This is a genomic window from Mucilaginibacter sp. NFR10, from assembly GCF_900100445.1.
In the GTDB taxonomy this organism is placed as follows: domain Bacteria; phylum Bacteroidota; class Bacteroidia; order Sphingobacteriales; family Sphingobacteriaceae; genus Mucilaginibacter; species Mucilaginibacter rubeus.
Genome location: NZ_FMTV01000009.1, coordinates 115,344 through 173,014, shown reverse-complemented (window position 1 = coordinate 173,014; position 57,671 = coordinate 115,344). Strand labels below are relative to the sequence as shown.

The window sequence follows — 57,671 nt, the reverse complement described above, 5'->3', positions numbered from 1 at the left end:
AAACCCTGATTGAACGCGTAACCGCCGGACTTTACAAGCATTAAAAAAATATTTTTATAAATATTTGGTATGATTAACAATTTGTTTACATTTGCATTAGTCTACTAAAAAGATAGATTTAATATATATTGAACAATAAGCACAACATATTATTTGCATGCCCTATGCGAATGCCCTTGATAACAAGGGTCATGTGCAGCTGTTGTTGTTAATTTCCCTTAAAAAGGACCACCTCCTTTCCTAAAAACTGCCCCGGCGGCACCCAGCGTTTACAATCTCATTTTCCAGGTACTTTAATATCTTTTCCACCACATGGCAACGTCATATCAAAAATTCACATTAGGCTCAACAATTACGCCCGAACAGCAGGCTTTTTTTAATCAGCACGGTTTTATTCATTTTAAAAACTTCATTAAGCCCGAAACTGTTACCGACATTATCAACGCATCAAAGCAGGTTGAAAACACCTGGATAAATAATAACACCGAAAAGGTAAACGGCGTACCCATCAAATACGGTAAAGACCTTGACGGCTCGCCTATTGTACAACGCTTTGCCTTTATTAATCAACACCATAAACTGTTAGATGAATTTACCAAAGATCCCCGTTTCCAGGTATTACTTAACCTGATAGGTGAAGGATCCCGGCTGGGAACTGATGAAAAAGACGGCATGGTTTTTAACCACTACGTTAACGGCCCCGAAAGTAGTTTTACCAAAATGGGATGGCATACCGATGGCCTGCGTGATATTTTTCACGGCCAAAAGTTAAACCCGATGCTTAATGTCGGCATCCATCTGAGCACTTTAAACCCGGAGAACGGCGGTTTACGCATCCTTCCCGGCACACATAAGCAAAACCTTTACCAGATGCTTTTCCGTAAAAAGTATTTCCTTGATCATGATACCGACGAAAATGAGGTAGCTATTATCCCCACTGCCGGCGACCTGACCATACATGATGGCCGTTTATGGCATCGCGTGGCCCAGTCAACCGTAGTTGGTGAGGAAAGCCGCCGCAGGGTAATATATATCCCCATTATTGCCGGTAAATACGAGCCGAAGCATGCCGACAGCCCTACCGCTTTTTATCAACGTTTTGCAACTATTGTTAAGTAAAAATTTATGTTAATTGCCTTATTCATCAGCTATCTTATCCGCACCAGGAAGGTGGCAGCCCTGAAAAGCTTTTTCACAGAGCGGGCACTGGTTAAAATCCCTGTAAAATACACACCGAAATATTTAAGGAGAACGGTTCAGGTCTGAATATTACCTGAACCGTAATTTTATAAGTGTTCACGCTATTTAAACTATGCCGTTGTTGGTGTTGTCACCAACAACTTTTCATGCGTTATTGCTCTTATAATCACGAAATGCTTATTTGCTAATGTAACGCAATAATTGCATAGCGCAGAGTTGTTGGTGACAACACCAACAACGGCGGCGGAGGCCGGCCAGAGGCCGTTTTTATAGTTGCCACTCGACTGGAGCCGAGCGGCGGCGTAGGTTTGTTTTTACTTCAACCAAACCGTTTGTGTATAAGCGCCATCAACCGCAGCATCCCATACTTCAAGCCGTACCCATTTGCGGCCTTTCATGTTTAACACTTTACTAAATGTTTTTGTGCTGAAGGCCTGGGTTGATGTAAGATCGATCCGCTCACGATAAACCCGCTTCCCATCTCCCGAAATGATTTCGGCAAAATTGAGCGGGAATGTCCAATTGGTTTTAAAATTGACGGTACATTTACCATTGACAGGGAGGGCGATGGTTTCGCCTGAAGAATGGCCGTTTACGGTAAAATCTTCTATCAAAACTTCGCCGGTAGTGGAAAAGAATTTTCCCTGCTCCAGTACATCGAGTACAGGTTGCCAGCCATTTTTATATTGCGGCTGTTTGGCGAGCTTTAGGTAGTTTACGTTGAGATGGGCGTACATTTCATTTTCAGGCTCGATGCTGAACAAGTCTGCTTCGGAAAGTACTTTCTTTTTCAGGCCCCAGTTATTCATATCATCCATCAGATCAAATACCCGTTTGCCTAAACGAGGCTCTGAAAGATCAGCAGGTAAAGCTTTCCAGGCAGCTCCTAAAAATCTGTCGGACAGGTAAAAATCTTCTTTTTTATAAGCATCCGGGAAACCGGTTGATCCCTTTGTACGGGCATGCGCTGTCCAGGCCAAACCATTTTCGGCTTTAAGCAGGTTCAGCATATCGGCTTTGTCACCAATGTGGTAAACTTTGCCATGTTCGGCATCGGTACTTTCAAAAGGCGTACCCGCCTTGCGCGACATGATCCAGTAAACCGGCTTAGGGAAAAATGCCAGCCAGTGCCCGCCAAAAAATTCATTAGGCTCTTCGCCGGGCAGCAGTAAAAAATTAGAATCAGACAAGCGGTTACACTGATCAAACAGCGCTTTTAATTCTTTAAGGCGCTGCTCGTCCGGTCCTTTAGGGTGCGCTGTGTAATGAAACTCAGCCAAATGAACTATGTTGATGCCTTGACGCTTTAATACTTTTACAAATGATGGGCTATCAGGTACATGCTTACCTGCCAACACCAAACTCATGATAAACTCGTTATGGAAGTGGCTGGCCATGGTTTTGTAACCGAGAAGCGGCTTGTAACTGTCATCATGGGTGAATTGCTTTACGTTATTCAGCAAAGCGTCTGCACCATCATTGCCCAGCAGGCAAAAAAAGTTAAGCCGTTGTTTGGTTCCCGGAGGGGCGTTAAACCAGGGCACGAAACGTTTATCGCCCTGTAATTCCTGCCTGATACCAAGCCCAAAACCCGGAAGCAAACTGCGGTAATTGTTACCGTACCATACAAACTTGAGATTGAAAGCTTCATCCAAAGGATAAAAATACTGGTGCGGTGCAGGGAATATGGCTATCGCGGCATTATCATTTGCGCCTATGATGGTGCGGTATTTTACAGCGAGGTTTTTAGCTGTATCAGGCCGTTCAATCTGATCTGTTTGCAGGTGTTCATACACATCGCTGTAACTTACAGTCTTAAGCGGTTTTGTTGTAGCTATCAAACCTGCATCATACAAAATGGCAGTTGAGTCAATTGGTGTTGATACAACCGCAGCTACATTAAACAGGGGCTGTCCGTTGTACAGGGTGATTTCCAGGTCGCCTTTAAAATTGGGAGCTTCTAATCCGGGTATGGTAATTACAGTTCGGGTGCCTTTACCGCTTACATTGACTGACTTTTTATGAAAATCCACCTTATAGGAATGGTGCGGCTTCAACGGTACTTTATCAAAAAAGATGTTCCAGCCGTTTTGAGAGATAAGGTCGCGCTTGCCTTCTGTGAGGATAAACTGCGGATCAACATTTTCAATTACCGGTTTGTAAATACCTCCTTTACTTAACTGCACGCTGGTAAATAGCGGTTGGCCATTTTTTAAATTTAAAACAAGTTTAGCCTTGCTGTTAATCCCTGCCGGCCAGGTTACCGTTACGTTTGCGGTATTTGCCATTACACTTACGCCGGCCGCCGGTTTAAAGTTTTTATAGCCTGATACCTGCGCCCCGGCATTTAAAAAAGTCAGCAATAGCAATCCGTAAAGTGCCAGATGTTTTAATTGATAAACCATATTATTACTATTTAGTTACTACCGGCCAGCCATTTTGATATTTGATAGGGCTGATACACATTACCCTCCCTTTTTCCTTGCGGACTATTTCGATAGCGTGATAAGCTATAAACTTGTTTCCCTTTTCGTCGGTAAAAATAGAATTATGACCAGGAGCCGTGTAAACAGCATCTTTAACCAATATAGCGCTATTGAGGGTTTTATCACTTTCGCCCAACCTTAAAAACGGGCCAAGCGGATTATCGGCCTTCGCTATCATTACCGCATAATTGGCACCGGCACCGCAGCAGTTATCGCCCGAATAGTACAGATAATAGGTTCCGTTATCGTAATCAAGCCATGATCCTTCAACCAAATTACTGTAACTTTTATCCTTGCCCGGTTCAACTACAACTGTTGGCTGTGAACCTTCTTTAAAGTCCGACCAGTCATCTTTCATTTCCTGTACCCGCAATGGCTGAAAGTCCGATCCCCAGTAAAGAAAATGCTTCCCGGTTTTAGGGTCAACAAAAGCTTTTGGATCAATACAGTGAAAACTCGGGCCTTTCATAAATGGTGTACCTCTGTCTGTAAAAGGGCCAAGCGGGTTGTCAGCATAAGCTATTCCCATCCATTTGCCGGTTAACTCATTTGGATCGGCGGAAAAGAACATGACAAATTTATTGAGTTTGGCATCGAAGAAAACATCCGGCGCCCAAAAGTTTTGCGTATTGGAAGCCCATGAAGGTTTTTGTGGCAAAGCATCACCCGCGTAAGTCCAATGTTCATGATCAGTTGACCAGGCCACCTGGATATTGATCATCTTTCCACCACCTCCCGGCGATTGGGTTGCATAAGCGTAATACTTGCCATTATAACTGATCACCGTAGGATCGGGGAAATCCCTGTCAAGCACAACATGAATAAGACCATTATAAGGCGCTGGCTGTTTAGTTGGCTCAACTTGCTGTGCATGGCTGCGACAGGCGGTTATAGTGCCGAACAGGCCCAGCATCAGGTAACTAAAAAACTTCTTCATTGGTGTAATTGGTTTAAAGGAGGTATTAGCGAGAAACAAGACTTACGAAGTTTTTGAAACTTCGTAAGTCTGTAATAAAATGCTTCTCACGTATGACAAGCAGATTTGCTTGATAGGTTAACGCGGGAGACGAACAGGAATGGATGCGTCTCTATTTAAAACGGTGGTTTCAGTATTCGGAAATCATCTGCACATTCGCACATGTGAAATCCACACATCTAAAACTATCGTCCGGTTAGTTTCTTGATCAGGTTTGTTTCTTCCGGGATGTAGGCAGTACCATCCTTACGGAAAATATCATGGAACCACAGCTTAGGTTCTTTGCCATCAAGCATTGGGGTATCCCAGGCGTAAATGGTATTGGTTTTACCGCTTACAAAGCCCCAGTTTATAGCGCCTACGTTTTCTTTTTTAAGCATTGGCAATACCGTACCGAACAGACTGTTACGTGGACGGGCCATGTACTCGGTACAAATCAACGGGCGACCGTTCATTTTCAAAAACTGTACAGTTTTCAGGTGTTCAGCTTCAGGCGTGTAATCATGATAAGTAATAATATCCGAGTTAGCTATCTGGAATTTGTTCAGATCTTCCAGATCCCAGCGCCATACGCCTGCACTAATTGGCTGGCTTGGATTTACCTGCCTTGCCCATTTGAATACACTTTTAAGCAATGGTAATGAACGGTTGCCTTTATCAGAGTTGCCCGGCTCATTATACAAATCCCAAAGCAAAATGCGTTTGTCATTGGCAAAACGTTTCAAGACATCCTTCACGTATTTTTCAAGAACCGGCGAATTTGCCGCGTTGTCAGATGCCGGTTGGCCCGGATCCTGCATCCAGCCTGAATTGTGAATACCTGGTTTTGGCTCTGGTTGTTTACCTATTTTAGGCACTTTGTTCCAGCAGTCATCAAAAAACACAAACATGGTTTTTACGCCGTGTTTACTTGAAATAGCAAGGTATTCGTCCATGCGTTTTTTGAAACCTTCATGATCCTGCTCCCAGGCTAAATGGTGCAGGAATACGCGCATCACATTCATGCCGATGCCCTGTGCATAGCCTAATTCCCTATCTATCGTTTTTGGATCGAAGGTATCGGCCTGCCACATTTCCAACTGATTGATGGCTGTGCTTGGAATAAAATCGGCACCAACCAACCATTGCTGCTGTGCATACCAGGTTTTCGCCTTCGCCTCAGACCATACCTGTGCCGGCGCCTTTTGCTGCGCCATTACCCTCATCCCCAATGGCATTGCCAAAGCAAGCGCCAATACTTTTAGTTTTGTTTGCATCTATAAGTGTTTAATAGTTTAATTCTGTTTTGTTTTTTTAATTCCCCTCTTGAGAGGGAGCGCGTACGATAGTGTGATGGCAGGGGTGTGTTTCTTCGGTGTTCATTGCGTATTGGATAAACACACCCCTCCACCCCTCTCAAGAGGGGAATCGCACCGCCCCGGCTTTTTGCTCCTTACTTCTTTTTCACCACTCTCCCCTTTATCATCCATATCTCCGTCCCCTTCCCAAAGGCATTTGTTGATGTTAACGCGATAATGGTATCATCATTAAGCACACACAACGCATTCCACAATCCGTGTTTGTTAAGCGGAATATCAAATGGTGTTGGTACACTCACAAAATCTTTAGCATTACTATCACTTAAAGCTACCTGCATACAGGCTTGCTCCCAGTTATGGTTACGGTTTTGCGTGCTTTGATAGGATAGCACAGTTTCGCCACTGTGCAGTTGCCTTAAGTAAGGCGCTCCTGCGTAAACCGTATCCGGCAATTTGGGTGTTAACGCGTATGTACGTTCGGCATCATCAGGCCCGACTGTTTTTTGCCAGTTTTGGCCGATGCTGTTGCGGATGATAGACGGTTTAAAACTTGTACCCGCGTTATCTTCTATGGAAAACACTATTTCATTTTTCCCTTTCAGGATGATGGGTACCGGCATACCATCCCGATGATTTGGCCTGAAGGAGACTATCTCAGGCTGCTTAGTCCAGCTTAAACCATTATCCTTTGATCTGAATAAGGAAATATTCTGCTCGTTTGATTTGGTATAGACACCCTCGTTCGAAAAAAACAACTGGATCTCGCCCGATGGTAACTGAATTTGCGATGGCTCCCAGCAGCCATCATCAAAGTTGTAACGAGCCTCATAAATCAGGCGTTCATCTGCCCAGGTTTTACCTTTATCGTAGCTTTTTTTTGTGCAGATGGCGAAGTGCTTGGTGGTATCCCAACTACCGTTCACTTTATGAGGGCGCGGGTTGTATGATGCCAGTAAGGAATGATCTTTCAGTTCCAATATCTCTGGCACTGCCATATTTACGCCCGCCGTCGGTTTTGCAATTACAACAGGTTGATCCCAGCTTTTACCAAGATCGCTGCTTGTAATACATTCAACGCCCCCGGCGCTTTCATAAACGCAAAACAGGTTGCCATTACTCAACTGGATCATGCGGGCGTAATTGTCGTTTCTGCTCCCGACCTGTTTTAAGGTGGTTTGATCCCAGGCAATAGTTTTGCTGTTAACGGCATAGTGTTGCCCCAGAACCATCACCGGGGCAAACACACCCATTAACCAAATGAATATCTGCCGCATAACCAATTATATTCTTTTTATTTCTGTCGATATTTTATTTGACGTCGGCCAGCCAGAAACTAAATGGCTTATCCCTGTCGCAAACCAGTGTTTCACCGTTAAACTCCAATTCAGCGGCATGGATGGATGTGCGTTTGGTTGTGTAACTGTAAGCCCCCATCTGCATTTTTCATTATTCAGCAACCGGGAAAGCCGAGATCCTTAACCTTGCCCCGCCCATAGGTACCAATGTTAGTTCTTTAGCAGGTTCCTCAGTTTTAACCGGACTTTGTGGCAATACACCACATAAACCTGTTTCATCTATCTTCCAACCGGGCAGCTGTTTACCTTTTGCTTTCAACTCTATCGGCGCAGTGGTATTGGTGAACGGATTATTGTCCTTTGGCCACGCGCGGTGAACAACCTCTATCGATTTTTCAGGATGTTGCTCATCTATCAGTAAACCATAATTCCATGGGGATGCTGCATAGATGTTATACGAAGGCCATTTTTGAGGGTCAGCACCGGGTTGCCAGTGCGAATCGCCCTGAGCATCTTTCAGGTTATCTCCTTTGGTATATTGCTCTTCTATTTTCAAAGAATAGGTAAGCGGGCCATAGCTAACACTTACGCTATTTTTGTTTTTAGCCCATTCTTTCACCTTAAGCTGCATTGGCAACTGAAGCGTTACTTTATCGCCATTTTTCCAGTTTTTAGCTAAGCGGATATAATCGCCTGTTGAGGTATTTACATCTACAGCGACGCCATTAACTTTTACCGATGCGCCTTTGCACCATTCCGGGATCCGCAGGTAAAGCGGGAAATCGACTGCTTTTGGCGTATTAACCATAAAGTTGATCTGATCCTGGAATGGATAGTGACTTGTTTCGGCGATGCTTACCGTAGTTCCGTTACCGACCTTCGCGTTCACCTTACCTTCGGTGTAAAGCAGGGCAGCTATGCCGTTATCAGGGGTAGCCATCCAGCTGTTTTCGGCATAATATACCCAACCAGCAGCGTGGTTATGCTGGCAGCAACGGCTGCCGAAAGGGTTCATCATCAAAAACGGCCCTTCATTGGCAATACCCGGATGGTGGTTTTTCCCATCGCTCACCACCATGTTAGGTGCAGTTAGATAACGTAAGGCACGATAATCGGGCATAAAAGCTGCAGGGAAGGTATTGAAAGCTACGTCTTCACAATTTTCGGCCCAGAAACGATCTCCGGTATTACCTAACAACATCTGGTCGGATGTCATTTGCTCCACCAAACCACAGGTTTCTACCGCCTGGCGCGGATCATCATAACCTTTACGTGCGTTTTCATCGGCACCAAACATACCGCCCGGAACCTGTCCGTAGATATCACGGATCAGTTTAAAATCGTTATAGGTAGCATCCAAATCTTTTTTATCATGGCTTTGCAGATAGTAAGTTGCCGGCTCGCGGAAACATTGGGCTACGTTAACATTATGCCAGTTGGGCAGGTTATTAGCCTGGCGCCAGTCGGCAGTATTTTTGTCAAGCTTGGTAGCTAAGTCAAGCAAAAATTTATCGCCGGTGCGGTTATACAGCCAATAAACACTCAGCATATTGTCGCCGCCGCGGCTGTTTTCCCAGTAATCCTCTAAAAACTTGTTATCAGGCGTAGCTAATTCATACTTAAAGTATTTGGTCATGAAAGGGATAACGCGGGGATCTTTAGTGTATTCGTAATATGATTGCAGGCACCAGAGCATCGGCATGTTAGTCCAAAGGTCGCGATTACCGTTATGCTCAACCGCCGGACCAAAATCACCGTTGTCACGCTGATTATTCAATACTGCATCAATCCAAAATTTGGTTTCGGCAATCATCTTTTTATCCTTCAACGTGTAGGCTATATCGGCATAACCTTTTAGCCAGTAGGGAAGTTCTTCCCAACCATATTCGCCTTTGCCCTCTTTGTTAAGCCAGGCATTGTTGGTTTTTGAAAGCCAAACACTGATCTCGCCAAGGTTACCGGTTAAGCCGTCGCGCTGTAGTTCCATCATTTTTTTTAACCAGCCGCCTGCTTCAATACTACCTGTAGGCAATTTGGTAAAATATTGCCTTTGCAAGGGGGCGCGGTTGTTTACATAAAAAGCATTCGCGCCTTTGTTATCAACCGTTGTTACCGTGGTTGCTTTCACGCCCTGGGCATTCACAGTTGCAAAGCCCGCACAGATCATGGCCACAGAAAGACAAACTTCCCTGCGCATCAGTTTTATACTATTTTTTATAGTCATATGTAAAGATACTATTTCACCAGGGCAGGATCATACAATTTGCTGTTGGCTTTTTGTAACAATTCAACAGGCATTTTAATAACCTTACGGTCATAAGTCATGAAGCCGTTTACTTCGCCCTCCACATCTGTTGTTTGTGTATATACTGCTGCCGAAAGACCAACTTTAATCAATTCTTCCAGCCTATCGGTAAAGGTTGAATATCTTTTAAACAAGTCGTCGCCGTTTTTGAAGTTTTGGTAGCCCCAGTTTTTATTAGCCTGCCAGGTATGTCCGTCAACCGGCCAGCCCAAACCACCAAACTCGCCTAAAACAACCGCTTTAGTTTTACCGAAGATCTCAGGACGTGGCATAGCAGGGTGCGGATAGTTATGCAAATCGACAATGTTACCGGTATCGTAGAAGTTGCCACCGCTGGCACTGTTCACCAAACGTGACGGATCTTTTTTCATTGTCCACTCGGTAATTTCAACAGTTTTAAACTGGCCCCATGCTTCGTTAAACGGAGTCCATACCACAATACATGGGTAGTTGTATAATGAGTTCATAATGGCGTTCCACTCTTTACGGTAGTAACCCTCAGACTCAGGGGTACGCTGCTGATCGGTAGCACGGTCAAGCACACCCGGGCGGTTTTCCCAATGGTTGCCTAAATCGCCGCTCGGCATATCCTGCCATAGCAACATACCTGTTTTATCGCAATAAGCATAGTAACGGGCAGGTTCAACCTTAATGTGCTTACGGATCATGTTGAAGCCCATTTCCTTTAGCTTGTCAATATCAAAACTCATAGCCTCATATGTTGGCGGGGTGTATAAACCATCAGGCCACCAACCCTGATCAAGCGGGCCATATTGAAACACAAATTTGTTGTTCAGCAGCATCCGTTGAATGCCGTTAGCATCCGCACCAAGCGAAATTTTACGCATAGCGAAGTAGCTGCCAATCTCGTCGACAGCTTTATTGTTACGGATAACTGCAACCTTCAAATCATATAAAAACGGATCGGTGGTTGACCATAAATGTTGATCTTTGATATCCAACACAGCAGTTTCGCCGGCATCAATCGTTTTTTCGGATACAAGGGTTTTGCCGTTCCAGGCGCTGATCTTCAGCTTATCGCCCGGCTGGCTATTTGAAATTTCGGCGGATACCGATAGTGTGTGATCGTCAATGTTGGGGGTTTGTTTGGTGGCTTCAATGTGTGTTTTAGCTACACCTTCCAGCCAAACAGTTTGCCAAATCCCGGTAACCGGGGTGTACCAGATCCCTTCGGGCTTTTTAACTTGTTTACCACGCGGCTGCGGACCATCATCTGTCGGGTCCCACACGCTTACGGTAATTTCCTGTTTTGAACCGCCTTTTAAATAAGGGGTAATGTTAAATGTAAAAGGATCAAAGCCGCCTTCATGGATGCCGGCACTTTTACCGTTTACAAATACTTCGGTACGCCAGTCAACCGCACCAAAATGCAGCAGTACATCTTTACCTTTTAATATTTTATTTAAGCTGATGGTTGTTTTATACCACAACATGCTATCCTTACCCACCGTTTTACCCACTCCCGACAGGGCGGATTCAACCGCGAAAGGAACCAATATTTTTCCTTCATATTTGGCAGGCCCTGTGGTTGCTTTAGGCACTATGGCATAGTTCCATAAACCATTGAGGTTTTGCCAGTTGCCGCGTATCAATTGCGGGCGCGGATATTCCGGTAGCGGTGCCTTAGGGTCAACCTTTTCGGCCCATGGGGTAGTGATCCTGTCTTTTATCAAATGCCATTCGCCTTGCTGTGCATTGGCAGATAGATAAGTAGTAATAAAAAGAGACAGGCAAAGCGATAGTTTCTTCATCAGTTTTGAAGTGTAAGGATATTATGTAATTAATTATGCAGGGAGAAAAAAATGGCCCCGCCATGAAGCGGGGCCTTATTATAATTTTAGTAGTTAACCTTCACTACAGGCGAGAAAATCATATCTTCAACATCTGCAACTTTAAGTCCTACACGAGCGAACACATAATTTTGCGTAGGTGTTATAGTTGGCACATTTACGCTTATGCTGACGTTATTCATGTTTGTAATTGCCGAACCAGCAATATTAGTAGATGCAATTTGATTATCACCTGCTGATACAAACTGAGTTTTGTTAATATACAACACAATAGCTTCTATATTTTTGGCATTGGCATCGGTTATAACCTTTTGTAAATCAAATACGGCGGTAACAACTTTACTGGCACCCGTTATTTTGGTATTATTAATAAGGTAATATGGAGTTACCTCAATATCAAGAGTTTGGCTACCGCTAACAGTTACAGCCAATGTATCTCTTTTACCCGAGGCAAGCTCTTTCCACATAAATGGGCCTTGATTTGGCGGAATGGTAAATTTGTAATTACCGTTAAACAAAAGCGTTGAGTAACTGCCATCCTGTTGGAAGGTGCCCTTAATTGCACCTGTTTTACCAAAGCCTGGCTGATAAAGCTCGAAAGGGACCTGATTATATTCAACGTTAATTGCCGCCCCTTTATAAGTAAGACGACCGGTAAGTTTTGATGAGGGCGCATCATAGTTATCCTTCTTGCAACCCATGGTAGCAAGTAAGAGCCCAAGTATGATATGATGAAATTTTATTTTCATGATGGTTAATTATTAATACCTATTGATTTGGTTGCTTTACAATTTTAGGATTTGCTGATAATATATCATCACCTATTTGTGAATAATAATTACCTATCTGGAACCTGTTGGCACCCGTTACAGCACTCGGTTTTACTTCTTTAAAGATCCATTTTCCGCTATTAGGATTACCCGGATTGAAATACTTATAAGGCCATAAACCGAAAGGCTGGGTATTGTGTTTGGTAGCACTACCAATATTGCTAACCAGATCAGCAACCGACATTTGGGCACCATCCCAAACTCTTGTGGCAAGTCTCCAGCGTTTCATATCATATAGGGTGTGCCCCTCAAATGCAAGCTCAACCCTCCGCTCATGCACTATCCTGTCAAAGGTGAGTGCAGCCAGGGGAGTGGTTAATCCTGCACGTGACCTTACCTGGTTAATATAACCAAGCGCAGTACCTGTTTGGCCAAGTTCAAAGGCAGCCTCTGCAGCATTCAACAGCACTTCGGCATAACGGTAACGGATAAAGTTAACATCGCTTCCGCGGCCGCGACGGCCAGAGCCTACCGTTGGATCAAGATACTTACGGATATAAAACCCGGTTTGCGTGCGAAACTCCAATCCATTAACAGGGCCGTCTTTGCCAACAACCTGGATATTTTTACCAAGTCCCGGTACATCCTGTGTTATAGTAGCGTCGCCGCTGCTGATCACTGTACCATCGCCAAGCTGGTAGCCTGCAAAAACCTCAGTCCTTTTACCTTTGAATAAGCCATTTGGTAACAATACCGTACCTGCAAGTCGTGCATCCCTGCCTGCAAAAGCGTCAAGCTGGTTGGTATAATACACAGGATTACCTCCCGCATCTTTTGTTGCAATTGGCGCGTAGGTATTATCCAGCTTTTCAAAAGCCTCAACCAGGTTCAACGACGGATTTAAACGACCTGCGTCCAAACCTTCGTCGGATATTGAGAATGGCTGATCATTAGTGGTAAACCCGTGTACTTTACCGCCGTTGGCTTTAAAGTCCTCAACAAATATAGCTTCCTGGTTTACACTGCTTTTATCAAGGAAAATAGCAGCGAAGTTATCGCTCAGGTCAGGAAGAACTTTGTATAACTGGTAACTGCCTGCCGAACCGTTAATAATTTCCTGGGCAGCAGCCAGTGCTTTGGTATAGTAACCATTTGACAAGGTTGATGGAATACCAACTTCGTTCCCCGGTAATGATACCTGGGGCGTAGTGGCGCCATATTTTGCAATTGAACCTGCATATAGTGCAGCCCTTGCTTCCATGGCTAATGCTGCCGCTTTAGTTGCCCTTGATTTTTGGTTAACATCTGCCGGGAGTATTGATTTAATAGCCTCTGCTTCGCTGATAATAAAATCATATACTTCTGATTCTTTAGCACGCGGCCTTTGAAGCGGGGTAACGTTACCGGAGTAGTCATAAGCCAACGGATCGGTAATTAACGGAACGCCACCCATACGTTTAACCATTTCAAAATAATAGTTAGCACGTAAAAAACGGGCCTCAGCAATAAAACGCGCTTTATCACCTTCGGTAAGTTTGGTGGCCGCGGTTGCACGTTGTATAAAAAGGTTCAGGTCGCGAATATAACCATAATCCCATATTGCCCATTCGCCGTAGCCCCAGCCTGTACGTTGCACAAGGAAGCTGCTGCCATTTTCTGAAGGGAAAGCCTCGCTGAAATCAGCGAATGTGCGCCATCCCGGCTCCCTGTCACCATTTGGTGACTGAGGATATTCTCTTGAGGGATAACCATCTAAACTTGAGAAATCGCGTTGTCTGTCATAAAGATCGCCAAGGATTGAAAGTACCAGGGCAGGGTCTGAAAATGCCAGATCTGTTGGCAGCACCTGTTTAGGCGGCACATCTAAAAATGAACTATCTTTTCTGCACGATCCCGCTACTACCGAGATTGCCAGCATTGTTATAATTGAAATCTTTTTCATTTGCTTTTAAACTTTAGGAATTAATTAAAAGGTTAAATTAACGCCGAAGTTGAGTACCTTACTTTGCGGAAACTGTAAACCATTATCATCGGTAGTTTCCGGGTCAACGCCATACTGTTTCAGGTTATCAAATGAAAACATGTTGTACGCGTTAACATAAAATCTCGCTCTCCTGATCTTCACTTTCTTAAGCACATCAGTCGGCAATGAATAGCCCAGTTCTAAAGTCCTGGCCCTTAAATACCTTACACTATGCAACCAAAAAGTTGAGTTACGCTGGCCGTTTAGCTCGTAATCGCTATGACCAAAACCTGGGTTCACCCTGTTTGCCGGATATTTACCCGGCACCCACGGACTGTTTAAATCAAACATATCCTGGCGGTGCCACCTGTCTTCAAATATCGAGTTCAGGTTACCATTGTTCTGGAACGCCCAGCGGGTTTCATAATTCTGGAACCAGGTATAACCTGCACCACCTGAAAAATCGGCATGGAAATCAAAGCCTTTATAAGCAGCACCAACTGTAAAGCCGAAGTTGATATTAGGCTGTGTACCATAACCGAAACCTATAGGGCGCTCGTCATACTGGTCAATTTTTCCATCGCCATTCTGATCTTTATACATCAGGTCGCCCGGCAATAAGGTACGGTTACCTTTGCCATCGTTGTTGATAGTATAGTTGTTGATCTGTTCCTGCGACGTAAACTGGCCAATAACCTGGTAGCCCCAGTCGATATGCGAGTACCTGTTTTCGGTCGAGTTGCGGTATTGATCCCATGAGTTAAAGAATAGCGGGTTATAGCTTTGCAGGTTTTTTTGGCGGGTGTAGCCAAAGTTACCGCCTATATTATAGCTTGCTTTGCCAATTTTACCGTTATAGTTAAGCGAGATCTCAAAACCGCGTTGCGAATCGCTGCTCGCGTTTTCCTTCGGCAAAGAGTAGCCTATTTCAATAGGTACCACAACATCATTTTTAGTACCTAACAAGCCGGTACGTTTACGATAGAAATAATCGATAGTACCATTCAGTGAACTGTTAAACAAGCTGAAATCGGCAGCAACATCGGTAATTTTACTTTTCAGCCATGAAATACGGGTTACAGGGATCCCTTTATCCCTTGAAGTGATAACCGCGTTGCCATCAAAAATATAAGTGCCCTGGTTGTAGTTGTAACCTGGCAAATAAGCATATGGGGCCACAATAGGATTAGCTGAATTTCCCGGATCACGGTCGTCACCTAACACACCGTATGAACCACGGAATTTCAAATCATTCAGGATACTGTTTTCGCCTAATAGTTTTTTCATGAAACCTTCCTGTGTGATGCGCCAGCCGGCAGATACACCAGGGAAATAACCCACACGTTTATCAGGGGCAAACAGGTATGATGCATCCCGCCTTGCCGAAGCTTCCAAATAATAGCGGTTGTCATAGTTATAGTTTACACGGCCAATATAACCTATGCGGGTTTCGGTATTATCACTATCCTGGTATTGATCGGCTGTTGGGAAGTAGATCAATGGCAGGTTATTTGAAATTGGCGAAGCATGGATCCAGTTACGTAAATGTTTTAACTCAATACGTTCAGAAACAAACGTAGCGCCAATGGTATGTTTACCAAAACTGTTGTTATAATTAATTTGCCATTGGTAAGTTTTGGCAAACTCTTTACGCTGCTCACGTTCGCGCCATGGGTTGGTGCTGCCGCCGGTTACATCATAAGTATCGGTAGCCGGCTTGTAGGTATACGCATTGTACGTGTACTCCTGGTTATTAAGCAAATAATCAGCAATATAATAAGAGTACAAACCTCTCACATTCAATCCTTTTACTCCCGGTATTTGATACTCAACGCCAAAGTTACTTTGAAGTACTCGCCAATCACTGTGATAAAGTCCTGAAAGCTTTTTATTCAGGAAGGCATAGTTTGACTCAGTATGACCGATATCATTGAGGTATGCGGGATTATCATTAGCATAAGGACGCTCAAGAGGCGTATTTCTTAATACGGCAAAACGGGCAAGGAAGTAATCATCGCCACCCGGTACACCAGGGTTTTCGCGGGTTTCGATACGCCCGTTAATGTCCAGGCTTACTTTTAAACCGTTGGCCACTTTAACCGAAACGTTCGACTGGATATTTGAACGGTTAAATTTATACTCTTTACCCAACTGCGAATTTTGATAAAGGTTAGTTGCCGAAACATAATAGTTAACCCTGTCGTTACCGCCGGTAAAATTGGCATTTACCGAGTTTTGCGGGGCGTTGTTATTGGCCTTCAAAACATAATCACGCCAGTTAAAGCTTTGGTAACCTTTTTCGGTGCCGGCTTTATACTTATCAAGCTCGGCTTGGGTAATACTGGTTGAGCCATTGCTGTTAACCTCGGCATCAGCGCGGTAACGCATGTAATCATATGAATTGGTTAACACGTTGGGGAACCTGTACCAGTTTTGGTAACCGGTGTAAGCATCAATATTGATGCGGGCTTCACCAGCGCCTTTTTTGGTGGTTACCACCACTACGCCGTTAGCCGCACGTACACCGTAGATAGCTGCCGAAGCGTCTTTCAATACCGAGATACTCTCCACATCGTTAGGAGCAAGGTTGTTAAACTGGCCTTCATCCTGCTGGATCCCGTCAATTACATATAAAGGTGTACCCATGTTACGGATCTGGATGCTGGCGCTGGCACCAGGCCTGCCTTCAGACATCCTGAAAGTTACCCCCGGAATTTTACCTGCCAAACCTGTACTTACAGTTGAACCGGCATGTACGCGGTCGAGGTCTTTACTGGTAACTGTTGAAATGGCACCTGTGATAGATGCCTTCTTTTGCGTACCGTAACCCGTAACAACCACCTCCTGTAAAGCCGAGTTTGTGGCACGCAACCGCACTTTTACGGCTGTTTGGCCGTTTAACGGTAATTCGAGTGTAGTAAAACCGATGTAAGTAAAAACCAAAGTGCTGTTTGCACCCGGTACGTTAATGCTGAAATTGCCTTGCGCATCGGTTGTGGTACCCCCCTGTGTGCCCTGTACCCGTACGGCTACGCCGGTAAGTACCTGGCCGGTGGTATCAACCACGTTGCCTGTTACCTTAATTTTATTTTGCGCGGATGCGCTAAACGAAAAAAGGAAACCGGTCATGATGAAAAAAGCGATTAGCATTACTTTGGGGCTCCATTTACTGGGCGGCCACTGCACATGAGGGTTTCCCCCATGCCTGAGTAGTAAAAATTTTCTCATAAATGATCTATTAATTGGTTAAGTTTTGATTTTAAAAATGTACAATTGACATATCTAAAATCATGTTGTAAAGAAAAAGGATTTTGGCCCCGGCGCTTAACCAAATCATATCAATACTTAGTCAAAAAGTATCAATTTTCGGGAGAAGGGAAACGCTGCAACAGATTGGCTATATTTGCGTTAAGCTGATTATTTTGAAACCACTATACATATTTCTATTATTTTTTACAGTATCATGCGGTATTTGCAATGCCCAGACCTACTACTTCAAGCATTACCAGGTTGAGCATGGGTTATCGCATAATACCGTTTACTGCAGCATGCAGGACAGGCGCGGCTTTTTGTGGTTTGGTACTAAGGACGGCCTGAACCGTTTTGATGGTTATACCTTTAAAACGTTCAGACATAACCCTGCAAATAAGAGCACCATCTCCAACAACATGGTGCATACCCTGTGCCTTGATAAAGAAGGTACGCTTTGGATAGGTACCGACGAGGGCCTTGATAAGTATGATCCCCTGTCAGAAACATTTACACATATCAATACGGCAAATATTAACGGTGTGCGCAGTATCACTTTTGATGAACATGATAATTGCTGGTTTGTAGCCGGAGCTTCATTAATAAGATATAACACAAAAACCGGCGAAAGAACTGATTACTGGCCTTCGCAGCATTTTGAGGCTACGTCTGTAGTAATCATTAATGGTACAGTGTGGGCTTCTTCTTCAACCGGCGCAATGGAGAAATTTGACCGGGCAAGCCGCACTTTTACCGCTTACAACGTGTTTAAGCCAACTGATAAAGTTACCTCAAAGTTTATTGAGAAGATTTATTATGCCGGTAACAACAAAATATTTGTAGGTACCAATAGTCATGGTTTTAAGGAATTTAATGCTGAAACCTATACCTACAAGGACCTGCTTAACTACAACCCGGATAAAACGGCTGTTTACGTGCGCGATTTTTTAAAATACAGCGATACAGAATATTGGATAGCCACAGAATCGGGCGTATTTATTTATGACCCGGTAAAGGGCACATTTCTTAATCTCAGAAAGCATTTCAATGACCCTTACTCCATATCGGATAATGCCGTTTATTGCCTTTATAAGGATTCGGAAGGCGGGGTTTGGGCAGGCACTTATTTTGGCGGCCTCAACTATTACCCTAAACAATATTCAACCTTTAACAAATTTTACCCCGACACTGAGCCAAATTCCCTTAAAGGAAACGTGGTGCGCGAAATTACCAAAGACATGTATGGCAACCTGTGGATGGGCACCGAAGATAACGGGTTAAACAAATTGGCTCCCGATAACACCTGGACCCATTATAATCCCGGCGGAAGTGCCAGCATCTCCAATACCAACATCCACGGTATATTAGCATTAGGCAATGAACTGTTTGTAGGTACTTTTGAACGGGGACTGGATATCATGAACATTAAAACCGGCAAGGTTGAACGCGTTTACCTGGCCGGAAGCAGAAATAATGACCTCAAAAGCAACTTTATAATTTGCTTTTGCAAAACCCGCAGCGGGCTCATTTTTGTTGGTACTACCCGTGGCATTTACAGGTATAATTTGGCAAGCAAGGATTTTACCCTGATAGATAAATTACCCCCATATGATTTCATTTACGCCATAACCGAAGACCATAAGGGCAAAATTTGGGTTGGCACCGTAAGGGATGGTATTTACTGCTACAATCCGGCAAACAATACAAGCACTAAGCTAAACTATCGTTACCCCGTTAAAAATGTGCTTAACACCACCACGGTTAACGGCGTTTTTGAGGATAGTAACCACAAACTATGGTTTGCTACCGAAGGTTTGGGTTTATGGAGATATGATCCCGAAGCGGATAGCTATAAGTTTTATGACACCAATAACGGCTTTCCGAGCAATTACATTTTCAGACTGGAAGAAGACAGCCATAAAAACCTATGGATCAGCACTACCCGGGGGCTGGTTTGCTTTAATGATAATACCGGGAGCATAAAAATTTATACAAAAGCCAACGGTTTATTAAGTGACCAGTTTAACTACAACTCGTCTTTTAAAGATGCCGACGGTACCATGTACTTTGGTTGTGTGCGTGGTATGGTTAGCTTTAACCCTGCCAGTTTTAAGCAGAATTACTTTATAGCCCCGGTTTATATAACCGGTTTCCAGGTGCACAATAAAGAGATTTCTGTTAATGGTGCCGATTCATTATTAAAACAATCTATCATCACCACAAAAAAGATCAACCTTAATTATAACCAATCTTCATTCAGTATTGATTTTGCTGCGCTGAGCTTCCCATCGCCCGAAATGACCCAATATAAATACACGATGAAAGGTTTGGATAAAGGCTGGACCGAACTTAAACGCAACCGAAAAGTTTATTTTACGCAACTGCAGCCCGGACATTACACCTTTGTAGTAAAAGCGGCAAACAATAACGGCATCTGGACCCAAAAAGAAACAAGTATTGAAATTGATATAGCACCTCCTTTTTGGGAAAGCGTTTGGGCATACATTGCTTACTGCCTGTTATTTTTACTAACAGGTTACTACCTGCTCAGAAGCTATCACCGTAAAACCCGCGAAAAAAATAAGCGCATTATCGAAACCCTTGAAAATGATAAGGAAAAACAGATCTATAATGCTAAGATTGAATTTTTCACCAACGTGGCCCATGAAATCCGTACACCTTTAACGCTTATTAAAGGGCCGATGGAAAAAGTGATCAGGCGGGCGGAGCATGTTCCGGATATTCAAAACAACCTGAAGATCATGGAAAAGAATACCAACCGGCTGCTCGATCTTACCAACCAGCTGCTTGACTTCAGAAAAACCGAAACCAATGGCTTTAGCCTCAGCTTTGTTAAAACCGATATTATGGATCTGCTTGCCGATACCTTTTTGCGGTTTAAGCCCATGGCCGAACAAAAGAACCTCAGTTATACCTTTATACATCCGGTTAAAACCGTTTATGCCTATGTTGATATTGAAGCGTTTACCAAAATAATGAGTAACCTCATCAGTAATGCCATCAAATACAGCACTTCTGTTGTTGAGATCGAACTGCTTGATCACCCGGTTAACGACCCTACCTTTACCATCGAAATAAGGAATAACGGGCACCTGATCCCTTACGAAATGCGCGAAAAGATCTTTGAGCCTTTCTTCAGGATGAAAGGGTCGGAAAAACAAATTGGCACCGGGATAGGACTTTCGTTATCGCGCTCTTTAGCCGAATTGCATAAGGGTTTATTGGTGTTGAATAAATCTATTAACGATTTTAATATATTTAACCTTACTTTGCCTGTTCACCAGGAAAAAGAATTCGACCTGCATATTACCCCCGATGAATATGAGCAGGCAGACCTAAGTAACAGAGAGGAGAATATTGACTTTATGAAACCAGTTATACTTTTAGTGGATGATAACCCTGAAATACTTGATTTTATTTCGGATGATCTGAGCGATAAATATTCGGTTATTAAAGCCCTTAACGGACAGGAAGCGCTGGATATGATAGGCATAGAGAACATTCAGCTTATTATAAGCGATGTGATGATGCCGGGAATAGATGGATTTGAACTGTGCAAAACCATTAAAACCAATTTCGATTACAGCCACATCCCCATTATACTGCTTACTGCAAAAAATACCCTGCAAAGTAAAATTGAAGGCCTGGAAGTTGGTGCCGATGCCTATATCGAAAAACCGTTTTCGCCCGAACATTTGCAGGTGCAGATAGCTAACCTGCTTATTAACCGTAATAAAATTAAGGAGCATTTTGCGAGCTCGCCGCTGGCGCATATCAAGTCGATGGCCTACTCAAAACCTGATGAAAGCTTTTTGGATAAGCTAAACGGTGTTATCTACAAAAACATCCAAAACGCCGAGCTTGATGTAGAGCAGATAGCCAATCTCATGAATATGAGTAAGCCAACGCTGTACCGCAAGGTTAAAGCTATATCCAATCTTACTATTAACGAGCTTATCAATATCACCCGCCTCAAGGCTGCCGCGCAGTTACTGGAAGAAGGTGATTATAAAATTTACGAAGTAGCCAACATGGTAGGTTACAGTTCTCAATCACACCTGGGCCGTAATTTCCTGAAACAATTCGGTACAACACCCACTGAATATCAGCAGGCTAAGCGCAGTAAAATAAAACAGGTTTAATCTTACCAGGATGGACTATCAGGCTAAGTCAGCGGCAATGGTCCTTATATAATCATATGGGCGTCCGTGAGGGTAATTCCACTCAGTTATAAACTGCAAGCCTTTTGCATCGGCGATAGCCTATGCAACCATGTGCTATTAAAGCAACCCTCTTTTTTACAATTCTTGTTTATTACCGAAGCCCCTGAACGCTGCAAGCGGGTGATTTAATTGTGCGGGCAACAATATGTGAAAAAATAACGTAGAACTGCCGGTTCCGCATAACAGGGAATGGTTGATTATCAAAACTCTTTCAGATTAATAAATGGGAAATAACAATTACTTACTAAGCATGATAGCTGGTATGCTGGTAATATCATGCTTTGCGTGTTCAAAAAGTATAAACAAAATTGAAACACCGGCAAGTTCAATTCCGGAGCAGGATGGAAAACTGAAAATTTTGAAAACGAAGCCGGTAACTACCTATACTTACACCGTTAAAACTACCGAGTGGATGGTTGACGGGACAAATATCCCCGCGGGGGCTATAATATATATCCCCGCCGGTGAACGCGGGGCTTTGCTGCTTAAAAACTTTAAAGGTACAGCCGCCGCTCCTATCTTAATTGTTAACCAGGGCGGAAGGGTGTCATTCACTGCTGAAACTACCGCCTCGTATGCATTTAAGACACAAAACTGCCAGTACTTTAAGGTAATGGGAAATGGCGTTTCCTCAATTAAGTACGGGTTTGATATAAACGGCGGCAACATCGGTATGACGATGGACTATCTGAGCTCGGACTTTGAGATCGCGAATGTTGAGGTGCGTAACAGCGGGTTTGCGGGGATCATGGCAAAAACCGATCCAACATGCGACGCTGCAACCTGGCGGGGCAATTTTACCATGAGTAATGTAATAATTCATGATAATTACGTTCACAAAACAGGAGGGGAGGGCCTTTATATAGGAAATTCTTTTTATCAGAATGGCGTTTCAACTTCCTGCGGTACAGTTTTACCTCACGATATCGTGAATGCCAGGATCTACAAAAACCTTGTTGACTCTACCGGTGCCGAAGGGATCCAGGTTGGCAGTGCTACGTCGGGGTGCATGATCTATAGTAACACCGTTAAAAATCCGGGGATAAGTCCGTTTGCTTCTTATCAAAATAATGGCATACAAATAGGAGAAGGTACCGGCGGACAATGCTATAACAACCTGGTTAAGAATGCGCCCGGCAACGGCATCATTGTTCTTGGCCTTGGGGATAACCAGGTATTCAATAATTATATTATTGACTCAAAAGCTTACGGTATTTTTGCTGATTCACGGTATACGCCGGGCCCGGATTTTCAGTTTATCAATAATACCATTGTGGGCTCTGTTTTAGGAGGTATAAAGTTAAACTCCGAAACTATCCCCATGAATACCGTTATTAATAATGCTATCATACAATCGGCATCGGTACAGCCGATAATTTTAAAAAGCACCAGCGTTAAACTTACCGAATCAAATAATTATATAAACACAGATGTAAGTGTTTGCGGGTTTGTAGATTATAACGGAGATGATTTCCATTTACAACCGTCATCGCCGCTTATTGATCAGGGGGCAAACGTTTTATCATACGGCATAAAATTTGATTTTTATAATGCTGTACGCCCATCGGGTACGGCTTTTGATATTGGGGCTACCGAGTATTAATATTTAATAAACCAAGCGTTTCTGTCAGGGGCAAAGGGAATTTCTGTAAAAGCAAAAGGGACGGCAACCCTGCCATCCCTTTTTGCGTTTTAAAGTTTTTAGCTTTAAGCTTCGTGCATTCTGCTTTTAGCTAAAATCATGGGCTTACTATCATGCGCAATGGTGCCAGATTGTTGATCTGAACAAAGTAAACACCGGTCATATACGAGCGGGTTAACTGAACCCCAAGGTTACCGCCAAAACCACGATACCTGCCGCTTTGCATAACCTTGCCAAAATTATCCCGGATAACCAGGTTGATCTCTTTCTGCTCCAGGTCGGGCGTTAGTTTAATGTTGAAGCTGCGTGCAGCCACCGGGTTTGGGTAGATCACATTGTTTTGAACAGTACCGATAGGTGCGCTGTTATCCTGTACAATACCGGTTTTTTGACCTATGGTTGAAGCCAGCGAATTGCTGCTGAGCAATGTAGGTTCAGTTCCATAAATCAGCTGATCTTTATAGTAAACGGTAATATGGCTGTTAAGCGCCATAGCAGCTTTAGCAGCAAACGAATAATCATTGGCCTCGTTAAATGCCGACCAGTCTGTTTTATTAACCTGGTATTGAATGTTACCGGTATTGCTTAAGGGGTAAAGCGAACCGGCCGATGGATCGATGGTTAATTCAAGATAGGTGTCTGCCCCGGTTAAAGGGGGACTTAAAGTAACAAACCGGTTGTTGATTTTGCTGTTGCCCAGTTTGGCATAGCTTACCGAGAAATTCAATCCTGCTGTGCCTTCGCGGCTAAACCAATAACGAACGGAAAGATCGCTGTAATTGACAGGCACGTTTCCGGTATTGTTAAGCGCCAGGTAGGTACTGATCGTATTTCCGGAAGTGCTTTGATTTTGGTTTTGATAAGATACAGTAAAAGCCGTGGTAGCTGTAACTGCAGCAGGCTCGGTACCGTAAATTAACTGCCCGTTGCGGTAAAGGGTGATATGGCTGTTTGCGGCATAGCTCCCGGTGTATGGCAGGTATGAATAATCATCGGCCTCCGAAAAGTTTGACCAGTCCTGGTTGGCAAACCTCGACTGAATAACCCCGGAATTGCCGCCTGCGCTGAGCTGGCCGTTATTCAGGAAACCATATTCTATATAACCCAGGGCGCCTGTGCGCGGGTTGGGTAACTGAACATATTTCATGGTAACGTTACTGTTCCCCATTTGGGCATAATCAATCCACGAATTGATCCCGGCATAATTTTCCGCGGTAAACCAATACCTCATGGTCAGTTCGTTTAAATTAATGGCGACAGAATCCTGGTTAACAATTTTCAGAAATGGCTTAATGAGATTGTTTACAGGCTGGTTGCTATCCCCGTCGGAGGATTGTACCTGGACATTGTATGGCAATACGGTGAAGGTTTTGCTTGAGGCTGTCGTATCAAAACGAGCGTTGCCACCTTGCTGCGCTGTAATAGCACTGCTGCCCGCGCCTACAATATGCAGCTTGTTATTGATTACCGTAGCTACGTTTAAGTTTGAGCTGGTGTAAACAACTGTAAGTCCGGAAGTAGCTGTCGCATTCAGGCTGATATCTGCATCGCCAGGCCTGCTTAGAGGTAACGCGGCAAAACTGATGCTTTGGCTCAGCTTGTTAACGGTAAGTGTTTGTGTAACCGGTGATGCCGCAAGATAATTAGCATTCCCACCCTGGGAGGCGGTGATCACGGCGGTACCCGCACCGGTGATGTGCAACTTTCCGCCCGCTATCTGAACTACCGTACTGTCCGAACTGCTATAGCTTACCGCAAGGCCAGAACTGGCTACAGCACCGGCCGCAAAATCGCTGTCGGCAACTGTTTTTGCAGGGATCGCATTAAACGTAATGGTTTGTGCGTTTTGGCTAATGGTGAGGCTTTGATTAATAGAAGTAGCTGCTTTAAAACTGCTGTTTCCGGCCTGGGAAGCAGTGATGGTTGCTGTTCCGGCCGCTTTAATGTGGATGGCGCCATTGATCACACTGGCAACAGTAGTATCTGAACTGCTGTAAGAAACCGCTAAACCTGATGAAGCTGTTGCAACGGACACAAAATCGGCGTCGCCAAATGTTTTTCCGCTGAAGGACGCGAAGGTAATTGTTTGATCGCCCAATATATCGGCAGCAATTTCGGTGCTGCTTAACGCCCTGCCGTAGATCTTGAAATTATCAATGGAGCCTTTGAACATCGGATCGGCAAACTGCGATTTGCCCAGATAATTTTGCGTGGTGCTACCGAGCGCCGATGGTTTGATGGTAATGTTTGTTGAGGAGGCAACCGATGTTCCATTTACATAAAGTGTAGTAGTGGTGCCCGCCCGGGTTACCGCCAGGTAGGTCCAGGTATTTAGCGGGAAGGTGTAATTGTAATTGATATTCTGTTCTGCAGCCGAGCCATTTTTAGTAGCGTAACGAATGGTTGACTGCCCGTTGGTAACACCGGCCTGTACCGTAAGGAACATGTATTGGGTGGTGCTTGAGCCAAAGTCAAAAACACGCATCCAGGTACTTATGGCGTCCATCCGCACCCAGGCAGATATGGTAAAATCGTTCAAGGTACTGAAAATACCGGCAGGCAATGTTGCATAAGCGTTCGCCGAACCATCAAGCAGCAAAGATTTTCCATATTTACCCGCAGCACGACTTGCTGTTGCCGCGAGTGCAGCATGATTGGCACCCCAGGCATCAATGCCTTTGCTGCCGCTTACCTCATCAAATTGATAAAAGTCGCGTTGCCCGGCATTGGGTTTAGCAACCACTTCTGTGCTTTTGGTACCTTCGCCGGTACTGTCTGCAGGGGCTATCACATAAAAATAGGTTGTGCCATTGCTTACATTGCTGTCGGTGAAGGTAAGGTTACTAACCGAGCCAAGTGCGGTATATGGCCCGCCGGAAGTTGTTGAACGTTTAACGTTATAACTGTAGCCGGGAAGTGATTGCCATTCAAGGATGTTTTTGGCATCGCCCGCGGCAACTGTCAAAGAGTTTACAGCACTGCTAAGTACCGTGAGTACCAATGTTGAAGTACCTGTTGTACTGCCGTTGCCTGCCGACAGGCTTACATTAAAGGTGCCTGATTCCGTTGGTGTTCCTGAAATTTTGCCTGATAAAGAATCAATTTGTAACCCGGCCGGCAATCCACTGGCCGAAAAATGGTTGGGCGACTTAATTCCGGTTACGGTATAAGTCATAGGTTTTCCTATCAGCGTGGTATCAGTTGGCGCGCTGGTGATAATTACCGGTAATGGCCGGTCGTCCAGCAGCACAACGTCATTGCCCGTACCGCCTTTATAGCTGATGCGCAGCGTAAAACTGCCAACGGTTACCGGAGCAAGTTCGGGCAAGCCTTTAAATGTACCGGATATTGCCGCACTTCCGGTGTTATCAATGATAGTGAACGAACTTCCCTGGGCCAGGCTGGTCGAGTCGATAGCCGTGATCTGTAGTTTAGGCTGGTTCACTAAATTAACAACGGCTGTACTTACCTTATCACTGGTGGCCGAACTGGTGCTTAACTCTGCTTTATAGGTGGCATCGGCATTCATGGTGAGGGTGCCCACTTTTATGGTGCCTATGGCCTGGTTACCGGGTGCCAGTACCGCGCCTGTACCTGAGCCTGTACCAATAGTAGCCGATGATGTACTCTTCCCACTGCCGCCAAACGTGCCGGCCACTGTAACCACCGGACTGGTGAATGTGCCGCTGTTAGGATCGTTATTGAGCAAATAAGTGCCGTTTTTTATCGTCGTTGTTCCGGAATAAGCCTGGTTACCGGTAAATGTCAGAATAGCTGTACCAACTTTCTCTACGTTCATACTGCCGGTCATCGTTCCGCCGTAGGTGGTAGTTATGTTCAGTGCACCGATGCTGATGGTTGGGCTGCCGCCACCATCTGTACGGATAGCACCGCGGCCGCTTAACGCACCAAAACTGATAGTGCCGGTAGGGAACATAATGCCCTGGCAATCATTACCGTTGGCGTCAAGGTTCCATGAAGCATTCGCGCTGCCTGACTGGGGTACTTCAAAGCGGGTACGTGAGTTGCCGCTGCGTAATTTGGATACAAAGTACCCGGTGAAGCTGCTGTTATCGGCAAACAAATGTAAACCGGCATATACGTTACCATCCTGAATAATTGTTCCGCTGCCGGTAAGCCGCCCGTAAAGGTTCAATGCGTTGCTGGTTTGGTAAAAATAACTGGTTTTTCCGGCAGCTATTTCAATATCGTTGTACAAGGTAGCATCGCCGTTGGCCGAAAAAAGCGCGCCGCCGTTCATGGTGATCTTTCCGGTGCCGAGCGGGCCTGATGTAGGGGCGGAAGGCGCTCCCGTACTTGTTCCCGATACTTCCATGCCATAAACCGGCGGCCAGCTTTGCCCGTTTCCGTTGAGGATAGTACCGCCGGAGTAGGTGTTGTTGCCCCCTGCATACAGGAACCCGATACCGTTCTTGAGCAGGCTGCCTGTGCCTGTTATTTGCCCGGTTAATGCTACAGTGCCGCTCACATTGGGGGTGTTTACATTAAGTAATGTATCGAGTGTTACAGGCATCTTCAGGGTTTGGTAGCCAGAACTGTTATTAACCAGGTCATTTCGCAAATGAATTGCTGCGCCGTCAATGGTATAGCTGCCGGCGTTTGCATTAAACTGAATTCTCGAGGCTACAAGGTTTGGGATGTCGTTGGTAAGTACGGTATCTGCACTGTTTTGAAAAGTAATAATGGCTGGATTAACAGGTGTCGCGTTTTCCTGCCAGTTGCTGGCCAGGGTAAGCGAGTCGGACTCGGGCTGCTGGCTCCATGTTGAAGTGCTTGAGCCGGGTACGCCAAATGTTTCGGCCGAATTGGAGCTTTCTTTGGTTTGGCCAACAGATGAAACAACATAATAGTATGGGCTTCCGTTGCTTACATTCAGATCCGCGTATACCGTAGTTGAAACATTGGCTACGGTAGTATAAGGACCGCCGCTTATGGTAGCGCGTTTTACATTATAAGTAGCCGCCCCTGCTGCTGCATTCCAGCTCAAGTCAACCTCCTTGTTTTTATTAACAGCCGCAGGCTGCGCCGGGGCAGCCGGTGGTACGGATGAGAAAATAACATTCGAGTTTCCGCTTTCCAATGTTCCGGCAAGCGCGGTCACAACATAATAATTGTTTACCTCGGGTACAGGGCTGGCATCTATATATGATGTGTTGGTTATACCTGATTGTATTGTGGTAAACGGCCCGGTGGATGACGACGACCGTTTTACCGAATAGCTGGTAGCATTGGCTGAAGCTACCCAGGTAATATTAATTTGTGTAGAATTAACAACAGCTGCCGCAGCCGAAGCCGGTGCTGCCGGTGCCTGGTTATTGACCACATTCAGCATGAGGGTTGCCGTACCGGTGCCGCTGGCATTAGTGGCGGCTATCGTAATTTCACTTTGCCCTAACGCGGTAGGTGTGCCCGAGATGATACCGGTAGCCGCATCAATGCTAAGCCCTGCCGGCAGGCCGCTGGCACTGTAAGAAGATGGATTAGCACTGGCTATGATGTTATAACTGAAAGGCGCACCATTGGTAGCTGTAGCTGTGGTAGCACTGCTAATCTCCGGAGATCCGGCAGGTGCGGATTGACTATAAGCCACATTACTGAACGTGGCCGTATTTAGCGCCGAGTTATTACTGGAAAGGGTATAAAATCCGGCATACAAATCAGTGGGAAAACCTGTTGCAGAATACCAGCAACCAAGATTGGTCCAACTGATGCCATCCTGCGAATGGTATGTAAATATGCGGGTGCCTACGCGCTCAATTTTTAACCACCAGGGGGCTTTGGGTTGGTAATGGTTTCCGGCACCGCCTGTCGCTTTAAGGAAAATATCATAAAAAGCCGAACCGGGCGCCAACGATTGGCGTAACATGACCCCGCAACCACCGGTATTTAACGACATATTCTCAACTTTTACTACCAGGCCGGCATCGCCGCTAATTTTCTTAAAATTAAAGCTAAAAGCATTACTGGTGGAGGTTCCGGCGCCTTGAAGTGTCCAAACCCCGTTATTGTAGGCAGCGCTGCCCGCCAACCCGGTATTACCGATATCAATATTGGTAAGGTTGCTCACCGGCTGCACATGATCAGCAGGATAGTATACCTGGGGCAACTTAACCGCGGTAGATGTGTCTGATGATTTCAGATATAAGAAATTACCGCCGGCCGGAGAATAATTGGTGGCACCGGGCTGCATTAACGCGGCCCTCATCCTGTCGGTATTAGGGGTAGGTATTCCCTTGCGTACAGCATAAGCGCTGTAAATAAGATTAGTCATATCGCCGGTCCTGGCTCCGGGCTGAATTCCCCAGCCGGTCCAATAACTTGCATAGCCCCCCAACGGGATAAAGGTCATTGTTGCTCCGTCAAAAGCGTATTTATGATACAACTCACCGATAGCCAATACCCGGTTATCCAATTCTGCAAACATATCTGCACCTTGCTTGTAGGCAACTTCCGCGCCCCAGGCCAGTGCTGCTGCCTGCACACGCCAATGGTCGTCCCGGCCCGAATCTCCAACTTCACCACCGGGCAATGAATTGCGCATCCCACCTCCGGCATCCATCCGGTACACTTCCACCGCCTGGTTAAACCGGGTTGCATCATCGCAAAAAACCGAGGCGGCAAGGGCAATTTTTAACTGAAGAGCCCCTTTATTCGCGTCGCGCAAGGGGCTTGGTACCCAGGAAGTAGGGAATAAAACATTAGCAAAATAATTTTTTACGTGCTGTGTGTTGGCTGCGGTCCAACCGGGAAAGGTACAACGAAGGATTTCAGCACCTACGCCCCAATACTGGGCATAATCGCCAATATCCAGCATGGATTCTCCGCCGCCCCAGGTAGTATTGGTTACTGCCCAGGCATCCAACATATTGGTAGCTTTGCGGGCATAAGTAGAGTCGCCCGTAAACCACCACATCCAGGCCAGGTTGTGAACGGCCTGCATGTCTTCAATCCAGGCGCTGTTGTTGAGGTTGGGCGCTCTTGTAACTGTTGCAAAAGGCCCCTTTTGCCCATAACCTAATTGCGAATGCGAATCGTTTTTAAATGCGTTATAACCGGATAGCCATGGTTCGCGGCTAATGTTGGCTTTCAATTGATCCAAATCGGCCCGGTTAAAGGCCACGCCAGGATGGACAAAAGGTTGGGCGCATACACCCATCGTGACAAACATCGACAGCGAAAACAACAGCAGCCTTATCTGCCGGTGCGTACCTGTCAAATAATTACAAAGCGTAAAAAGTTTTTTCATGGTTTAATTGTTTAGGTAAACATATTTACTGCCGTTCCGGTATGTTTGGAAGTCGTGTAAGGGCGTGGAACAAAACAGTTTTATAATCGGACACACCAAAGACAATGACTGCTGTAAATGATACTCACAGCAACGTGATGTTTTTTGAAATTTTTATGACGTTAAAGCGCTTGGAATAAGCTGTTTTGTGTATGGGTAAGTATTGTAGAAGTAATTAAAGATTCTTTCAATTCCTTTCTTGAGCTATTGTCTGTACACTCCTTCAATGATTTATTATCAATTGAAAAACGATGTCATTTCGACCAACGTAGCGTCGGGAAAGTGTGTTGGGGGAGGAGAAATCTTCTACACCATGTCCGCGAGCTTTTCACGTTACTTGGCATATCGTATAAGATCTCCTTTGCTCGCTCGCTCAGGCCTCCACAGCTCTATTGAAATGACATTTTCTTTTAGTTGAAAAGAAGTGTACACAACAGTAGTTTCCCAAGAAGGGAATCGCACAATTTAATACCTTAAAAATATTAGTGGAGATATAAAAGATTGCACACAAGGACAGGTAGTCAATCTTACCCTTAATCCTTGCGCAGAAACTGGACCCCGTCCACATGTTCACCCACAAATATGTTAGCCATATCGCTTGTTTTATAAAAGCTGGGTTTGCCCGGCATCTTATCGAATATCAGGGTGCCGTTTATCTTCAGGTTTTCAAATATAACGTTCCTGATGCCGCGTTTGTCATCGTAGCCGGCTATAACAGACATATCAGCCCGCTTCCCGTTATAATTAACATTCCTGAACAGTATGTTCTCGATCCCCAGCCCGGGAGAGGTGTTATATTTTCGGTTGTACATCACTCTTAAATTAAACAGTTGCCCCTTGCGGATATCCTCAATCTCCACGTTTTCAAAACTGGCGTTCCTGATCAGGTTGCTGTCGCCGGCATTAAGTGATATGCAGCCCTGGTAATCAAGCTGGTTTTCGTTATGGTCAAGTACCGTCATGTTTTGAACGCGGATATTCTGTAAAGTGTCCGGGTGGTCGGTATCCCCATGCGTGCCTATCAGCAGCGGGTGGGCTACATCTGCCCACAAAATGGCGTTGTTAACTGTAATATCGGAGGTATTGCCATAATAATTCCAACGGTGACCGTAAATAGCGATACAATCGTCAGAGTTTCGCATGTATATATGATCAAGCTTAATATCCTGACTGCAAAAGATGTCGATACCATCGGCATTACCGGTTGCACTGAAAGCTTTGAAATTGCTTATTTTCACATGCTTTGATTCGCCTATCAAAATAGAATAGCCCGTTGGGAGCTCAATAATGCCGTCAACACTGATGTTATTGCTGTTCTGGATGATCAAATGATCGTTCCTGAATTTCGAGAATGTTCCCGTAGTATTTGGGGGGTTAACGCTGTCGCCCTGTACCGGGTGCTGTGTAAGGATTCCGCGGCCGCAGATCCTGACATTCTCTGCATGATCTATAACAAATGAACCTTCAACAATAGCGCCGCCGGCCACATACACGGTTTTACCCGAGGGGATCACCATCCGGCCGATTTTATGGATGCCCGGGCCGAAATAAAGTGTTTGCGCATCAGCTTTTGTGGGATGGCTGCTTTCTATAGGATTAGCAAAAATTTGCAGGTTTTCAAAAATGTTGCCGTTTACCTCTAACGAAACATATTGCGAAGCGCTTAATTCAAATTCCACAACGTTGCCTTTAACCTCGGGCTTGATGCCATATGCCGTAGGTCTGATCCTTACTTCTTTGATATTCCCCTGGTTTAGCTTAACCCGAAGCTTTACCGAACCAGAACAATCAAAGTAAGTAAAAGCGGTTTTTTTAATAATACGCTGCGCGTCAAAACGAGCCGCGACATCGGCGGTATATACATCTACGGGCTGCCAGTTGCCTGTGCCCTGCCGCACATCTACTTTAATGGTATGATTAACTAAGTTACTTTCGGGTGCTTTATAAGTTATGATTTCTGCCTTGACTGTTTTTAATAAAAATACGACTGCACATGTCAGTGCCAGGAATTTGTTCATAGAAGTTTTTATAGTGTATAGAGGAAGACAATAAAGGCGGATTCTCATACTCAATAAAAAAACTATATCGAAAAAATAACTGCATTTGCCGGAGATAATGTGCCCTAATGAAATACCCTGAACAATTTGAACTAAATCACTAATCTCTTTGAGTATATTTAAGAGCATTGCTTGTCCTTATTACTGTTGTTGCCCCGTATCCTAAACAATGAAGAATAAATACCTTTTTTTTGCCTTTTTTATAGCCCTTTCTCCCTTTTGCAATAATACTGTGTCCGCAAAGCAAAAGGTTGTTGCACTGCTTTATTCACCAGATAACCGTACGCGGGCGCAATTTTCACTGGATGAGCAAGGGCAACTGTATTATCGGTTAATTTTCAACACACGGTTAATTGTTAACTGGTCGCGTTTGGGGATCGAAACTAACGGTTCTTCATTAGTTCAGGGTATTACATTAAAGGGGTCGGCCAAAAAAGAAATCAATGAAAAGTTTTTGTGGCCACTGGGAGAAGATGCCAGCCTGGTAAATCATTGTAACGAGCTCACACTTCATTGCACCTCTGGCAGAGGTAATTATGATATTATCGTAAGGGTATATGATGGAAGCCTGGCGTTTAGGTATGTCTGTAAGCAGCTTGGTGATAGCATTGTACAACTTAAATCGGAACTAACGGAGTTTAACCTTGCAACAAGCTATCGCATTTACCAGTATCACGAAGAATCTGTTTTCCGGCCGGTTATGGTCGATTCATTGCCGGGTACCAGTGACCTTCCTTCAACGCTTACAGCCGCACAGTCATATATAAGTATCGGCGAAGCCGATAACCGCAATTATACCAAATGCGTATTGGTTCACGGCAGCCGCTCCAATAGCCTGTCGTTACAATTTTATACGGATACTATTTACCGCGACCACCGCGTTCAATCGGTTCGGAAGGATTCGTTGATCCGGTTCACCGATAGTCTCATTACTCCCTGGCGAACCGTTAGTTGCAGTAGTACTGCCATAGGTTTGCACGCTTTTAGTCAGCTTAATCTTAAACTGGTTAAACCACTTAGTAATGAGGTGCCCGATTATGTAAAGCCCGGAAAGGTTTTCAGGGTACCTATCAATACGCAGGGCGCCCTTGATGGAATTGATTTTGCTCAAAAAATGAACTTTCAATACATTTTGGTTGATGCAGGCTGGTACGGTGCCGAATTTCGAACTACCTCTGATCCTACCAGATACTTACCTGATTTCCACTTGCCGGATATCATTGCCCATGCCCGGCAAAAAGGCATCGGCGTTATTTTATACGTAAATTATGTGGGGCTCAAAGCTAAGATAGATACCATATTGCCGCTTTATAAAAAGTGGGGGGTTAGCGGGCTAAAGTTTGGCTTTGTGGATGGCGGCACAAAGAAAGGCCTTGCCTGGCTTGATTCGGCCATGAAAAAAGTAAATGATTATGGCATGATACTCAACGTACATGATCATTATAAACCCACAGGTTTAAGCCGCCGGTACCCGTGTGTGCTGAGCCAGGAAGGGATCAGGGGCGATGAAAACAGTCCTGATGCTTTCCATAATACCGTATTGCCATTTACGCGTTACCTGGCCGGCCCTGCCGATTTTACCTTTTGCTACCCCAACAAGGTGAATGATTACAGTAAAAATATCCGGGTGAGCAAAGCCCAGCAAATGGCCCTAACCATTGTATACTTTGACCCGTTGCAGGCAATTTTCTGGTACGGTCGGTCGCCGGATTATAAGGATGAGGCAGACATTGAATTTTTTAAATATGTGCCCACTGTATGGGACGAAAGCAAATATGTACAGGGAGAGATAGGCGAAGGCATTACCGTAGCACGCCGTAAAGGCCGTACCTGGTACCTGGGCAGCGCTGCTGGCCTTCAGAAATGGGGAGCAAACTTCAAGCTCGATTTCCTGGAAAAAAATCAGGTATACACCGCTACTGTTTATGGCGATGACGGACAGGGCGGCATACAGGTAAAAAAGATTGAGCTCAGGCACAATGATGCTTTTGTTGTTGACCTGGATGCAAAAGGGGGCCAGGCCGTTATCATAAGACCTCAAATAAAATAGGGGGCGGGGCTTTTGTTGTGTGGTATTATTAACGATTGTATTAGTTTGACTTAAGGAGGATCCTGCTTTGGGCGAAATGAAGAAAAAATTGGCTTTGAAAGATATTGCTGCCGCGTTAAAAGTGTCAGAAGCATCTGTTTCCTATGTTCTTAATGGCAAGGCGAGGCAATATGGTATCAGCGTGGCGCTGGAAAATAAAATACTGAGGTTTGTTGAAAAGGTAGGTTACCGGCCCAACCGGCTGGCAGCCAGCCTGCGGACAGGAAAAAGTAAAACGGTGGGCATGATTGTGGAAGATATAAGCGATCCTTTTTTTTCGGCCATCGCCAGGGTTGTGGAAGAGCATATTTATAAAGAAGGTTACCGCGTTATTTATGGCAGCTCTGAAAATTCGACCGTTATCGCCCGTGACCTGCTGCAAACCTTTAAAAATTACCAGGTGGATGGGTACATCGTGGCGCCTACTGCAGGTTTGGAAGATGATATTAACCAGCTTGTAAAGGAAGGTTACCCGGTAGTGGTGTTCGACCGCGCTTCGCCTGATCTGCAATGTTCTAAAGTACTTGTCGATAACTTTCGCGGCAGTGAGGCCGCTGTTTTGCATTTGATAGATAACGGCTTCTGTAACATTGCCATGGTTACCCTTGCGGCCGGGCAGGACCAAATGAATGAACGTGTTAACGGTTACCACGCGGCCCTCCAAAAACACGGGCTACCATCTATCCTAAAAGAAATTATCTATAATGAAGATCCACACAAAACCGTCCAGAACCTTAAAAGCCTCCTGAAAAGTAAAAAGGATATAGATGCCATTTTTTTTGCAACCAACTATCTCGCCTTGAGCGGCCTGCAGGCCCTCAAAGAATCAGGACTGATAATTACCAGGGACATCGGTGTTGCTGTATTTGATGATATTAACAATTTTGCCCTTTTTAACCCGGCCATAACCGCTGTAGCCCAGCCAATTAAAGAGATCGGCCTCAGGGTTACCAAAATTTTATTGGAAGAGCTTCAGGATAACCACATGATCGATTCGCAAAATATTTTATTGAAAACCAAACTGATCATAAGGGATTCATCCGCAAGGTTACCAGTGTAATTTATCCGAAATAAAAAAAATAAAAAAATGAGTATCAAACCTGTTTGGGATTGTCTTTGTTGTAACTCTCCCCTAATAAACCGTTCGGTTTAGTTAAGTTGGTTATAATAAGGCTTCTGAAAGGAAGCCCTTTTTGTTAAGGATAAACAGCAGGGAATATTGAGGAAAATGATCGGTTGGGGCACGGATATAATCCTTGTTCTTTATTTGTCAGATAATTATATTTTTGTTTTGAGTAAATGTAACAGGGTGCAGACATGATAGTGTATCGATTTATGAAAAAAAAGCGAAACGAAGCGGAACCCTTAGAGCTATTTCAGATAAAGAATCCGAAAGCAGACGAACAAACGATCAAAAAAAGCTGGAATTCAATTGTTCAGAAAATAAATCAGGAACCTAAAAAGAAGCGCCAGGAGTAATGTTTAACCTGACGGGACAGTTTTTGAAACACAAACCAAATGTTTCGCGCACTTATATTCAAATTGAGCAGTATTCAACAACCGGCATCCTCCTGTATGCGGCCTTTTAAAGCAGCCGCACGTTGGTGCTGTGTAATTATTTTAGGAGCACTGATTTTAAACAGCAATGCCGCAGCGCTTGCTTTGCCCAATATTCAGCGGCTTGGCCTCAAAGACGGGCTTTCCAACAGCGAAGTACGGTGCATTTTCCAGGATCATTCGGGCTATATGTGGTTTGGCACTTATGATGGCCTGAACCGTTTTAACGGATATGACTTCCGTATTTACCGCAATCAGCCCGAAAAGCAACAATCAATTATTCATAATTTTATTAATTGTATTGCAGAGGATGCGGCCAATAATTTATGGGTAGGTACGCGCCAGGGCATAAGTATCTTAAACCCGGTAACAGAAGAGTTTTCTCCGGCGTATGCAATTTTGGCCGGCAAAGAAACACCCGTGACATCCTTTATCAGGGATATCAAAACGGACCACTCCGGGCGTATTTTCATTGCCTCCCTTTCCAACGGCCTTATTGTTATGGATAAGGGCAAACGAACCGGCCATGTTATACCATACTATGAAAACGGAAAAGCTGTACAGGGTTATAGCGTTAACGCGTTGTATGTTGGGCCTGGCGACGAGATCTATGCGCTGATCAGCGCCGCCGGCCTTTTTAAATACGATGCCGCACACGGTAGTCTGAAGTTATTGAACCCTTCGGTTACCGGCGCTACCTGTATTTATCCGGAGGGCAATGGTTTATGGGTAGGCACAACCCAGGGCCTGCACCATTATGATTTCAAAACAGGGCAATATGACCGTCTTTTTGATGAGTTTAACGGGCCTTTCAAATCGGGCAGGATAACGAGCCTGCAAGTCATGCCCGATAGTACACTTTGGGTGAGTACTGATGGCGGCGGGATCCAGATCCTGGATAGCAGACGCGACAAGATCAGCTATCTGCCTGCGGGAAGTGATGAGCACTCACTTTCAAGTGGTGCTGTTTATGCTTTGTTTTTAGACCGCGAAGGCAGAAAGTGGATCGGTACATTACGGGGCGGAGTAAATGTTATTGATGAGGTGAAAGAACGATTTGTAAATATCAGGCATAATGACCTGAACGCCAATAGCCTTATCAGTAACTTTGTTAAATCGTTATATGAAGCCCCCGATGGCAGGCTGTGGATAGGTACCGACGGCGGCGGATTGAGTATTTGGGACCGGCAGGCGCATCACTTCACCAATTTTCGCCATGATGCTTCACAGCCGGGAACCCTAAGCTCAAATTTTGTAACCAGTATTGCCGGGGATAGGGAAGGGAGGACCTGGATTGCCACTTATGGAGGCGGTATTAACCTGTACCAGCCGGGTTCCAATACATTCACTACATTTCGGGGTATAGACAGGCAGGGAGTTGCCAGCCGGATAGTGTTCTGGTGCCTGTACCTGGACCATGCTGGAAATCTTTGGGCCAGCGGCTTACAGGACGGGCTGTTTCTATATGATAAGCACAACAACCAATTCAGGTTGTATGATGCGGCACTGACCAACATCCTGTCAATGGGCGAAGATCATTTTGGAAACCTTTGGGCAGGAAATTTCGAAGGTGTTTATAAGATTGATCAAAAAAGCAACGCACATAAGTTTTATCCGGTAGGCAAAGCGGTAAGGTCAATGCAGAAAGCAGATAACGGCGACATGTGGTTAGGCACAGAGGCCGGTTTGTTGTATTTTTCAGCATCTAAGAAAAAAATAATTCGTCACTATACCACCAGTAACGGACTTAGTAATAATACGGTACTGGCCATTTTGGAAGACGCGCAAAAGCGTTTGTGGCTAAGCACTTACAACGGACTTTGCCGATTTGATCCCAAAGCCGTTAGTTTTACCAATTTTTTTGAAAGCGATGGCCTGGCGAGCAATGAGTTTAACTTTAACGCGGGCTTAAGGCTAAACAATGGTCAGCTTGCGTTTGGGGGGATCAATGGTGTCACGATGTTTCATCCGCAGGCAATCCTGCCCCTGCATGATATCCCCAACATTGTTATAACTGATATTAAAATTAACAATAAGCCCATAAGTACTTATCCGGACTATGTGAAGACGAATGCCGGGAATGTTATCCGGTCGTTAGAGATTCCTTACGATCAGGCATCAATAGCCGTTAGTTTCGCAGCTATCGAATTTACCGCGCAGGATAGGATCGGTTACCGTTATATGCTTCAGGGCTGGGACAGGGGATGGGTTTATGCAGGGCGGCAGCGTAACGCGCTTTATACCCGTTTAGCACCCGGTACGTATACATTAAAAATTAACTGTACCAATGCCGAAGGGCAATGGATCAGCCGTGAAATTCATCTTCATATCATTATTTTGCCGCCCTGGTATCGTACCATCTGGGCTTACCTCATTTACGCGATGTTGCTTGCGGGGGTTGTTTACTGGTACCTGCGTTATAGGTTCAGGGAAACGCGGCTTAAATATGAGGTACAACTGGCCAATGCCGCCGCTGCACACCAGCGCGACCTGCAGGAAAAGGAACGCGAATTGAATGACCGGCGCGTAGAGTTTTTCACGGGCGTTTCTCATGAGTTTCGTACGCCCCTTTCGCTCATCATCAACCCCTTAAGGGATTTGCTCGCCAAAATTGGCCCTGAGAACCGTGCGGAACTTAATATTGTTTATCGTAATTCAAGGCGCCTGTTAAGCCTTGTTGATCAGCTGCTGCTGTTTCGTAAGGCCGATTCGGGCGCTGGGATCCTGCAAATTGCGCCAATGGACATTACCCTTGTTTGCCGGGAAGTATTTTTATGTTTTGTGCAGCAGGCCAGGCTTTCGGGTATCAGTTTTGAATTAAACGTGCCGGAAGAGACGGTACTGATATACGGAGACAGGGAAAAGATTGAGATTATCCTGTTTAACCTCATATCCAATGCTATTAAATATACTCCGGCCGGGAAAGCCGTGTGTGTTGGCCTGCAATCGGGGCCGGGCGAGGTGGTGATCAATGTGATTGATAATGGCCCGGGAATATCTCCGGAAGCGGGTAAGCATATCTTCGAAAAATTTTACAGGTCAAATACACACGGCCAGGCGGCAAAAGGGGGCTTTGGGATCGGTTTATTCCTGGCCCGCCAGTTTACGATAGATCACGGCGGTTCATTAACGTTTGAAAGTGCGCCGGGTAACGGCTCTGATTTTTGTTTAACCCTGTTAAAGGGTAAAGCTCATTATTCGCCGGATGTGGCAGCGGCAGCCGATGCCGCTGATTTATCGCCTTTGCTTAGTGAAATGGTTGAAGACCAGCCGGCAATAGCTGAAGCCGGCCAAATTAATGATATTGATTTTGAAGCTGATAAGATTTTTACCGACAAGCAAAGGATCCTGGTTATTGATGATGACAGCGAGATCAGGTCGTACATTTGTTCCATTCTTGAAAGCCGTTACAGGGTTTACGAGGCAGATAATGGTTTGACCGGTTTACAGAAAGCGAAAGAAAAGCAGCCCGATCTTATTATCTGTGATGTAATGATGCCTGGTTTAAATGGCATTGAACTTTGCTCAACCATTAAGCAGGACCAGCAATTGAGCTATATCCCGATGATTTTACTAACGGCCAGCTCATCTGCCGAAAATAAGATCAAAGGACTGGAAAGCGGCGCCGATGACTATATTTCCAAACCTTTTGATAAAGATGTACTGGTTGCGCGCATTGCCAATCTGCTGCAAAACAGGAGTAACCTTCAAAGCTATTTTTATAATACCATTACCCTGAAATCGGTTAACTTCACTATTTCGGATGAGTATAAAAACTTCCTGGAAAAATGTATCGAAATTGTTGAGCAGCATATTACCGACGAAAACTTCAACATCAAAATACTGGCTTCAGAGATCGGCATGAGCCATTCAAATCTTTACCGCAAAATTAAATCGCTGTCGGGTCATACCGTTAATAGCTTCATCCGCTACATACGCCTCAGAAAGGCGGCTGAGCTATTGATCCAGTCGGATATGAATGTTAATGAAGTAGCCATTGAAACAGGCTTTAACAGCATTAAATACTTCCGCGATCAGTTTTTTAAACTGTTCGGCGCTAACCCATCAGACTTTCTTAAGCAAAAAAGACCTGTATTTAAGAAAAATAAAAATATAATTAACTGATATTAAGTTATTTATGTATATTCTCTCCATTGCTTAATCAATTGAGTAAATTGATAAATTGCCGAATTTATACCGCATAAATGACCAATTTGAGTCCCATCTGCCGAATAAAATCTATTCATATTAGCTTATATAAACCAGTTATTAGAACCACAGGCAAACTTACTTAATCGATTATGTAAATCGGTTTTCAGCTTAGGTTCCTAAAGTCGGTAACGACCAATTGAAAGAGAAACCAGTTTTTAAAGCCAATATGAACAATTGTAACCAGCTAACTACATGGTGGGAAGAAGCCCTCCACGGAAATGTCAAATCTTTTGGCAGGATACATGACGAACTGTATTCCGGTTTGTATTTCTACCTCTATAAAATTATTAAAGATGAGGATGCAGCCCAGGATGTTTTACAGGAACTGTTTATAAAAATGTGGGAGCGGAGGATAACATTTGGGCCTATTAAAAATGTTAAATACTATTTCTTTAAATCGGCACGGTCACTTGCCATTAATTTTTTAAAGGCCTCGCGGCCCGAGTTTGTAGGCTTATCAGCAAGCCATGATATCGATATTGTTTTTTCGAGGGAAGATGTGCTTGTTTTGGAAGAAACCGGGAGAGAAGTGGAGCACATGCTCGCCCTTGCCTTGAATACCTTGCCAAAGCGCCAAAAGGAGATGATCTTTTTAAGATATTTTGATAATTGGAATTACGATCAGATTGCTGAAGTAACGGGGTTACAATATCAGTCGGTAGTTAATCATGTACACAGGGGCATCAATCAACTGCGTATTAAACTTTCTGAAGGCAGTAAGATAGCCACAACCGAACTGGTGCTTTCATAAAAACATTATATAAGATTTCCTGACCTTCAAAAAACACCGAATGATTAAAAAAATACTTTTAAAAAGAATAACCATGGCTGTCATGACTTTGCTGATTACAGGCCAGGTATATGCACAGCATCAAAAAATCATAAATCCCGGAGAAGTTTGGCCCGATAACCGGGGAGAACATATCCAGGCGCATGGCGGAGGGATTATAAAAATAAAGAACACATACTATTGGTACGGAGAAGAAAGACGTCGGGGACTGGATTCAAACAAACGTTATGTTAGCTGTTATGCGTCAAAAGACCTGACGAACTGGACATTCAAAGGTGATGTTGTTCAGATGACCGATCCCGAAAACCTGGGGCAGCGCTGGGTCCTGGAAAGGCCCAAAGTTTTCTACAGCAAAAAGAGCCGGCAATATGTCATGTATTTCCATCTTGACAATGCAACTTATAAGTTTGCCCGGGTTGGCATCGCCGTAAGCGACCGCCCTGATGGTGATTTTAAATACCTGAAAAGCTTCAGGCCCCTGGAGCATGAAAGCCGGGACATTGGCCAGTTTATAGATGATGATGGTACGCCATATCTTGTTTTCGAAGACCGTCCGCTTGGGTTTCATATCGTCCGGCTTTCGGATGATTGCCTCAGCATTGACCGGGAAATGTGCCTGATAGCCGAGCATATGGAAGGGGGGGCTATAGTGCATTATAATGGCCTTTATTACGCCATAGGCTCCGCGCTTACCGGCTGGAAGCCCAATCCTAACCGGTATGCAACAGCAAAAACCCTGGAAGGTCCGTGGTCGGAGTTTAAAGACATAGCGCCGAAGGAAAAAAACACATATGGTTCGCAATCTACCTTATTGCTCAAAGTTAGCGGGAAGAAGGATACGACAGTATTGTTCCTGGGGGATATCTGGAAGCCGAAAGAACAATGGGATTCCCGGTATTTATGGATGCCTGTTCAGATCGGAGATGGTAAGCTTTGGCTTCCTGAGCCCACTCCGTTTAAGATCGACGTGAAAAACGGCACTGCAAATTAATCAGCATTTTTATACAATTCATTCTTCATAAGGTTAGTTAATAGATTAAGGGGCAGGGGTGCCCCTTTTTCGTTTTTAACGGCCCGGCACGTGCCTGAGCTGACCTTTTTTAATCGGTAAAGTTGGTAGCGGTTAGCCCCGATGGGTTGTTATCTTTGTGTGTCTTCCACAATTCCTGAAAAATATTTTTCATCAGTTTCCTCTCCCTAAAACCACTCTGTTTTAACTAAACCTATAATTCATACCCAATACCAAATTGTTCTTGATTTGCAGGATTTTAGGGGCAAACCAATCTCGTTTTTTATGCGTTATTTTGTAGTAACCAATTATAAATGTATGGATACTTTGTTAACCGATACCCCCTCAACAGGTGGGTATGATTTTGCAATGAACGAAAATCAGCAAATGGTTGGCCAGATGGCCAAAGACTTTGCCGAACGTTATATAAAACCTCATGTAATGGAATGGGACGAAGCCCAGGTTTTCCCTATCGACTTATTTAAACAATTGGGCGAGCTTGGTATGATGGGCGTTTTTGTGCCCGAACAATATGGCGGCTCCGGTTTCGGCTATTTTGAATATGTAACCGTGATCAGTGAAATAGCCAAAGTTTGCGGCGCTATAGGTTTATCGGTTGCCGCCCATAATTCGCTTTGTACGGGGCATATCCTTGCCTTTGGCAATGAAGAGCAAAAGCTTAAATGGCTGCCCAAACTGGCCACTGCCGAATGGCTTGGTGCCTGGGGATTAACCGAGGCCAACACCGGTTCGGACGCGCTGGGTATGAACACCACCGCCGTTTTGGATGGCGACCATTATGTAGTGAACGGCTCAAAAAACTGGATAACCCATGGTAAATCGGGCGATGTGGCGGTAGTGATGGTGCGTACAGGCAACAAGGGCGATTCGCATGGGATCTCAGCGCTGGTGATTGAAAAAGGTACGCCGGGTTTTACCCATGGTAAAAAGGAAAACAAGCTGGGTATGCGTGCTTCAGAAACCACGGAGCTTATTTTTGATAACTGCCGTGTGCCAAAGGAAAATTTGCTGGGTGTTGAGGGAGAAGGCTTTAAACAGGCCATGAAAGTGTTAGACGGCGGCCGGATCTCGATAGCGGCGCTTTCGTTAGGGATTGCAAAAGGTGCTTTTGAAGCGGCGGTTGCTTACGCCAAAGAACGTCGCCAGTTTGGACAGCCTATTGGTAATTTCCAGGGGATAGCATTTAAGCTGGCCAATATGGCTACCGAAATTGAAGCAGCCGAACTGCTGATCATGCAGGCTGCCGATCTGAAAAACCGCCACCTGCCGGTAACAAAACAATCGGCCATGGCCAAATATTTTGCCTCAGAAACGGCGGTTCGCACAGCCACCGAGGCTGTTCAGATCTTCGGTGGATATGGTTATACCAAGGATTTCCCTGTTGAGAAGTTTTATCGTGATGCCAAACTTTGCACTATAGGCGAAGGCACCAGTGAGATCCAGAAGATAGTGATTAGCAGGGAAGTGTTGAAAGGATAGGGAACCCGGTTATTCTGCCTGTAGTTATTGATTTACAATTATATTATTTGTAAACCCTCTGTATGTAAAACATATAGAGGGTTTATTTTTTTGTATTTTAGAGATTCTTCTGAACATACCCTAAAATGCTTTATAAAAGTTCTTTTTTGTAGAGACGCATCACATGCGTCTCTCATAGGGCAAGCTGCTTTTTAGAGCGTTACTATACATCTTGAATTGCAAACGGGAGACGCATGTGATGTGTCTCTACATTAAAAAATTAATGTTTTTAAACAGCTATCTTACAATTCAAATTTAGATAAGCCTACAAATTCCTGGATCCGGGCGGCTATTTCCTCTTCGCTAAGGTTTCTTAATCTTTCTGAACCAAATTTTTCAACACAGAATGAGGCCAGGGCCGAACCAAAAATGATGGCGTTTTTCATGTTGTTGAAATTAACGGTGCCTACTTTAGCCATGTAGCCAATAAAGCCGCCTGCAAAAGTATCGCCAGCGCCAGTAGGATCAAATACTTCGGCCAATGGAAGGGCGGGGGCACTAAAAATCTTATCTTCATGGAACAGCAATGCACCGTGCTCACCTTTTTTAATGATGATGTATTTAGGGCCCATGGTTAATATTTTGCGGGCAGCTTTAACCAGTGAAAACTCGCCGGATAACTGGCGGGCTTCGGCATCGTTAATGGTTAGCACATCCACCAGCTGGATGGTTTTTAAAAGCTCATCAAGGGCAATATCCATCCAAAAGTTCATGGTGTCCATTACAATAAGCTTAGGGCGGTTTTTAAGGCGCGCTATAACTGTTTGCTGTACCTGCGGAGAAAGGTTGCCCAGCATCAGGTATTCGCAATCCTGGTAACTATCAGGGATAATGGGATCGAAAGCTTCCAATACATTAAGCTCAGTTACCAGAGTATCGCGGCTGTTCATGTCGTTATGGTAACGCCCGCTCCAGAAAAATGATTTTTCGCCCTGTTTTATCTGCAGGCCTTCAGTATTAACGTTGTGCTTTTGAAGGTCCTCAATCTCGTGCTGCGGGAAATCATCGCCAACAACCGCAACGATTTTTATTTTATCATAAAAGTAAGAAGCACCCAAACTTGCAAAGGTTGCAGAGCCGCCTACTATTTTATCGGTTTTACCAAAAGGGGTTTCAATGGCATCAAAGGCCACAGTGCCAATAACTAACAAACTCATGTAAAGATATTTATATTTTTTCGCCGCAAATATTGTGAAAATTAAGGGATAATCATTCATTGTTGCTGGTTTGTGATGCCAATTTTCATTGGAGAAAACATAATTTAAGCTGGTTCAGAAAACTGGCAGCTGAAAAAAAGGGGCTTTGCAGAAAGAATTGCCATCGCTAAAAAAATGCTGTAGTGTGTCTTTGGGTTTTAAGTAGCACATAATCAGGGGCTAAAAAAGCCTGTGAAAAATAATTAAAATTTTTTTTAATAAAAATTGTGAAATATCCGATGAGTTTTTACCTTTGCCCCACTCCAAACCGGATTAGATTCCTGAGTAGCTCAGCCGGTTAGAGCATCTGACTGTTAATCAGAGGGTCGCTGGTTCGAGCCCAGCCTCAGGAGCAAAAGCCTCACAGACATGTGAGGCTTTTTTTATATCTATATTCTGTAGATTACTTTGCAGGTAATGGTCAATGTCACCATTTAACAATAACTGCCGCGCTTTTCTGATCCAACTTAGTGACAATTTAATTGGGGATTCCTCGAATTTAGATACAAAACATGCGAAAATGAGACGATATGCGTGTATTTTGACACGATATGAAGATATCCCGGCATCACTTTCACTTATTTTTACGATCTGAATAAGACTTCAATTATATACTGTTCATGAACCAATCTAACCGATTTAAGTCATTGGTCTTGCCGGCATATACATGCACAGGAAAGAAAAACGCCCGCTGAACACCGGCAACACCTGTTTTAGCATCCGGCCCAATATCGACCAACTCTAATCTTATACATGGACAATAATAAACTGATCACCAAGCCGCATTATCCGATACTGGATGGCTTACGCGGTGTTGCAGCCATTATCGTAGTTACCTTTCACCTAACCGAACCATTGGGAAGCGGTCATCTGGATATCATAGTTAACCACGGGTACCTGGCTGTCGATTTCTTTTTCCTGCTATCGGGTTTCGTTATGGGCTATGCTTATGACGACCGCTGGCATAAAATGACAATCGGCAGTTTTTTTAAACGCCGTATCGAGCGACTTCAGCCTATGGTAATTCTCGGGATGACATTGGGTGCCATAGGTTTTTATTTTACAGATTCTACGCTGTGGCCGCTCATTCATACTATACCGGTTTGGAAGATGCTGTTGGTAATGCTGATCGGTTATACCATCCTACCAGTACCGCTGTCTTTGGATATTCGCGGCTGGCAGGAAATGCATCCTCTTAACAGCGTAGGATGGTCATTGTTCTTTGAATACATCGCCAACATTCTTTATGCGGTTTGGATAAGAAAATTTTCAAAAACTACATTGTCGGTTTTAGTATGCGTTGCAGCTGTAGCACTTGCGCACCTGGCTATCACCAATGGAGATGTCAGCGGCGGCTGGACACTTAACGTGGAACAGGTGCGCGTTGGCATTACCCGCACCATATACCCATTCTTTGCCGGCCTGTTGCTTTCACGTATTGCTAAACCAGCCCGCATCAGGCACGCATTTTTATGGTGCAGTGTTTTAATATCGATAGTAATGTATATGCCGCGCATCGGCGGTGCTGCCCATCTTTGGATGAACGGGATCTACGAGTCCGTTTGCATTATTATCATTTTTCCGCTTATCGTTTATCTTGGTGCCGGCGGTAAGGTCCATACCCAAACGGAGAGCAGGGTATGCAGGTTTCTCGGCGATATATCCTACCCTCTTTACATGGTGCATTATCCGCTGGTTTATTTTTACGTAGCATGGATCAGCAATCATAAAGGCGTAACCATAGTGCAGGCCTGGCCTTATGCTTTAGCTATTTTGATTGGTGCAATTTTCCTGGCGTATATTACTTTGAAATGGTATGATGAGCCGGTTCGTAACTGGCTGCAAAAAAAACTTGGCTAAAAAGAGATCTTGAACAAAAGCGGCCTCAGCGTACCTTAACAGGCAAAGCATTAAAAGCAATAAAACATGGCCTGAATTTCTTAAATTCGTAGCATAAGAGATAAAACTTACGGTAAAGGAGGGTCAGCAAAATTAATATTGAGCAAACTTTCGAAATACCGGTTAGCAAAGCGTTAAGTGAACAAAAGCATTCAATTTATCTATAAAAAGCATAATACCTTACCACCTATGAAAATAACACGCGTTTTTATGTTTTCCTGCCTCCTCATATTAGGCTGCGCCGGGCCGAAAAAACTGGCTGACGCCGGCAATGCCGATAAAGGCTGGACGAAGCTGTTTAACGGGACCGACATTAACGATTGGTTTGTAAAGATCAATCATCACCTGGTTGGCGAAAATTATGGCAATACCTTCCGGGTAGAAGATGGCATGATCAGGGTTAGCTATGATCAGTACAGCGATTTCAACGATCAGTTTGGTCATTTGTATTACAAAACCCCGTTCTCTTACTATCACCTGCGGTTTGAATACCGCTTTGTTGGTAAACAGCAAAAAGGCGCGCCAGACTACACGCTTCTTAACAGCGGCGTCATGTTTCATTCACAGGATCCCCGAACTATGCTAAAGGACCAGGATTGGCCGATATCGATAGAAATGCAGTTATTAGGCGGCCTGGGCGACGGGAAACCAAGGCCAACAGGAAATATGTGCTCGCCCGGCACCGATGTTGTTTATAAAGGAAAGGTTTCGCCCGACCATTGTATCAACTCTACTTCAAAAACCTATGACGGTGACCAGTGGGTAAAAGGCGAACTGATTGTTCAGGGCAACAAATTAATTACCCATATTATCAACGGCGATACCGTACTTCAATATTCAAGGCCTACCATTGGCGGCGGCGTGGCACATGGCTATGATCCTAAATACAAGCAGGATGGCAAATTACTAAGCAGCGGCTTTATCGCTCTGCAAAGTGAAGGGCAGCCCGTCGATTTCAGGAATATAGAGATTAAACAGCTGCCGGATACTGATAGGTAGGTTGTAATTAATATTTCTCCTGAGTTAACAATAGCTGTTAAATGGGCAAAAACAACAGGTTATACGAAACTATTTTCCATAAATACCGTATCACTGGGAAGCATTAGAAATACGATAAAACTACCAGCAAAATAATAATGAGGCCAATATCGCTTTTTATCTGGTGTTTATACCTGCTTTTTCCTGGATTATCCTATTCGCAAACACCCACCCTTAAGTTTAAACAGCTTAGCACAAACGAAGGCCTTTCCCAAAGCCATGTAGTAACCATTATTAAAGATAGTCGTGGTTTTATGTGGTTTGGCACCGAAGATGGCCTTAATAAATACGACGGTTATAAGTTTACCCATTATAAGCACGACCAGAATAATAAAGCAACTATCAATGAAAACTATGTATTAGCTATAACGGAAGACAGTTATCATAATTTATGGATTGGAACCGAAAGCGGGCTTGACAGATTTGACCGGGCCACAAATACATTTATCCACTATTCCAATCATTTAACTTTTGCTGTACAGTCTGTTTTTTTGGATAGCAAAAAAAGGATGTGGCTGGGCACCAGCAAAGGTTTATATCTGTTTAATGCCGCAAATGGTTCATTTAAAAGATTTACACATGCCGCAAATAACGCAAACAGTATAGCTAACGATTTCATTTACCAGATTACTGAGGATAATAATGGCTGGTTATGGATAGGTACCGATGACGGGCTTTACCATTTTAATCCACAAAGTGGTAAGTTTATTGGTTATGTTCATGATCCTGCAAATCAAAACAGCATCGGCGCCAGCTGGATAAAGGCGGTATACAAAGATAGCAAGGGCAATATTTGGGCAGGTACACATGGAGGAGGCCTGGCATTATATAACAGTAAAAACAATTCATTTATAAATTTCAAACACGACCCTGATAACAGCAACAGTATTTGCCATAACGATATTCTTTCGATACTCGAAAACAGCGACGGGAAGCTTTGGATAGGGACCGAAAATGGCGGCATAAGTGTGCTCGATTATCCGGCCAATAAATTTACTTGCTACAAATTTGATGCAAACGACCATCACAGCCTGAGCAGTAACTCGGTTTATTGTTTATATAAAGATGATACGGGGAATACCTGGATAGGCACTTATTCGGGCGGTGTTGATTTTTTGCCTGGCTTTGGCGATAAATTCAGTTCCTACAGTCAAAACCCCAACAACCCGAATAGTTTGAGCAACAACAACGTGCTGGCCATCTCCGGTGATGATAGTGACGAAAATATTTGGATAGGCACCGACGGGGGCGGCCTTAATTTATTTAATCGCAAGAAAAAGACCTTTGTTCATTACCTGCATAGTGATAATAACAGCAACACCATAAGTAATAATTATGTAATGGCCATAGTGCCAATAAATAAAGATGTTATTGGTATTGGTTATCATATTGGCGGGTTTGACCTGTTTGATAAAAAAAAGGGAGCCTTTACACATCACATGCCCCAGGCAAATAATCCGCGTAGCCTCTCCCTTTCAGATATCAACAATATGTATAAAGACCGTGACGGCAATATATGGTTAGGTACCTGGAAAGGGGGCCTTAATCATTATAACGTAAAAACCGGTCTCTTTACACGGTACAGGAACAACCCGGAAGATAACAACAGCATAAGCAGTGATATTGTTACAGCAGTGTTTCAGGATAAACAGGGTAATATGTGGATAGGCACTGATGATAACGGGTTGAATGTATTTAACCCTAAAACAGGCCGCTTTACGCACTACACGCACGATGAGAGGGATAAACGCAGCTTATCAAACAACACTGTCGAGTCGATTATCGAAACCGATAACGGTGATATATGGATAGGTACCAACGGCGGCGGCCTTAACCTGTTTAACAAGCATAACCAAACATTTACTATATACACCGAAAGAGAGGGTTTGCCTAATAATGTGATCTATGCGATTTTGAAAGACCGCAAAGGTAACCTCTGGTTAAGCACCAACAAGGGGATCTCGCGGTTTAATCCCAAAACAAAAGCCATCAGAAACTATGACATTTCTGACGGATTGCAGGGAGATGAATTTAAAGGCCATTCCTGTTTTCAAACTGCCGACGGGGAAATGTTTTTTGGCGGCGTAAACGGCTTCAGTACTTTTTATCCCGATAGTTTAAAAGATAATGACTTTGTCCCTCCTGTTTATATTACCGGGCTGCAGATTTTCAATAAGGAGGTAAACGCCGGGGCTAAAAACACCCCGCTTCAAAAAGATATCAGCGAAACAGACTCCATAAACCTATCTTACAAACAGTCGGTACTTACATTTGAGTTTGCGGCCCTGAATTATACCATTCCCGAAAAAAACCAATATGCCTACAAGCTGGAAGGGTTTGATAAAGATTGGAATTATGTTGGCAATAAAAGAACGGCCACTTATACCAACCTTGATCCGGGTAGTTATACATTCAGGGTTAAGGCATCAAATAATGATTGCAAATGGAATAACGAAGGCACATTTATCATCATCAACATTCAGCCTCCTTTTTGGCTTACCTGGTGGTTTAAATTAGTTGTAGCATTAATTTTTATAATCAGCGGCCCGGCATTTTATCTTATCCGCACACGTACTATATTAAAGCAAAAGGCCGAGCTTGAGCGCCAGGTAAAAGAACGTACCGGGCAGCTGGCCCGTGCCATAGAAGTTGAAAAAAAATTAGCCCTTGAGGCCGAAGAAGCTAACAAGGCTAAAAGCATATTTTTGGCTACCATGAGCCATGAGATCCGCACACCTATGAATGGGGTAATCGGGATGGCATCATTACTGGCCGAAACTCCTTTGGACGAGGAGCAGCGAACTTTTGCCGAATCCATACAAACCTGCGGTGAAGATCTGCTGGCGGTAATTAACGATATTTTAGATTTTTCGAAAATAGAATCGGGCAATATGGAGCTGGAGGAAAAGGATTTTAGCCTGCGCACCTGTATTGAAGAAGTTTTTGATGTTTTTGCCTTAAAAGCCGCCCACCTGAAGCTGGACCTGGTTTACCAGATTGACTATGATGTACCGGCGCAAATTATTGGCGATAGTTTAAGGCTTCGCCAGATCCTGATCAATTTAATCAGTAACGCTATCAAATTTACCAAAAAGGGTGAAATTTATGTAGCCGTGCATTTGCTCAGCATATCGGATGATAACCACATCGAATTAGGCTTTGAGATAAAAGATACCGGCATTGGTATTTCTGCCGATAAACTGCACCGGCTATTCAAAGCATTTTCGCAGGTTGACTCATCAACCACCCGGCAATACGGAGGTACAGGTCTTGGCCTGGTTATCAGTGAACAACTTGTAAAATTAATGGGCGGCAAAATCAGTGTAGAAAGTGAAGTTGACAAAGGAAGTACGTTCAGGTTTTCTATTCATTCGCAAAAAAGTTTACTACAGGACCCTGTACAAATAAACCATACCATGCAGGGTTTTGAAAAGAGCGAAATTTTGGTTGTTGATGATAATGATACCAATTGCAGAATTTTAAAGGCTCAGCTGGAGCAGTGGCAACTAAGCCCGGTAGTAGCCAAATCAGGCGAACAGGCTCTTGAGATCCTGGCGCAGCAGCAGCATGATTTTAAGCTTGTTATTACCGATATGCAAATGCCCTTTATGGATGGGATTGAACTGGCAACCTTAATACGGGCCAAATACCCCGAATTACCTATAATGCTGTTAAGCTCCATCAGCTATGTTTTCCATAAAGATAACCCCGGTTTGTTTTGTTCTATACTAACCAAACCTGCAAAACAGCATAACTTATACAAGCACATTATAAAGGAACTTGGCAAGCATGTAAGTTCTGCCACTCATGAGTCGCTGCACAGCGATACTGCAAATCATAAACTGCCTGATAATTTTTCAGAAAGTTACCCATTGAGGATTTTGGTTGCCGAAGATAACCAGATGAACCAAAAACTGATCATGAAGATATTGAGTAAGTTAGGATATGAAGCCGCTTTGGCAGCAGACGGCCTGGAGGTACTGGATTTGGTTAATAAAAAAACATTCGATGTTATTTTAATGGATGTACAAATGCCCAAAATGGATGGCCTGGAAGCTACGCGAATAATAAAGAAGCGTTTCCCCGAACGGCCTTTTATTATAGCGATGACGGCCAATGCCCTCCAATCCGATCTGCAAATTTGTATAGATGCAGGTATGGACGATTATATAAGCAAACCATTTAAATTGGATGACCTGGTTAACAAACTTGTAAAATGGGCAGGGAAGAATACAAGTGCCACGTAACGCTGAAACAACAGAATATAACAAGTTGAATAAAATTGTGAAATATCAATGAAAATTATACTTTTGCAATCCCCAACCGGACAACACTCCTGAGTAGCTCAGCCGGTTAGAGCATCTGACTGTTAATCAGAGGGTCGCTGGTTCGAGCCCAGCCTCAGGAGCCTTAAAATCAATGATTTAACCCCACTCTGGCGAGTGGGGTTTTTTATTTGCATAAAATTTGAATACTTTTTCGATAGTCGCTGGGTAGTGAAAAAAAATGGCTTGTCGGAATCGCTATTTTGCCGGTAATTATGACCTTTTATTTCAGTCATCATCCCCTATCGGTTTGACTTTTTTCAATTAACCCTGATTACTGATTTTCCGACGATGTGCGCTTTAGGAGCCTCAGCGTAAGCAGTTTTAAATGAATCAAAGGAATAAGCCTTGCTGACTAAGACAGAAAGTCCCGCTTCTATATATCTTTTAAGTTCTTTTAAATATAGCTGCGAAGGTTTAAGCATGAGGACCTTATATTTTTGGGGTGAAAAAAGACTGATGAAAAAAGCGGAGACGATTTCTTTTGGCCCCGGAGCAGTATGCACATAGACAGAAGAAGTCTTCATAATCTTTTTTGCAACGCTATAAGACATTTGATTAGACAGATCGATCACCACATCGTAAAGCTTTCCGGCTTTAAGAACATCTTCCTTGCGGTAGTTAATTACAAAATCACTGCCCCAATCTTTTGCTGCCTTTAAGCCACCATCACTTACAACGGCTGTAATGGTGGCTCCTTTCGTTTTGGCAATCTGTATGGCGAACATGCCTATTCCTCCGGAAGCACCATTGATCAGCACCTCCGAGCCGGTTTGAATATTGACTAAGGTATCGAACATCTGGATCGCCGCAGAGCCTACCACCGGCGCGGCGGCCGCCTGCTCAAAAGAAATTCCCATGGGTTTAGTTGCAATATCTTTTTCCTCTGCAATAATATATTCAGCTAAAGCCGCCCCTTTAAAAACATCAAGCAGGCCGTATACTTCGTCTCCTTCTTTATAGTTTTTAATGGAACTACCGGTTGCCTCAACTATACCTGAAAAATCGATACCGGTGCCTCTTGGAAATTTGCTGCCTGACATTAATTTCATTTCGCCGTTTCTTATCTTCCAGTCCAGGGGATTGATGGAGACTGCTTTGACCTTGATCAGGATTGTTGTTTCACTGACCTCTGGAATAACTGTATCGGTCATTTCCAACACATCGGCGTCGCCGAATTTATGATAAACTATCTTTTTCATTTTTGATCTCTTATTGAATTAATTAAATAATACCGGATAATCTGTATAGCCTTTAGCGCCCGGTGTGTAAAGGGTGGTAAAGTCAGGGGCATTCAGTTCTGAGCCATGGATGATTCGCTGTTCCAGATCGGGATTGGCCAGGAATCCCCTACCAAATGCGATCAGGTCTGCATCTCCTTTATCCAGTTCGGCTTCAGCCCCTTCGGCAGTAAAGGTATTGCAGTAAATGAGCGTTCCTTCGAATTCGGTACGGATGGCGTTTAAGGTTTGTGCTGGAACCTGCGGGCTGAGACTGATGTGGATATAGGCCAGGCCAATCCGGTTAAACTCCCGGCTTAAATAAATGTATGTTTCCTCGGTTGTGTCTGCCTCATAAGCCTGCAGGTCGCCAAGGGTAGAGTTAGGCGAAATTCTTACACCTGTTTTTTCTTTACCTATCGCTTCTGCTACTTGTTGTGCAACTTCAATAGCAAATCTGGACCTGTTTTCAATACTTCCGCCATAAACATCGGTACGGTCATTAACGTTAGGGTTAAGGAATTGTTCGATCAGGTAGCCATTTGCAGCATGTAGTTCCACGCCGTCGAAACCAGCAGCTATTGCATTTTTTGCAGCGGTGACATACTGGCCGATCACCTCTTTTACCCCTTGCGTTGATAATGCTACAGGTACGGGGTAATCCTGCATACCTGCTGTATCGGTATGCATTTGCCCTGCCGCCGGGATAGCAGAAACACCAATCACTCGCACTCCTTCTGGCAGGTTAGCCTGGTGGCCGATGCGGCCGGTATGCATCAGCTGCAGGAAAATTTTGGTATTGTTTTGGTGTACCGCTGCGGTGGTTAATTTCCAGCCCTCAATTTGTTCATTAGAGAATATGCCGGGAATACGGGCATAACCAAGGCCTTCCGGTGCAGGAGCAGTTCCCTCGGTAATGATCAGCCCGGCCCCGCGGCGCTGGCTGTAATATTCTTTCATAAGTGCGTTGGGCAGGTTGTCAATAGCACGACTGCGGGTCATGGGTGCCATCACTAAATGATTCTTTAAATTCAGTGCCTGGCTGGTATAGGGCATCAGTAACTTTTTCATATCGTTTGTTTTATTTGATATGTCAAATGTCCGCAGGATATGACGGTTAAAATAGCGCCTCAAGCCCGAAAAATAGTCCTATCCGACGAGCGTGTATTTTTTGGGGGTGGTTCCAAAGTGTTTTTCGAAAAGCCGTGAGAAGTGGCTGAGGTTCGAAAACCCAAGCCGGTAACCAGCCTCAGAAACGGAGTAACCCGCATGTTTTAATAAAAAGCCGGCTTCCTGCATCCTTTCATTCTGGTAAAAGTTATAAATAGTATCGCCAAAGGTCTGCTTAAACAAATGCTTCATTTTTGTTTCGCTCAGGCCGGCATTGGCTGCAAGTTCGCTTAAATGAGGTGGCTGACCCAAGTCAGCCAGTACAGCAGTCCTGATCAGGTATAATTTATCTATATCAGCTTTGTTAACAGGACTTTGTTTGTCGCTGTCCCTTTCCAGCAGTTTATCAAACAACAGGTAGATCATCTCATGCGCCTTGTTACTATAAAATAGCTCGCTCAATTTATTTTGTTCGTTGATCTCCGAAACAAGCTTCAAAACCCTCGCCACATCCGGGTACATCTTTTCATGATAGAAGAATAGATTATCGCTATTTAAAATAGTTTCCAAAGGACCATTAACCTGGTCTACCCGCAGGATGTCGGAAAGCAATTGCCTCTTGATGCCGATGACACCAAAATAGACCTCGACATTGGCGGGAAAAATAGTTTCGGTGGATATAGCGGTGGAGGCGATTTGGATTGACGACCCATTCTTCTTTAAAAATTCTACCGCCGTTTCCCGGTCAATAGCAGATCCTGCAGGTAGCTCATTACTGTTGAATACAATGGAGATCAAATCACTGACTTCAGCGGGGGACTTACGCTTTAAATGAAATTCCTCTTTCAAAGTATAATGATGCAATACGAACTTAAAGCCGGGTGCTACATCAATCGCCTTAATGTGACCTTCGCCCATATGCGGCGGAATTTTCAGTTCATTCTTGAAAACGGGAATATTAAAATGGTTGCCAAAGCTTTTGACAAAATTAAAACCTGCCTGCACCGTAAATTCAAAAGTCATGTTTAAAAATATGGATTTTATATCTTAATGTTTTTAACAAGGTAGATAGCGACACGTTTTTTTTAAAGCCTAAATCCTCAACATTATTAATTAATTGAATTAGTCGGGCATTGTATATTTAAATTAAGGCTTAGGTATTCTATTATTTTACCCATCATATTTTGTTACACTCAGATTTTATTTAGTTCTCAACTATCAAAATCTAATTATTTCTTTTATTTTTTTGTGTCCGACTCGGACATTCCCGGAGTGATGTCCGGATCGTCATAATTAATTTACATCTATAACCACCCAAAAAAGCTGTTATGGAAATATTAACTTTTTGTAATTGATGTTTTGTATCAGTGCCTCGTTAGCTATTATATCAATAGTGCAACGCATCGCTAATGCGGTTATGGGATTGGAATCATTGATCTCCGATAAGAGCGCGGAATTGAATTACCTGTTTTCAATGAAATTAAGCCTAACAGTCAGAGGGTCGCTGGTTCGAGCCCAGCCTCAGGAGCAAAGCCTCACAAACATGTGGGGCTTTTTTATTTGACAAAGCCCGGATTGATCCATTAAAATTCAGATCTCTCATTTCCTGAAACCAAAAGGTTCAATAGCTTTGCAATCCAACAAAAAGGTTAATTATTATGGAATACTCAAAAACCTATATTGCAAAAGATGAGCATATAGATGTACAGGAGATCATGGATGGTTTATATTATCCGTTTTATATGGAATATTGCAGGCATGATTATATCAGGGAAATATTGGGATTTGATTTTGAAACCGAAGCCAAAAACGGGATTTACATGGTACTTTCAAACTATAGCATCAGCTTTCTCAGATCACTAAAAAAGGGCGATGAATTTAAAGTTACCTGCACCTTGTATACTGATAAAGGGGGCTTACCCAAGTTGCACTTTAAACAATCGATAATATGCAACAATAAGGTAATGACTAAAGCTGTATTTACGGGCACCTGTGTGCCGGCAACTGGCGGCAGACCGTATTTACCTGGCTCGGTATTGGAAAAAATAAAGGATGCCCCTGTTCTTGAAGATTAAGCGACCGGCAGAGCGCCGGCCCTTGCCGGATAATCATGCGGCAGGGTAATGTGTATGCAAAAGAGGCTATCTATGGGGATAGCCTCTTTTGGGATTGCTTAAAGCCTGAAATAGCCGATGTATTATGAACCGGCCTGCTGCAACTTAGCATTTTATACAACGGCAGGGGCTGCGTATGTAGCCGGATAAAGTTTACGAAACATCAGGTAGGTTACTGTTACCATGATAAATGCAACAATGGCATCAATGGTGGCGGGAAAACCGAGCACAGCGATTTTAGACAAAAAAGCAAATATAATATCGAAGAAAATACCTGCAAATACCCATTCTTTTAATCTAAGCAATCTGTTAGGTGTTAAAAGAACAGCTACTCCCGAAAGTTTAGCGACACCAAGGATATAAATAAAGTGTGGAGGATAGCCCAGTTTTAAGGTGATATCCCACACAAACTGGTTTTTGGTCAGCTCGCCAAATCCGCTTGCTGCAAACCATAATGAAGTCAATGCTGTTCCTATCCAATAGATTGTTTTTACTGTTTTTGTTGTCATGATATGTAGTTTTGAGTTGTTTGATGGCTCAAAATTGTGGCAAAATCAACGGATATCTAACCACTTTCGGGGTGAAGCAGACAAACTAAGCTCCTGGTCGGACAATCCGGACCCCGACTTCCATAGGGCATTGATGTAAACTGCTTCAATATGTTAATTAAAGCGTGCCTTAAAGTTTTCTATCCCTCAGATAATGATTGCAGCGATCCCGGTGATAGGCCTATAAACTAAAACCGGCGGGGTCGGAAAGACGGATTTTTATTATGCTGTTAAATATTAACATGCAATGGCTGGTCCCAATTTTTTTAATGTTTGAAATGTCCGGTTCGGAGACTTCTTTGTCGGGTTAAGGCACTTTAGATCGGTATGCGGCAAGTTGAAAGATACTTTTGGGGGTAAATAAATACTTAACAAAATGAAAACTCAAATCAACATTACCAAACTAACAATAGCTGCTGCCGC

At 44.0% G+C, this 57,671-nt stretch carries 32 protein-coding genes and 2 tRNA genes (2 of these 34 cut by a window edge); 17 read left to right on the top strand and 17 right to left on the bottom strand.

The features are described 5' to 3' along the window. Both BLP33_RS24370 and BLP33_RS24365 read left to right on the top strand, forming a co-directional pair. Positions 1–44 carry the end of an SDR family NAD(P)-dependent oxidoreductase gene (locus BLP33_RS24370; RefSeq protein ID WP_254780253.1) on the top strand. The gene continues 736 nt to the left of window position 1, outside the view, so 44 of the gene's 780 nt are visible here — the last part of the coding sequence; its start codon lies off the left edge, out of view; it ends in the stop codon at positions 42–44. 268 nt (positions 45–312) lie between these two features. Then, on the top strand, positions 313–1,119 hold the full coding sequence (locus BLP33_RS24365; RefSeq protein ID WP_090534082.1) for a phytanoyl-CoA dioxygenase family protein: 807 nt from the start codon (positions 313–315) through the stop codon (positions 1,117–1,119). Between the two features lie 395 nt (positions 1,120–1,514). On the opposite strand, the gene BLP33_RS24360 is transcribed toward BLP33_RS24365, so the two are convergent. The 10 genes from BLP33_RS24360 to BLP33_RS24320 form a co-directional block, all read right to left on the bottom strand. Continuing rightward, complete coding sequence (locus BLP33_RS24360; protein ID WP_090534080.1) at positions 1,515–3,605, bottom strand: CehA/McbA family metallohydrolase domain-containing protein; 2,091 nt, start codon at positions 3,603–3,605, stop codon at positions 1,515–1,517. Positions 3,606–3,612: 7 nt separating this feature from the next. After that, a complete protein-coding gene (locus BLP33_RS24355; RefSeq protein ID WP_090534078.1) occupies positions 3,613–4,623 on the bottom strand; it encodes a glycoside hydrolase family 43 protein in 1,011 nt (336 codons plus the stop codon). 224 nt (positions 4,624–4,847) lie between these two features. Then, positions 4,848–5,918, bottom strand: coding sequence for a cellulase family glycosylhydrolase (locus tag BLP33_RS24350; protein ID WP_217633223.1), 1,071 nt, complete (start codon positions 5,916–5,918; stop codon positions 4,848–4,850). Between the two features lie 176 nt (positions 5,919–6,094). Continuing rightward, positions 6,095–7,234: a sialidase family protein gene (locus BLP33_RS24345; protein ID WP_090534076.1), complete on the bottom strand. Its 1,140-nt coding sequence runs from the start codon at positions 7,232–7,234 to the stop codon at positions 6,095–6,097. 34 nt (positions 7,235–7,268) lie between these two features. Continuing rightward, a complete protein-coding gene (locus BLP33_RS27820) occupies positions 7,269–7,394 on the bottom strand; it encodes a hypothetical protein (protein ID WP_255485184.1) in 126 nt (41 codons plus the stop codon). A 12-nt stretch (positions 7,395–7,406) separates the two neighbouring features. Further along, positions 7,407–9,479: a beta-L-arabinofuranosidase domain-containing protein gene (locus BLP33_RS24340; RefSeq protein WP_254780251.1), complete on the bottom strand. Its 2,073-nt coding sequence runs from the start codon at positions 9,477–9,479 to the stop codon at positions 7,407–7,409. Positions 9,480–9,490: 11 nt separating this feature from the next. After that, the gene (locus BLP33_RS24335; RefSeq protein WP_090534074.1) at positions 9,491–11,332 is read right to left on the bottom strand and encodes a glycoside hydrolase family 2 protein; all 1,842 of its coding nucleotides are present in this window, start codon (positions 11,330–11,332) and stop codon (positions 9,491–9,493) included. Between the two features lie 86 nt (positions 11,333–11,418). Continuing rightward, on the bottom strand, positions 11,419–12,120 hold the full coding sequence (locus tag BLP33_RS24330) for a DUF3823 domain-containing protein (protein WP_090534072.1): 702 nt from the start codon (positions 12,118–12,120) through the stop codon (positions 11,419–11,421). A 19-nt stretch (positions 12,121–12,139) separates the two neighbouring features. Further along, positions 12,140–14,083 carry a RagB/SusD family nutrient uptake outer membrane protein gene (locus BLP33_RS24325; protein ID WP_090534070.1) on the bottom strand — a complete coding sequence of 648 codons (1,944 nt, stop codon included), beginning with the start codon at positions 14,081–14,083 and terminating at the stop codon, positions 12,140–12,142. 24 nt (positions 14,084–14,107) lie between these two features. Next, the gene (locus BLP33_RS24320) at positions 14,108–17,332 is read right to left on the bottom strand and encodes a SusC/RagA family TonB-linked outer membrane protein (RefSeq protein ID WP_254780249.1); all 3,225 of its coding nucleotides are present in this window, start codon (positions 17,330–17,332) and stop codon (positions 14,108–14,110) included. Positions 17,333–17,526: 194 nt separating this feature from the next. Here BLP33_RS24320 and BLP33_RS24315 point away from each other — a divergent pair, with 194 nt between their 5' ends. Continuing rightward, on the top strand, positions 17,527–21,516 hold the full coding sequence (locus tag BLP33_RS24315; RefSeq protein WP_254780247.1) for a hybrid sensor histidine kinase/response regulator transcription factor: 3,990 nt from the start codon (positions 17,527–17,529) through the stop codon (positions 21,514–21,516). Positions 21,517–21,820: 304 nt separating this feature from the next. Beyond that, positions 21,821–23,200: a right-handed parallel beta-helix repeat-containing protein gene (locus BLP33_RS24310; protein WP_090534068.1), complete on the top strand. Its 1,380-nt coding sequence runs from the start codon at positions 21,821–21,823 to the stop codon at positions 23,198–23,200. A gap of 136 nt (positions 23,201–23,336) precedes the next feature. On the opposite strand, the gene BLP33_RS24305 is transcribed toward BLP33_RS24310, so the two are convergent. After that, positions 23,337–30,506, bottom strand: coding sequence for a cellulose binding domain-containing protein (locus BLP33_RS24305; protein ID WP_090534066.1), 7,170 nt, complete (start codon positions 30,504–30,506; stop codon positions 23,337–23,339). 572 nt (positions 30,507–31,078) lie between these two features. Continuing rightward, positions 31,079–32,563, bottom strand: coding sequence for a glycosyl hydrolase family 28 protein (locus tag BLP33_RS24300; protein WP_175490106.1), 1,485 nt, complete (start codon positions 32,561–32,563; stop codon positions 31,079–31,081). Positions 32,564–32,771: 208 nt separating this feature from the next. On the opposite strand from BLP33_RS24300, the gene BLP33_RS24295 reads away from it, so the two are divergent. From BLP33_RS24295 to BLP33_RS24270, 6 genes are all read left to right on the top strand, one after another. Then, complete coding sequence (locus tag BLP33_RS24295) at positions 32,772–34,652, top strand: glycoside hydrolase family 97 protein (protein ID WP_090534062.1); 1,881 nt, start codon at positions 32,772–32,774, stop codon at positions 34,650–34,652. 76 nt (positions 34,653–34,728) lie between these two features. Then, the gene (locus BLP33_RS24290) at positions 34,729–35,751 is read left to right on the top strand and encodes a substrate-binding domain-containing protein (protein ID WP_090534060.1); all 1,023 of its coding nucleotides are present in this window, start codon (positions 34,729–34,731) and stop codon (positions 35,749–35,751) included. Between the two features lie 515 nt (positions 35,752–36,266). Continuing rightward, positions 36,267–40,373 carry a hybrid sensor histidine kinase/response regulator gene (locus BLP33_RS24285; RefSeq protein WP_175490105.1) on the top strand — a complete coding sequence of 1,369 codons (4,107 nt, stop codon included), beginning with the start codon at positions 36,267–36,269 and terminating at the stop codon, positions 40,371–40,373. 253 nt (positions 40,374–40,626) lie between these two features. Next, entirely contained in the window at positions 40,627–41,211 is a 585-nt protein-coding gene (locus BLP33_RS24280; protein WP_090534056.1) for an RNA polymerase sigma factor, read from the top strand. Positions 41,212–41,251: 40 nt separating this feature from the next. Next, on the top strand, positions 41,252–42,241 hold the full coding sequence (locus tag BLP33_RS24275) for a family 43 glycosylhydrolase (RefSeq protein WP_217633222.1): 990 nt from the start codon (positions 41,252–41,254) through the stop codon (positions 42,239–42,241). 336 nt (positions 42,242–42,577) lie between these two features. Further along, the gene (locus BLP33_RS24270; protein ID WP_090534114.1) at positions 42,578–43,759 is read left to right on the top strand and encodes an acyl-CoA dehydrogenase; all 1,182 of its coding nucleotides are present in this window, start codon (positions 42,578–42,580) and stop codon (positions 43,757–43,759) included. A gap of 281 nt (positions 43,760–44,040) precedes the next feature. Here BLP33_RS24270 and BLP33_RS24265 read toward each other — a convergent pair whose 3' ends face one another. Next, complete coding sequence (locus tag BLP33_RS24265; protein WP_090534112.1) at positions 44,041–44,955, bottom strand: PfkB family carbohydrate kinase; 915 nt, start codon at positions 44,953–44,955, stop codon at positions 44,041–44,043. Positions 44,956–45,273: 318 nt separating this feature from the next. Between BLP33_RS24265 and BLP33_RS24260 the strand changes: the two genes are divergently transcribed. From BLP33_RS24260 to BLP33_RS24240, 5 genes are all read left to right on the top strand, one after another. Further along, a tRNA-Asn gene (locus BLP33_RS24260) sits at positions 45,274–45,347 on the top strand. A gap of 400 nt (positions 45,348–45,747) precedes the next feature. After that, on the top strand, positions 45,748–46,854 hold the full coding sequence (locus BLP33_RS24255) for an acyltransferase family protein (RefSeq protein WP_090534054.1): 1,107 nt from the start codon (positions 45,748–45,750) through the stop codon (positions 46,852–46,854). A 228-nt stretch (positions 46,855–47,082) separates the two neighbouring features. Then, positions 47,083–47,892, top strand: a complete 810-nt coding sequence (locus tag BLP33_RS24250) for a 3-keto-disaccharide hydrolase (RefSeq protein WP_090534052.1) — start codon at positions 47,083–47,085, stop codon at positions 47,890–47,892. 137 nt (positions 47,893–48,029) lie between these two features. After that, positions 48,030–52,178, top strand: coding sequence for a hybrid sensor histidine kinase/response regulator (locus BLP33_RS24245; protein WP_090534050.1), 4,149 nt, complete (start codon positions 48,030–48,032; stop codon positions 52,176–52,178). 87 nt (positions 52,179–52,265) lie between these two features. Next, positions 52,266–52,339: transfer RNA gene (locus BLP33_RS24240), tRNA-Asn, on the top strand. A 177-nt stretch (positions 52,340–52,516) separates the two neighbouring features. Here the strand turns inward: BLP33_RS24240 and BLP33_RS24235 are convergent. The 3 genes from BLP33_RS24235 to BLP33_RS24225 all read right to left on the bottom strand — a co-directional run bounded on the left by BLP33_RS24235 (position 52,517) and on the right by BLP33_RS24225 (position 55,609). After that, complete coding sequence (locus BLP33_RS24235) at positions 52,517–53,458, bottom strand: NAD(P)-dependent alcohol dehydrogenase (RefSeq protein WP_090534048.1); 942 nt, start codon at positions 53,456–53,458, stop codon at positions 52,517–52,519. An 18-nt stretch (positions 53,459–53,476) separates the two neighbouring features. After that, positions 53,477–54,547 (bottom strand): alkene reductase, encoded by a 1,071-nt coding sequence (locus BLP33_RS24230; protein ID WP_090534046.1) that lies wholly within the window; start codon positions 54,545–54,547, stop codon positions 53,477–53,479. A 78-nt stretch (positions 54,548–54,625) separates the two neighbouring features. Further along, positions 54,626–55,609 carry a helix-turn-helix transcriptional regulator gene (locus tag BLP33_RS24225; RefSeq protein ID WP_090534044.1) on the bottom strand — a complete coding sequence of 328 codons (984 nt, stop codon included), beginning with the start codon at positions 55,607–55,609 and terminating at the stop codon, positions 54,626–54,628. Positions 55,610–56,244: 635 nt separating this feature from the next. On the opposite strand from BLP33_RS24225, the gene BLP33_RS24215 reads away from it, so the two are divergent. Next, positions 56,245–56,661 carry an acyl-CoA thioesterase gene (locus tag BLP33_RS24215; RefSeq protein WP_090534040.1) on the top strand — a complete coding sequence of 139 codons (417 nt, stop codon included), beginning with the start codon at positions 56,245–56,247 and terminating at the stop codon, positions 56,659–56,661. 152 nt (positions 56,662–56,813) lie between these two features. Here the strand turns inward: BLP33_RS24215 and BLP33_RS24210 are convergent, their stop codons facing one another. Further along, complete coding sequence (locus tag BLP33_RS24210; protein ID WP_090534038.1) at positions 56,814–57,209, bottom strand: DoxX family protein; 396 nt, start codon at positions 57,207–57,209, stop codon at positions 56,814–56,816. A gap of 415 nt (positions 57,210–57,624) precedes the next feature. Between BLP33_RS24210 and BLP33_RS24205 the strand changes: the two genes are divergently transcribed. Beyond that, positions 57,625–57,671, top strand: the 5' end (the start) of a protein-coding gene (locus BLP33_RS24205) for an alpha/beta hydrolase (protein ID WP_090534036.1). The gene runs 745 nt beyond the window's last position; 47 of the gene's 792 nt are visible here — the first part of the coding sequence; it begins with the start codon at positions 57,625–57,627; its stop codon lies off the right edge, out of view.

Coding starts and splice junctions, on each gene's coding strand:
- BLP33_RS24365 (WP_090534082.1), top strand. CDS start 313: ATGGCAACGTCATATCAAAAATTCACATTAGGCTCAACAATTACGCCC.
- BLP33_RS24360 (WP_090534080.1), bottom strand. CDS start 3,605: ATGGTTTATCAATTAAAACATCTGGCACTTTACGGATTGCTATTGCTG.
- BLP33_RS24355 (WP_090534078.1), bottom strand. CDS start 4,623: ATGAAGAAGTTTTTTAGTTACCTGATGCTGGGCCTGTTCGGCACTATA.
- BLP33_RS24350 (WP_217633223.1), bottom strand. CDS start 5,918: ATGCAAACAAAACTAAAAGTATTGGCGCTTGCTTTGGCAATGCCATTG.
- BLP33_RS24345 (WP_090534076.1), bottom strand. CDS start 7,234: ATGCGGCAGATATTCATTTGGTTAATGGGTGTGTTTGCCCCGGTGATG.
- BLP33_RS27820 (WP_255485184.1), bottom strand. CDS start 7,394: ATGGGGGCTTACAGTTACACAACCAAACGCACATCCATCCATGCCGCT.
- BLP33_RS24340 (WP_254780251.1), bottom strand. CDS start 9,479: ATGACTATAAAAAATAGTATAAAACTGATGCGCAGGGAAGTTTGTCTT.
- BLP33_RS24335 (WP_090534074.1), bottom strand. CDS start 11,332: ATGAAGAAACTATCGCTTTGCCTGTCTCTTTTTATTACTACTTATCTA.
- BLP33_RS24330 (WP_090534072.1), bottom strand. CDS start 12,120: ATGAAAATAAAATTTCATCATATCATACTTGGGCTCTTACTTGCTACC.
- BLP33_RS24325 (WP_090534070.1), bottom strand. CDS start 14,083: ATGAAAAAGATTTCAATTATAACAATGCTGGCAATCTCGGTAGTAGCG.
- BLP33_RS24320 (WP_254780249.1), bottom strand. CDS start 17,332: ATGAGAAAATTTTTACTACTCAGGCATGGGGGAAACCCTCATGTGCAG.
- BLP33_RS24310 (WP_090534068.1), top strand. CDS start 21,821: ATGGGAAATAACAATTACTTACTAAGCATGATAGCTGGTATGCTGGTA.
- BLP33_RS24305 (WP_090534066.1), bottom strand. CDS start 30,506: ATGAAAAAACTTTTTACGCTTTGTAATTATTTGACAGGTACGCACCGG.
- BLP33_RS24300 (WP_175490106.1), bottom strand. CDS start 32,563: ATGAACAAATTCCTGGCACTGACATGTGCAGTCGTATTTTTATTAAAA.
- BLP33_RS24295 (WP_090534062.1), top strand. CDS start 32,772: ATGAAGAATAAATACCTTTTTTTTGCCTTTTTTATAGCCCTTTCTCCC.
- BLP33_RS24290 (WP_090534060.1), top strand. CDS start 34,729: ATGAAGAAAAAATTGGCTTTGAAAGATATTGCTGCCGCGTTAAAAGTG.
- BLP33_RS24285 (WP_175490105.1), top strand. CDS start 36,267: ATGCGGCCTTTTAAAGCAGCCGCACGTTGGTGCTGTGTAATTATTTTA.
- BLP33_RS24280 (WP_090534056.1), top strand. CDS start 40,627: ATGAACAATTGTAACCAGCTAACTACATGGTGGGAAGAAGCCCTCCAC.
- BLP33_RS24275 (WP_217633222.1), top strand. CDS start 41,252: ATGATTAAAAAAATACTTTTAAAAAGAATAACCATGGCTGTCATGACT.
- BLP33_RS24270 (WP_090534114.1), top strand. CDS start 42,578: ATGGATACTTTGTTAACCGATACCCCCTCAACAGGTGGGTATGATTTT.
- BLP33_RS24265 (WP_090534112.1), bottom strand. CDS start 44,955: ATGAGTTTGTTAGTTATTGGCACTGTGGCCTTTGATGCCATTGAAACC.
- BLP33_RS24255 (WP_090534054.1), top strand. CDS start 45,748: ATGGACAATAATAAACTGATCACCAAGCCGCATTATCCGATACTGGAT.
- BLP33_RS24250 (WP_090534052.1), top strand. CDS start 47,083: ATGAAAATAACACGCGTTTTTATGTTTTCCTGCCTCCTCATATTAGGC.
- BLP33_RS24245 (WP_090534050.1), top strand. CDS start 48,030: ATGAGGCCAATATCGCTTTTTATCTGGTGTTTATACCTGCTTTTTCCT.
- BLP33_RS24235 (WP_090534048.1), bottom strand. CDS start 53,458: ATGAAAAAGATAGTTTATCATAAATTCGGCGACGCCGATGTGTTGGAA.
- BLP33_RS24230 (WP_090534046.1), bottom strand. CDS start 54,547: ATGAAAAAGTTACTGATGCCCTATACCAGCCAGGCACTGAATTTAAAG.
- BLP33_RS24225 (WP_090534044.1), bottom strand. CDS start 55,609: ATGACTTTTGAATTTACGGTGCAGGCAGGTTTTAATTTTGTCAAAAGC.
- BLP33_RS24215 (WP_090534040.1), top strand. CDS start 56,245: ATGGAATACTCAAAAACCTATATTGCAAAAGATGAGCATATAGATGTA.
- BLP33_RS24210 (WP_090534038.1), bottom strand. CDS start 57,209: ATGACAACAAAAACAGTAAAAACAATCTATTGGATAGGAACAGCATTG.